Origin of the sequence: Cyanobium sp. Maggiore-St4-Cus (assembly GCF_024345615.1) — a bacterium.
Lineage (GTDB): Bacteria > Cyanobacteriota > Cyanobacteriia > PCC-6307 > Cyanobiaceae > Cyanobium_A > Cyanobium_A usitatum.
In genome coordinates this window covers 57,672-113,245 of the sequence record NZ_JAGQBL010000008.1, presented here as the reverse complement: position 1 = coordinate 113,245, position 55,574 = coordinate 57,672, and the positions used below count along the sequence as shown (strand labels likewise).

Below are 55,574 nucleotides of genomic sequence, written 5' to 3'. Positions count from 1 at the left end.
CTTTGCGGTGGTGGGCTCGATGGAGAATCCACCGACCAATGCGGCTGCGGTGGCCGCCGCCCAACCATGAGTGGGCTAATAACCCGAGCCGACCGCATCTTCGTGGCCGGCCACCGGGGCATGGCCGGCAGCGCCATTACTCGGGCTCTGCAGGGGGCCGGCTACGTCGATCCAGCACAAGGTGGCGCTCTGATCACCGCCACGCGCGCCGAGCTCGACCTGCTGGATGCCGTGGCGGTGCAGCGCTGGTTTGCCGAGCAGCGGCCCACTGTTGTGGTGCTGGCGGCAGCAAAGGTGGGTGGCATCCATGCCAACAGCGCATACCCGGCCGACTTCCTGCTCGACAACCTCAAAATCCAGACCAACGTGATCGAAACGGCCTGGCGGGCCGGAGTGCGCCGCCTGCTGTTTCTAGGCAGGAGCTGTATTTATCCTAAATTTGCTGAGCAGCCAATACGGGAGGAAGCCCTTCTAACCAGGCCGCTGGAGCCCAGCAACGAGTGGTATGCCATCGCCAAGATCGCCGGGCTCAAGCTCTGTGCGGCGCTGCGCCGCCAGCACGGCTTTGACGCCTTCAGCCTGATGCCGACCAACCTTTATGGCCCAGGCGACAACTACCACCCCACAAACAGCCATGTACTGCCGGCGCTGATCCGCCGGTTCCATCAGGCAACTGAGTCTGGCGAAACCAGAGTTACTTGCTGGGGAACGGGGACCCCACTGCGGGAATTCCTGCATGTGGATGATCTTGGCGAGGCTTGCGTATTTGCCCTAGAGCATTGGCAGCCAGGCCCCGAGGAGCTGCAGCACCTGAATGTGGGCACCGGAGTAGATCTCACCATCGCAGGCCTGGCAGAAGCAGTGGCGGCGGCCACAGGGTTTCAGGGTGATATCTACTGGGATAGAAGCAAGCCAGACGGTACGCCCAGGAAACAGCTTGACGTAAGCCGGATGGCGGCACTGGGCTGGCGCGCGCGTATTGAGCTGGCAGAAGGCCTAGCAAGCACAGTTGCGCTTTACCAACAAGAGATCAAGACAAAAGCAATTCGCACGCAATGATCTTCAAAGGCGCTTCATTCGTCATGCAATATATGCATATGAACATCATATAGTCCGCGCCTTAATGTCTATTGCAGAATCGACTTGTGGATTAACGGCAATCATTCAGAGATCTTTGGACTGACAACACATTGAAATTCTCCAGATTCACTAATGCATCGGCCGACCTGGCTACTCCACCCTTAGAGCACATCTGGGTAGACCTAACGCCAATGCTGACGGGGGGTGCCAACGGTGGCGCCAAGCCATTCATCCTCACGCTGCTGCAGGAGCTTGCCAAACACCAGCCCCAGGCCCTGTTCCACTGCACCTGCAAGCCAGAGCTGGTAGGTGATCTTCAGCCCCTTGAAGCAGCCAATCTCATCTTCACGCCATCTGTTCCGGTGTTGGCGGCAGGGCGGTGGCTGGGCTCGAGGCGCCTCGGCCGCCACGGCCGACATCTCCGCCGGAGGGTACTGAATTATCTTTCAGGGCGCTCGAATAGGGCGGAAGTTTCATATCATCCAACTACACCTAACCACAACCAGGGTGCTGGAGCCCAACTCCTCCTCTGCCCCTTTGGAGCACCCCTGCTGCACTGTGCAGGTCTCACCACAGTGTCTACTTTCTACGACCTACAGGCACTCGCCTATCCAGGCTTCTTTCCCGCCGTTGCACAGTCAGAACGGCTGAGCCATTTCCGCCAGATGCTGGCAAAGGCCAGCCGCATCGCAGCCATCTCCCACTTCTCCCACCAGGAAGCAATCAAGCATGGGGCTGATCCAGGGCGCATCAGAGCCATACCGATCCGAATGGCCCGCAGTCGCAGTGCGGTGCCAATGGAACGGCCACCCTTCCATCTGGTGAGTGGCCGCTTCTTTCTCTATCCCGCCAACCTCTGGCGCCACAAGAACCATGAGCTCCTGCTCACCGCGTTCGCCATGGCGCGTCAACAAGGGCTGCTGCACGATTTCATCTTGGTGTGCACCGGAGATGGCGTCGGTCGGTTGGAGGAGCTAAGGAAATTGTCGGCAGATCTGGGCTTAAACGAGAGTGTGCTGCTGCCGGGGTTCATTCAAGAAGACGAACTCGAAGGGCTGTATCAGCACAGCCTCGCGGTGGTTTTTCCGTCTCTCTATGAAGGCTTCGGCATGCCAGTAATAGAGGCAATGGCTCGTGGCATCCCCGTAGCCTGCAGCAACACCACTGCCCTCGGAGAGGTGGCCGGCGATGCCGCCCTACTCTTCCATCCGGGCAATCCACAGCAGATCGCAACAGCCCTGCTGCAGCTGGCCAAGGACCCAGCGCTGCGGCATAGCCTGATCAAACAGGGTCTAAAACAAGCAACGCCGTATGCGCAGGCTGAAGTGATGGCTCAGCAGTACTGGGAACTGTTGTCTGAGGCCCACGCTGCTGGGTCTATGGCCTAGACCATCACCCCGATCAGATAATCCGTACCGCCGTCCTGTTTCATGAGCGAACTAATCCGAATTAGCGTCATCACGCCGTCTTACAACCAAGGCGTGTTTATCGGTCGCACCCTGGCCAGCGTGGCCAGCCAGAGCCATTCACCCCATGAGCACCTGGTATTTGACGGCGGCAGTAGTGACGAAACCCTGCAGGTGCTGAAGGCGGCCGGAGCCAACGTGCGCTGGGTCTCACAGCCAGATAATGGCCAGGCCGATGCAGTGAACCAGGGTCTTCAGGCAGCGAGTGGAGACATAATCGGCTGGCTCAACTCCGACGATATTTATTATCCGGATACCTTCAAGAAGGTAGCGGCAGCCTTCGCCAAAGATCCCAGCCTTGACGTGGTGTATGGAGAGGCCGATCACATCGACTTAGACGATGTACCTTTCGAAAGCTATCCCACCACCTTCTGGGATCCGGAGCTGCTGCGACACACCTGTTTTATCTGCCAGCCAGCCCTCTTCTTCAGAAGACGGATCATCGAGCGAGTAGGCCTACTGGATGCCAGCTTGCGCTACTGCATGGATTACAACTATTGGCTCAAACTAGCTGATGCTGGCTGCCGCTTTGCCTACATCCCCGATAAACTAGCAGGATCAAGACTTTACGCAGAGAATAAAACGCTCAGCGATCGTCCAGCCGTACATCGTGAGATCGCTGAGATGTTTCGAAGTTATCAAGGAAATGTTCCTTTGCGCTGGGTGTTTGCCTATGCGCATCACAGCACTGCAGCCCAGTTTGACCGCAGCAAAGAGCCAATGCGCTTCAAGCTGCATCTTTACCTCGAAACAATGCGAAGCCAATGGCGTTGGAACCGTCGCGTTGGAATCTCAGCGCTACGCGAATTACGTCAGGCCAACCGGCGTCACGCCCTAGAGGCAACGGCAGCCGAAATGCTTGCTGCCTCCTCATAGAGGTCAAGAAGTTGGCGAGTGCTGACTTCCCAACTAAAGGCCGCTGCCCGCTCCCGAGCTGCAGCAGCTAAATCGGCCCGCCGCTGAGGCTGAATCAATAACACTTCGATAGCCTCCACCCAGGCATCCCGATTATTGGGGTCTAAAAGAATGCCGGCATTGGCCACGATCTCTGGCAGTGAGGTAGATCTGGAACTGATCACAGGCGCTCCCTGCCCCATACCCTCCAGCACCGGCAAGCCGAATCCCTCGTAGTGGCTGGGATACAGGTTCAATAAACAATGGCGGTAGAGCCAGATCAGCTCCCGATCACTCACATAGCCGAGCAGATGAATATCTGCAGCCCAGGGTGAATCCATCAGATCCCGCTCAAAATCATCCATCAGCCAACCCATACCACCTGCAAGGACCAAAGGAATGGCCGCACCACCACGCTCCCGGAAACGGCTGTACACCTCCACTAGGAAACGCTGATTCTTGCGCGGTTCGATCGTGCCGATGGCAAGAAGGAAAGGGTTTCCGCTATGGAAGAGCTTTGCCTGCGGCTGAATGGGCTGGATATCAAATCCAGGCTGATCGAATCGAGAGGCCGGATAAATCACCCGAACCCTCTCCGGCACAACATGAGGGAAATGATGCAGAAACTGCCGCTTAGAAGAGTTGGATATCGCTAACAGCCAGTCTGCCCGAACAGAAGCTTGCTGCACCCCCTTAAAACAACCGAGGCGGTTCGTCTCGGTTGTCCACTCAGGATGCTCAGCAAAACTCAAATCGTAGAGCGTGTAGATCAGGGTCGTGCGCAGCCGCCAGGGCGGACACCAGAAGTTGTTGGCATGTATTAAATCAAATCCATCAAGTAGCTCTCCTGCCTGCTGCTCGCTTTGCCAAAAAGCCTGCGCATCAGAGCGACGCAACAGACGCGGCCCATAACCCACCCCGTGGCTGCGATGCGGGAAAGCCGCCGCTTGGGTGGGATCATGAAAAAAGTCACCGAAGCTTGTAAGCAGCGTGAAATGATGATCTGCACCCGATGTCAGCAGGCCATCGATCAAAGCTGCAGCATAAAAACCGCAGCCAGCCTTCCGTGGCCCTGTCTGACTCACATCAAAGGCAATATTCAGTGGAATCACCCCTAATCTCCCTGATAATTGGGCAATAATAAGGGAGACGATCTCCTAACTAAGCGAAGCCAGAATTTCCCCCAATAGCGTCGCCAAGCAGGGGCGATAATCCCCAAATCTTGATTAATCTCCTCTAGCTGCTTCTTACCCCTCAAAATGGCCTGCCAGCCACTCGTGGCTCCGCCCTCAGCCATCGCGACCAAAGGTACCGAGCAGATAGCCACTTGCCCTGCCAGACCTGGCCGCAACAACAATGTCTGCATAAGTTTATAATCTGCAGAGAGACTGTAGTGCACATCAAAGCCTGTGTCCCGATAGAGAGACGATTCTGCAATAAAACCAGGATGGGGGTAATGGAGACCATGCCGCAACTGCTTATGCCAGACTTTCACATCGGGTGGAGGCAAGTGCACGATCCACTCTGCCCGCACATAACGCTCGGGCCGACGAAAATAAGCAATTGATGCCAGCAGCAGTGCAGCATTCTTGCGGCGAGCTTGGATCAGGAAATCCGCGTAAGCACCTGGATCCAGCAGGAGATCGTCAGCATTAAGCACATGGCAGTAGTGGCCGCGCGCCAATTGCAAACCCAAGTTCATGGCGGCATAAGGTCCACCACCGATGTCCCGCTGCCAACGACAGAAAGGGTGCCGCGAAGTATGCCGTTCCAGCAGCTCCTGGGTGCCGTCTGTAGAGCCTCCATCAATAAGTAGATGCTCCAAGCCCACACCGGCCTGCTGCAGGATCTCCCAGGTACGCACCACGCCCATGAGTGTGTCGGGCAAGGTATCTACCGATTGAAGACAGGGAGTGATGACCGTCACTAACGGCGGGGAGCACTCAGAACCAGCCGGCAGGGCCATAAGCAAATGATTTCCCTAGATGATGGAAAATAAATCATGAACTCTCACGAATCCCCAAAACCCCGAGCCGTCAGCATCGGCTTCGATGACCAGATCTTCCGGCGGCAGCTGCGCGGCGGGATCAGCCGCTACTTCCGTGAGCTGGCCCACGACCTGAGCTCAGTGGGCGTGGAAGTCCACCCCGCAATGGATCAGCAGCGCAGACATTGGCCAGGCCCTCAGCCCTGGCGGCAAGCAGACGTTCTACATGCGACCTTCTACGGGGGCAAGCCCTACCGAAGGCGGAGCCAGCAGCAATTGGTCAGCAGCCTTTTCGACATGACCCCGGAGCGGCACCCAGAGCATTTTTTCTTGCCCGCCTTTCGCTCACCCCATGCCAATAAGGCAAGGTGGCTTGAGGCCTCTGATTTGATCCTCAGCATCAGCGCCGCCAGCGCAGACGACCTGGCTTTCTTCCAGCCAAATCTGAGGGTGCCGCTGAAGGTGATCCACTTGGCCACTGCCATAGATCGACTGACCCCAAAACCCATCGCGGCACTTACGGGACGCCGCTACTGGCTCATGGTGGGCAAGCGCCACGCCTACAAAAATGGGCTGACTGTGCTGCGAGCGCTAGCCCTGCTGCACAGCGGAACTACTAGCAAATCTCGCCGCAGCGAAAAGCCCTTGCTGGTCTGTGCGGGGGGTGGCCCTTGGCGGTCAGACGAGCGCCGATGGATTGGCGGCCAGGGCTTGGAGGATGCAATTCTCCAACTGCCGGCCGACGATCGCGTGCTGGCCTGGCTATACCGCCACGCCGAAGCCGTAGTAGTGCCCTCCCTGGCCGAGGGATTCTCTCTTCCCTTGATCGAGGCCCTTGCCTGCGACACACCGGTTATCGCCTCAGATCTAGAGGTGCACCGGGAAGTGGGACAAAGCTACGCCACTCTTCTACCGGCCCTCAATGCCAAGGTCTGGGCCGAAAAGCTCACCGACAGTGAGCGGTTATTGAGCCCTAGCCAAAATCTTGGAGCCCAGAAGTATGTCGCCCTGCGCTCCCATTACGCACCAGAGCGACTAGTTCAAGAACACATTGCAGCTTACGGCAGCACAGCAACATAAAAAGAGCACCTTTGACTTAAGCCATGCAACAAGCTTAATCGACAAAAGCCAAAACTCACGAGCGGGCCATAAAAATCCTACGAGTTACTAGTCCCAATTAATACACCTATATGCACCCATTTATGGGAGGCTCCCTGAATAGCAATAGGATGCTTCTTGCCTAGCAGTTACCCAAAACTGGCAGCGGCATGGCACAACTGCCAAGGCCAGGAGTGACGCCAGGTGATGCGTGAAAGAGGCCCCGCTTACCAAACCCTCTACAAGGAAAGGACCTATTCGTTGGCTGTCAAGAACTCTCAGGAACGCGACCGCTGGCTGCCGCGTACGTCTTGATCAAGAACCTGCATAGGAAGCGCTCAGCCCTCGGCGTCCGATCCCCCCATCAGCCGCTCCACGAAGAATTTACCTTAGCTTGCGCATGCGTTCGACACCGCGACGAACGAGCATAATGAGGCTCCCAATGGTACTCCTATAAACAGTAATCGGGAGATAAAGAAGACGATCCAGCTTGGCTGCGGAATGCTCAGCAATAGCCAAGGCTTGCTGAGCTTTGGTCGCAAAACCTTCAAAACGGCTGTCCCAGCGAGCCATCAGATCTTCAAGACTCAGACCATAACTGGCATCAAACTGCTTACTTGTAAGCGATAAGATATCTTCACCTGCAAACTTCTGGGCGACAATAGAATAGTCCGGACTGGCGCCATTGACTACATCCTGCAGGCTAATGTCACTACGATTAACGATGTCCTTGGACTCTTGAAGGCGCAGAGTTTTTACTCGGTGAAAGCCTGCATACTCAGCAGCAAACGCCAAGAGCATCGACGGGATTGGTCGTAGGTGGGTCGGGTCAAGATAGAAGTTACGGGTCGCAACAAGAATATTTTCCGGGTTCGGTGTTTCCATGATCAAAAGCCCTCCCGGCTTTAGCACACGGAATGACTCACCGACTAACACGCGAAGCTGGTCGAAGGTGATGTGCTCAACAAGCTGAATCGCAGAAATTACCGCTTGACTTTCATCAGGCAAGGCACATAGATAATCCAATGCATCACCGTGTTCAACCGGCAAAGCGAGCTTAAGGCAAGAATCGAGCATACCCGTATCGGCATCTACCCCCATGGGCGTGAAGCCTGCCTCAACAAGAAGCTCCACCCACTCTCCTCGACCACAACCGAGATCTATTGCCGCAACTCCAGGATAAGCGCTCAACAGAGGCTTAACAAATGGAAGATAAACTTCAAGGCGCAATTTAATGAGTTCTCGGGAGCCGCGATAACGCTCCTCAAACTCTTGATAGAATCTATCACTCATACGAAACACCGCACGGCTGGAGGGATCCATGCTACGCCAACAAATTCATCCTTATCGACATTGACCATCTCAAATAGCAAAGCCCGGTCACGCCATTCGAAGTTTTTTACGGCATGGGTTTCGTCAGCGTGCAAAGCGACAGCAATTGAATAACTACCCGGCCCGAGATTAGCCTGAAAATCAAAATATATCTCGACAGCATGATTGAGTCCAAGATTTTTTAAACTAAGCTTGTGGTAGAAGGTATTGGTTCCAAAAACAGGTTGACCAAAGCGATCCTTAATCATGTAACCGACAACCAAGTCCTGTACATTGACGTTGCAGGTAGCCGACACACGCAGAGAAACCGGTTGGCCAACAGCGACCACCTCCAGTTGATGGCCCTTTGCATCAAGTAGAGCGGCGTCGGACAAAGTAACTTCTCCAGTACCGGAAATGGTCTGAATTTTGCCTTCGCCAGTAACTTCCTGGTTGACGATCTGGCTCTGGTGATCAGCCAGCATTGCGTTGTAGTAATCCATCACCGCTTCTGGCTCGCCCTCCATAGCTAGCTTACCTTCATTGAGAAGGATAGCGCGGTCGCAGATAGACTGAATTGAGCTCTTGTCGTGAGAGACAATCAGCAGCGTTGTGCCCTGCTCACGAAACTCACGTATTCGGGCAAAACTTTTATGCTGAAAATATGCATCACCCACTGACAATGCTTCATCGATGATAAGCACATCTGGGCGATCGGCGGTCATAACACTGAAAGCCAAGCGCATCTGCATACCGCTGGAGTAAACCCGTATCGGCTGGTCGATATATTCACCTATTTCAGCAAAGGCCTCTATTTCTGGCATGAGTTGGGCAATGTCATCAGCTGGATAGCCGAGGAGCTGCCCTGCCATAAAGACATTTTGGCGACCGGTAAAATCGGGATGGAATCCCATACCAAGCTCAAGCATCGCCGCAACACGACCACTTATGCGGACACTACCAGTAGTAGGATGAGTTGTGCCTGTAATCATCTTGAGCAGGGTACTTTTACCAGTACCATTGATGCCGATAATCCCTACGGCCTCACCAGGATTAACCGTAAAATTAATATCTTTAAGCACCCAATGCAACTTGTGGCGGACTTGATGAAAAGGACTGATCCACTCAGCCAGTCTCGACCAGCGGCTGGAATAGTGCTTGTATGCTTTACCTAGATTAGAAACTGTGATTGCACTCATTATAATTCATCCACCATTTCACCAGCATGTCTGCGGAACAGACGCAAGCCAAGGCTACATAGGACAAACGCACAGATCGCCATATAAATGAGACTCCCCCATGCTGGCCAGACTCCCCTGACCAATACCCCCTGCACTGCAGAGATATAAGCAGCTAATGGATTTAACGCCATTAATGCTTGTGTCCATTTAGGCAATATTGCAGGTGCATAGACGATGGGAGTCAACCAAAACCAAAAGGTCACAATGATCCCAAATGCCTGGCCGACGTCCCGAAAAAAAACATTAAGTACACCCAACAACATGCCCAACCCCGCAGAAAATGCGATCAACAGCCCGGTTAGCGGAAACAACGCCAAAAAAGCCGGCCCAGGAAAACTACCACTTATGAGCAGAAAAACAGTGAACAACGAGAATATGATAGAGAAATTCAGAAGAGCGCTGGCTACCACCACAGCTGGCAAGCAGATTCGAGGAAATCGCAGCTTCTTCAGCAGATTCGCATTTTCGATGAACATAGTCTGCGACCGAGTCGTAATCTCAGCGAATAAGCCCCAAGTGAGAATGCCAGCACAAAGGAAGATGCTGTAGGCAAATGTACTATCAATTCCCGGCAATCTTGTACGCATGACTTGCGCGAAGATCACCGTGTAAACCACGATCGTAGCCAATGGATTAATTACGTTCCAGGCAAAGCCAAATATTGAATTAACGTACTTGCTCTGAAACTCACGCCGCACAGAGCCCGAAATGAATCCACGGCAGGCCCAAAGCTCCCTGATTAATCGCATGATTTAGAGAAGCCTGACCAAAAAAGGGGCTTGATCATTCAAATGGATTCTGGGCTTCAAGAATGAATTCATAGTGATCTATCCGATCCGCTAGCCCCCATACCCTGACTTTATCTTCACCGCCTCAAACCACTCCAGATTTTCTAAAGACCACCTTACCGTTGTCGCCAGACCCTTCTCGAAGGTAAAGCGAGGTTTCCAGCCGAGCTCCGTGGTGATCTTGGACGCATCGATCGCATAACGGCGGTCATGGCCAAGGCGGTCTGGCACCGAGGTGATCAACCGAGCATGAGGCGCTCCCTTGGGCTGGATATCATCCAACAAATCGCAGATCGCCTCCACCACCTGCTTGTTGTTGCGCTCACTCGGGCTGCCGTGATCACCGGCACCGCCAACGCAGTAGCTCTCGCCCAGGCGACCCCTAGTGGCCGCCAGCAGCAACGCCTCCACGTGATCTTCCACATACAGCCAATCGCGCACGTTGGCACCGTCTCCGTAGAGGGGAATCGGCTCGCCGGCCACGGCCTTGAGGATCACCACCGGGATCAGCTTCTCGGGAAACTGCCAGGGTCCGTAGTTGTTGGAGCAGTTGGTGATCACCACCGGCAGGCCGTAGGTGTGGTGCCAAGCGCGCACTAGGTGATCACTAGCGGCCTTGCTGGCCGAATAGGGACTGCGCGGGTCGTATGGGGTGGTTTCTGAAAACCGGCCCGTGAGCCCGAGCGAGCCAAACACCTCATCAGTGCTGATGTGGTGAAAGCGGAAGTGTTCATGCCGCTCCTGGGAAAGCTGCTCCCAGTGGGCCCGCACCGCCTGCAGCAGATGGAAGGTGCCAGTGACGTTGCTCTCGATAAAGGCCCCTGGCCCGCTGATCGAGCGGTCCACATGGCTCTCTGCCGCCAGGTGAAACACCAAATCCGGATCGGCCTGGCGCACGGCCGCAACCGTTGCTTCGGAGTTGGTCAGATCCACTTGCAGCAGCTGGTGCCGGCCCGCCGCCGACGCGCCCAGCTCGGCGAGGGTGAGCTCAATGCTGGTGAGATCACTAGCGTAGCCAAGCTTGTCGAGGTTGAACACCGAGGCGCTGGAATCGCGCAGCAACCGGCGCACGAGCGCACCGCCGATGAAGCCGGCGCCGCCGGTAACCAGCACGCGGTTGATCCCTTCGGGCAGTAGTGAGGGCATGGGATCAATCAAGCTTTTATGAGGCTACCGGGGAACGTTGTTCCACAAACCATCACCACGGAAGGGGGGCATGCCTACGGGCAAAACGCCTTTAACCTGACCTCATGGTCTTGATTTACGGCACCGTTCAGCTCTCCAACCCCTCGAGCCCCGAGCTGCAGGGATTGGAGGTGCGGGCCCTGGCCGATTCCGGGGCCGTGCACCTCTGCATCCCTGAGCACGTCGCCATCCAGCTGCAGCTGCGAGAGCTGGAGCAGCGGGAGGTGATCCTGGCCGATGGACACCGGCGCACGGTGCCCTACATGGGCCCCATTGAGGTGCGCTTCGCCAACCGCCGCTGCTTCACCGGCGCCATGGTGCTGGGCAACGAGGTGCTGCTGGGGGCCATCCCCATGGAAGACATGGATCTCGTGCTGCGGCCCCAGCTGCAGTCGATCACCGTGAACCCAGAAAGCCCCAACATCCCCTTGAGCCTGGCCAAGCAGACCGATCGCTAAGCCAACCGCGCCGGCCGCCTGGCCGATGCCTGAGGCTGAGCTGAAAGCGTCCAAAATCTGTACAAGTTGTACAGATTTCATGACACACCCAAACAGCTGATCGACCCCTCCGAACGCAATGCCAGGCGAGTCCGAGATGTGATCTCAGTGCTTGAGGAGTACGGGGGAATGGCGGGCTAAACCTGCGGTGTGAATCGACGCAGGGTCAAATCACAGCGCTGCTCGATCAGGTTGGCGATGGCCACAGAAGCCAATCTGATCAGCAAGGGAAAAACGCCTTACAATCAAGATCGAAGCTGCCCATTGCAATGGTCGAGCCCCCAACGCAAAGGCGCAAACGATCGCGGTCCCTCACCGTCACCCGAAAAGGGCAGGTGACGCTGCGCAAAGATCTCCTGGCCCATCTGGGCATTCAGCCTGGCCAGCGCATTGATGTGGAGGTGCTGCCTGGCGGCCGGCTGGAGCTGCACGCCGAGCAAGCCACCGGCAGCATCAACAGCTTCATCGGCCTGCTGGCAGGCCGCAGCAGCCACTGCGCCAGCATGGAGGAGCTGAATCAGGCCGCCGCCGCCGGCTGGGCCGGGCTCGGCGACGCAAACGCCCAACCCAGCACCAGCCCATGAAGATCACGGCCGACACCAACGTGCTGGTGCGCGCCCTGGTGCAGGACGATCCCGAGCAGGCCAAATCAGCCAGTGCGCTGCTGGAGCAGGCGGAGCTGGTGGTGATCCCCCTCCCTGTGTTGTGCGAACTGGTTTGGGTGCTGCGCCGTGTCTACCGCTTCTCCAACCACGACTGCGTCAGCGCCATCGAAGCGCTGCTTGCCAGCAGCAGCGTGGTGGCCGATCGACCGGCCGTGACAGCCGGGCTCAAGCTGCTCGCATGGGGCGGCGATTTCGCTGATGGCGTGATCGCTTTCGGCGGACGGCAGCTGGGCAGCCAGCAGCTGGCCACCTTCGACCGCGAAGCAGCGCGCCTGCTGAGCGAAGCCGGCGAACCGGTGCATCTGCTGGGGTGATCGCCGGGAAAGGCAATAGGCCCGGCTACGGATGCAGGGTGATCCCCGCCCGGTCGATGTGCCCCAGCAATTCTGGATGGCGGATCAGGTGGCGCAGCTGCAGATCGATCTGCCAGGGCAGCAGCAGATCGTCGAGCTGGGCGCCCAGCACCAGCAGCTCCGCTAGGCCCATGTCCGGAGCCTCCTGCGGGAGTCCCGCAATGCTGGCGCTGACCATGGCGGATGAAAAGGGTGTACCCAGGCTAAGGACGAGCTGCAGCCATGCAGCGCAACACTTCAGCCAACCCCTCGAGCCAGTGCAACGGCTCCAGCCCCAGGGCGGCGCGGCTGGCGGTGCAGTCGAGCAGGGAATAGCTGGGGCGCTGGGCCGGCGTGGGGTAATCCGCCGTGGTGAGCGGTTTCACCCTGGCGGCCCGCTCCAGCAGGCCGGCCTCCACCCCCAGCTCACCGATCGCCACGGCGAAGTCGTACCAGCTGGCGGCGCCGGCATCGCTCCAGTGCAGGATGCGGAGGCCACTGGGATCTGCGGCGGGATCTGCGCCCACCCCGATCGCCCGCCAACAGGCCGCCGCCAGGGTGAGGGTGCTGGTGGGGCAGCCCACCTGATCGGCCACCACCCCCAAGGATTCGCCCGCCGCGGCCTTCAAAGCGTGGAGCCGCAGCATCGTGAGACAGAAATTTTTGCCCACCGGCCCATACACCCAACTGGTGCGCAGCACCCGCGCCCCCGGCAGCTGCAGCGCCGCCGCCTCCCCCGCCGCCTTGGTGACGCCATACACACCGAGCGGATCAAGCCGCTGCTCAGGCCGATACGGCGAACCCTGAGCCCCGTTAAACACAAAGTCGGTGCTCACCTGCAGCAGCCGGCCGCCCGTTGCCGCCAGCGCCTCAGCAAAGGCCGCCGGCGCACCGGCATTCACCGCCGCCGCCAGCTCCGGCTCGCTTTCGGCCTTGTCCACCGCCGTGTAGGCGCCGGCATTGAGCACCCAATCGGGCCGATGCTGCTGCACCGCCGCCCGGCAGGCCTCGGCATCGGCCAGATCAAGCTCGCCGCGGCTGCAGGCGATCAACTCCACCTCGGGCGGCCTGGAGGCGATCAGCTCCTGGCCCAGCTGGCCGGCGGCGCCGGTGAGCAACACCTTCATCAGAATAGGTCTCCTTCAGCAAGCTCGGCCAGCAGCGGCGCCACAGCATCCTTCTGCGATAGCTGGGGCTCGGCGCCAGCCAGGGCCTCGAGGGGCCAGGCAATCGCCAGCTGGGGGTCATCCCAGCGGATGGCGCGCTCACACTCTCGGCTCCAGAAGTCGGTGGTTTTGTAGAGCACCTCGGCCTGCTCGCTCAGGGTGAGGAAGCCGTGGGCAAACCCCGCCGGCACCCACAGCTGCTGCTTGTTGTCGGCGCTCAGCACTGACCCCACCCACTGGCCGAACGTGGGCGAACTCCGGCGGATATCGACCGCCACATCGAAGATCTCCCCCAGCACGCAGCGCACCAGCTTCCCCTGGGGATTGGGCGGCAGCTGGTAGTGCAATCCGCGCAACACGCCGCGGCTGGATCGCGAATGGTTGTCCTGCACGAAGGCGGTGTCGCCGGCGGCAGCGTTGAAGGCTTGCTGGTTCCAGCTTTCGAAGAAGAAGCCCCGCTCGTCGCCAAACACCCGCGGCGTCAGTAGCAACGGTCCCTGAACGGGCACGCCGGCCGCCGTGGTGAGCACTTCAACCTGCATCGGGGGTCTCCAGAAGTTGCAGTAGATAGTCGCCGTAGCCGCTCTTGCGCAGCGGAGCAGCCAGGGCCGCGAGCTGGTCGGCGCTGATCCAGCCCAGCCGCCAGGCCACCTCCTCAGGGCAGCCCACCTTCAGCCCCTGGCGATGCTCCAGGGTGCGGATGTAGCTGCCGGCCTCATGCAGCGAATCGCAGGTGCCCGTATCCAGCCAGGCCATGCCCCGGCCCATAAGCTCCACCCGCAGCAACCCCGCCTCCAGGTATTGGCGATTGAGGTCGGTGATCTCCAGCTCGCCCCGGGGTGACGGCTGGATGTGGCGCGCCCGCTCCACCACCGAATCGTCATAGAAGTAAAGGCCTGTTACCGCGTAGCGCGAGCGGGGCCGCGCTGGCTTCTCTTCCAGGCTCAGCACCTGACCGTCTGGCGCAAACTCCACCACCCCATAGCGCTCGGGGTCCCGCACCGGATAGGCAAACACCGTGGCTCCGGCCGCACCGCCATTACCGGCCTGCAGCTGGGGAATCAAATCGTGGCCATGGAACAGGTTGTCGCCCAGCACCAGTGCCGCAGGAGCCCCATTGAGAAAGTCAGCGCCGATCAAAAAAGCCTGCGCCAAACCATCCGGACTCGGCTGGATGGCGTACTGAATCTCCATGCCCCAAGCGCTGCCATCTCCCAGCAACCGCTCAAAAGATGCCAAATCATGGGGCGTACTGATAACCAGCACCTCCCGAATCCCCGCCAGCATCAACGTGCTGAGCGGGTAATAGATCATCGGCTTGTCGTACACCGGCAGCAGCTGCTTACTTACCGCCTGCGTGATCGGATGCAGCCGAGTGCCGCTGCCTCCGGCCAAAATTATTCCCTTACGGGTCATAGGGAACGCTCCGCTGGGAGAATGCTGCCATGGCAGCACTGCGCCTCCTAATCCACGCCCCTGGTGCCCCTGGCATGCGCTGGTTTGGCTTTGGGCCAGGCCTGCGCCCTACCCGGGGCCTGTGGAAGCTGCAGCGCCTGTTCAACAAGCACGCCTTCTGGGCCCAGCAGCGCAGCCACGGGCAGCTGCGCCGCCTGCTGGCTGGCAGCGCCGTGGTGGTGAGCTTGTGGCATGGCAAGCGCCTAGTGGGCTTCGGCCGGGCCAGCAGCGATGGGATCTATCGCGCCGTGCTCTGGGATGTGGTGGTAGCCGGCGACCTGCACGGCCAAGGCCTGGGCCGCCGGGTGGTGGAGGCCCTGCTGGCCGCCCCCGCCCTGCGCGGCGTTGAGCGCGTTTATTTGATGACCACCAACAGTGCTGGCTTTTATCAGCAGCTGGGCTTCCGCGATGCAGCCCCCCAGGCCCTACTGGTGAAACAAGGAGTTTCAGGGGCCTCGGGGGTTTCGACCGGATAGGCAAGCGCGCCAGCCGCCTCAGCTAGATCCCGATCGAAGGTCGCCGGCAACAGGCCCAGGCGATAGGCAAGCTGGAGCTGAAGCAAAAGGGGCAGGGCTGCAATGCCAGGCCTGTAGCGCTGGCGGTGGCGCACCATCGCAAAGTCGTCCGGCTCAAAGCAAACCACCGGACAACGTTCCGCCAAAAAGCCATCTAGCAACCGTTGCGCGGCCTGGCTGTCGAGCTCCCCCTCGAGCTCCATCACACTCCACGCACTCACCCTCAGCAGCCCCTCCCCCACCCGCTCCAACCAATTCAGAGCAGCGGCACTCTTTGGCCCCGGCAGCAGCAATGCCCGCAACAAAGAAACATCGAGCAGCCGGCCGTGGCTGCCCATGCGCCGCCAGGGTTCAAACGGCTCCATGGCCTGCCTCCTGGTGCAGACGACGTAAGCGCTCAAGCCAAAGCTCCGCTCCAGCCTGGCCTGCCAGCTCAGGAATCAGCCGCGCCACCGGTTTGCCGTAGCGACTGATCACCACGCACTCACCAGCTTGTATGCGATCGAGCAAGCCGGACAACTGCTGGCGAGCCTGAGCAAGCGGAACCGTGGTCATGGCGGCGGCGGGGGCGAAGGAAGGGTTGCGCTGATGGGCACTGTCAAAGAAGTTGTACAGCTGTACAACTTCCCGCATAGCGTCGAAACAGCACCACCAGCATTCCCACAGTCAGCATTCCCACTGTCAAGAGAAACCCAGTCAAGGGAAACCCAGGCAGCCGAAACCAACTACCCGCCACTTACGGACGCTGCGCCCACGTGGTAGCACCACCAAACCAAGCACCTTCGGCCCGGCGCCTTTAGTCGGGAATAGCCGCCATCAAGCTGCCCATCTCCAGGGCCTGCAGGCCGTAATTCCAGCCCAGGTTGCTCTTGATGCCGGCCCGCTCTAGGGCCTGCTGCAAGGTGTCGGTGGTGAGCACTCCGAAGATCACGGGAACGCCGGTGTCGCGGGCCACGGCAGCCACTCCTTTGCTCACCTCGGCCACCACCACGTCGAAATGGGGGGTGTCGCCTCGAATCACGGCCCCCAGGGTGATCACCACCTGGTAGCGACCGCTCGCCGCCAGGCGCTGGGCCACCAGGGGGATCTCGAAGCTGCCGGGCACCCAGGCCACATCCAGCTGGGCACTGGCATCACTGGTGTCGACTCCGTGGCGCGAAAGGCAGTCGAGGCAGCCGCTCAGCAGCTTGCCGGTCACCAGGTCATTAAAACGGGCAACTACGACCGCGATACGCAGACCAGCCGTATCGGTGAACCGCCCTTCAAAAATCGCCACGCTTCAGACCACAAAGATGCTCATGCCCCAGTTGAGCAGCACCAGGGCCACCCAGGCGAGGCCGCCAAGCAGGATCAGGCGATTGGAGCGACCTGAATCTTCACTGCTGGCGTAGAGCACCGGCACCGCCACAATCAAGGCGAACGACAGCACCACCAGAGCCAAAACGGTGAGGGTGTTGAGGATCTGCATGGATTAGCAGCGGCTACACGCCGATCGGTTGCGAGATTCTCACACGCAGACCCAGGTCAGCCGGGGCACCGCTTCACAACATGAAGCCACCGGCAAGTCGACCTACGATCCAACCTCACCAGGAAAGGGCCGTGGCCGCGGAAGCCGAACAACAGCTTTCGCTCACCGCCGCCCTGGGCCTGGCTGAAGAGCCCCAGCCCGCACCCGAGCCCGGCCCAACCCGGCCCCGCAGCCGTCAGCGCCAAGCCGCCCCAGCTGCCCCGCCGGCCGCAACCACAGCAAGCTCAAGCCCCGACTCCGACCTGCCCCCCTGGCACCACCACAGCCTGGTGGCACCAGAGCAGCTGACGCCGATGCTGCGTCACTACGTGGAGCTCAAAGCCGCCCATCCCGATCGAGTGCTGCTCTACCGCCTCGGCGACTTCTTCGAGTGCTTCTTCGAAGACGCCATCACCCTCTCGCGCCTGCTGGAGCTCACCCTCACCGGCAAGGAGGGCGGCAAGGCTGTCGGTCGGGTGCCGATGGCGGGCATCCCCCACCATGCCGCCGAGCGCTACTGCGCTGAGCTGGTGCGCCGCGGCCTCAGCGTCGCCCTCTGCGACCAGCTGGAAAGCACCCCGGCCAAAGGCGAACTGCTAAAGCGCGGCATCACCCGGGTGCTCACCCCCGGCACGGTGCTTGAAGAGGGCCTGCTGGCGGCCCGCCTCAACAACTGGCTTTGCGCCGTGGTGATGGAGGGCGCGTGCTGGGGCCTGGCGGTGGCCGATGTCAGCACCGGTGAATTCCGGGTCACCGAGCGGACCGGCAGCGCCGGCTTGCATCAGGAGCTGCTGCAAGTGGAGGCCGCCGAGGTGCTCTGGCCCGGCAACACCGCCAGTGCCAGTGCCGGCCCCTGCCCCACCTGGTGCCCCGAGGCCCTGCGGCTCACGCCCCTGCCCCGCACCCCCTTTGAGGCGCCGGAAGCCTCCGCCACCCTCAAGCAGCGCTTCGGCCTGGCCAGCCTTGATGGCCTGGGGCTCGGCGAAGCGCCGCTGGCCCTGCGCGCGGCGGGCGGCCTGGTGGCTTACCTCGACGACACCAGCCGAGCACGGGTGCCCCTAGATCCGCCCACCACCTGGCAGGCCGGCGACCAGTTGGTGCTCGATGCCGCCACCCGCCGCAACCTGGAGCTCACCAAAACCCAGCTGGGCGGCAGCGTCCACGGCTCCCTGCTCTGGGCGCTCGACCGCACCCACACCGCCATGGGTGGCCGCTGCCTGCGCCGCTGGCTGCAGGCGCCGCTGGTGGAGCGGCCAGCAATCCTGGAACGCCAGGGCGGCGTGAGCGAGCTGGTGGCCGATCGCGGCCTGCGACTAACCCTGCGCCGGCTGCTGCGCCCGATGGGCGACCTGGAACGCCTGGCCGGCCGCGCCGGCGCCGGCAGCGCCTCGGCCCGGGATCTGGTGGCATTGGCCGATGGTCTCGAACGCCTGCCCCAGCTGGCCGCCCAGCTCACCAACGCCACCAGCGCCCCGCTGCAGGCCCTGGCCCGCCCCTGGCCCGAACTTGAAAGCCTGGCCGGCGAGCTGCGCCACGCCCTGCTCGACACCCCACCCCTATCGCTCACCGAGGGCGGCCTGTTCCACGACGGCGTTGATCCGGCCCTCGATGAGCTGCGCAACCAGCTCGACGACCAGGACACCTGGCTGGCCCAGCAGGAATCCGAGGAGCGCCGGCTCAGCGGCCTCAGCAGCCTCAAACTCCAATACCACCGCACCTTCGGCTACTTCCTGGCGGTGTCGAAGGCCAAGGCGGCGGCGGTGCCGGAGCACTGGATCCGCCGCCAAACCCTGGCCAACGAGGAGCGCTTCGTCACCCCAGCCCTGCGCAACCGCGAGGGCGCCATCCAGCAGCTCAAAGCCCGCGCCGCCCAGCGCGAATACGAACTGTTCTGCGGCCTGCGCATCCAGGTGGGCGAGCAGGCCGCCGCCATCCGCACAGCTGCGCGCCTGGTGGCCGAGCTCGACGCCCTCGGGGCCCTAGCCGAGGTGGCCGCCACCAGCGGCTACTGCTGCCCCGAAATCACCGACCCCGCCGGTCCCGAGGCCCGCCTGCTGCAGATTGAAGCCGGCCGCCACCCGGTGGTGGAGCAGCTGCTGGTGGAAGAGCCCTTCACCGCCAACAGCGTGGTTCTTGGTGCCATCCCCGAGGCCGCCCCCCGCCCCGACCTGATCATCCTCACCGGCCCCAACGCCAGCGGCAAAAGCTGTTACCTGCGCCAAACCGGCCTGCTGCAGCTGATGGCCCAGATGGGCAGCTGGATCCCAGCCACCTCGGCCCGCCTCGGCATCGCCGATCGCCTGTTCACCCGCGTCGGCGCCGGCGACGACCTAGCCGCCGGCCAATCCACCTTCATGGTGGAGATGGCCGAAACCGCCAACATCCTCCACCACGCCAGCGAGCGCTCCTTGGTGCTGCTCGATGAGATCGGCCGCGGCACCGCCACCTTCGATGGCCTCTCGATCGCCTGGGCCGTGGCCGAGCACCTGGCCACGCCGGCCGAGCGCGGCGGCATCGGCGCCCGCAGCATCTTCGCCACCCATTACCACGAACTCAACGCCCTGGCCGGCCAGCTGGCCAACGTCGCCAATGCCCAGGTGCTGGTGCAGGAAACCGGCGACGCCTTGATATTTCTGCACCAGGTAGCCCCCGGCGGCGCCAGCCGCAGCTATGGCATCGAGGCCGCCCGCCTAGCCGGCGTTCCCGCCGCGGTGGTGCTGCGCGCCCGCCAGGTGCTGGGCCGCATCGAAGCCAACAGCGTCGTACAAGTGAATCAGGACGAACCCAGCGGGGCCGACGGCGCGCTTGCCGCCTGAAGCCAGGCAGCCCGCAGCAGGGCGTTGCAGGCCGCTGCCACCAGTCCGGCTCCGCCTTTGGAGCCCTCGAGCCGCATATGCACCAGGCCACTCTCAGCCAGGTGACGCTTGCTCTCCGCCACCCCCACAAACCCCACCGGCATGCCGATCACCAAGGCTGGTGGCGGCACTGCTTTTGAGGCAACCAGCTCCAGCAGCACCTCCAGGGCCGTGGGAGCGCTGCCGATCAACACCACGCCTGGCTGGCCCTGCCCGGCCAGCGCCGCCGCCATGCCGGCAGCCGTGCGCGTGGAGCCCGCCGGCGCCTGTTCAGGCGCCCACTCGAGCACGCTGCGCACCGGATTGGCGAAGGTGCGCCGCGCCATCGGCGCCACCGCCGCGGCCGCCATTGCAGTGTCCGTGAGGATCGGCACCCCCGCAGCTAACGCCGCCAAGCCAGCGCCGCAGGCGGTAGCGGGACAAACCAGATCGGCCGCCAAACCCGGATCACCGCTGCTGTGAATCAGGCGCAGCAGCACGTCCTGCTGCAGGGGGCTGAGCGGCGCCAGCGCCGCCGCCGTGCCCGGCAACTGCCGGATCAGCCGCAAGCTCTCACTAAAAATCGGGTGATCCAGGGAAGGCACTCCGCCAAGAGCCGCAGTTTCAGCATTACTCATGGTCCGATCCATTTCTCATGGCGCATTTCTCTTGGTCCAATTCTCTTGAACCAATTCTGTTGAACCGTTTCTGAGCGGTGCATCAATCACACCAGCAGAGCTGTCCTTGATTTTGTACAACTTGTACGGTCTGTACAGATTTGTGCACACCAATGCCTGACACCACCCTGGGCGTAGAGGCGGCCAGGCGCCGCCTGCCGGAACTGCTGGAGCGGGCGGCGGCAGGCGAGCGAATCGTGATCCAGCGCCACCGCACCCCCATGGCCGCCCTGGTGCCGCTCGCAGGGCAGGCACCGGTCGATCCCCTGGTCCGCCAACGTCAAATCCAGAGCCTGATGGCCCTACAAGGCAGCGGCCGGGGCTGCTGGGATCCCCAGCAACGCCAACCAGCCCGGCCAGCACCGCCACCGCCAGCTTTTGTACAACCTGTACACAACCTGCCCCACCAAGGCGCCTTCAGCCCCCGCCTGCTAGCCCACGGCTCCCGGATCGCCCTCGATGGCACCGCGCTGGTGGCCTTTCTGGCCGACGCCAAGGGCGCCGGCAAACACCTCGAGCCCCTGATGCAGGGCATAGAGGCTGGGTATTGGATTGGGGTTGTCAGCAGCTTGAGCCTGATGCGGGTGCTGGAGGGGCCCCTGGCCCGCGGCGACGAGGCCCTGACCCAGCGCTACATCCAGGCTTTCAACAATCCCCACCACTGGCAACTGATCCCCAGCGATGGCGCCATCGCCGCTGCCGCCGTGCGTCTGCGCCGCCAGGAACCCCAGCTCGACGACAGCTGCGCCATCGAACTTGCTACTGCGATCCATTCCGGCGCAGTGGTGCTGGTCACCGACCATCCGGCCCTGGCCCAGACTGAGCTCCATCCGGTGCTCAGCGCCCTGCGGATCTGAGCACCGCACACCACCCATGCCCATTCACCTGCTCTGGGGCGACGACGAGGCTGCCCGCAACCGTGCCGTCGAAGCGCTGGTGCAGGCGCAGGTGGATCCCAGCTGGGCCACCATCAACCTCAGCCGCCTCGATGGCAACGACGCCGGCCAGGCGACCCAGGCCCTCGAGGAGGCCCGCACGCCGCCCTTTGGCGCCGGCAGCCGCATGGTGGTGCTGCAACGCAGTCCGTTTTGCAGCCAGTGCCCAGCTGAACTGGCCGAGCGTTTCGAGGCCGCCCTGGCCCAGGTGGCGGATGGCTGCCATCTGGTGCTGGTGAGTTCCGGCAAGCCGGATGCCCGGCTGCGCACCACCAAAGCCCTGCAGAAGCTGGTGAAGGCTGGCCAGGCCAGCGAGCAAAGCTTTGCCCTGCCAGCCATCTGGGACGGAGCCGGCCAGGTGGAGCTGGTGAGCCGCACGGCCCGGGAGCTGGGGCTGAAGCTGGAGCCAGCCGCAGCGGCAGCCCTCTCCGATGCCATCGGCAACGACAGCGCCCGCCTCGCCAGCGAGCTTGAAAAGCTCAGCCTCTACGCCAATCCCATCACCCTCGCCGCCGTGCAGGCCCTGGTGGGCGGTCAGACCACCAGCTCCCTCGCCGTGGGCGATGCCCTGCTGGCTGGCCAGCCAGCCGACGCCATTGCCCGGCTCGATGCCCTGCTGGAGGCCAACGAACCGGCCCTGCGGATCGTTGCCGCCCTCAGCAGCCAGATCCGCGGCTGGCTTTGGGTCACCCTGCTCGACCAACAAGGTGAAAGCGACGTAGCGGTGATCGCTAAAGCGGCCGGCATCGGCAACCCCAAACGCATCTACGTGATGCGCAAGCAGATCCGCGGCCGCCAGCCCGCCGTCTTCCTGCGCCTGCTCAGCCAGCTGCTTTCAGTGGAGGCTGCCCTGAAGCGGGGCAGTGATGCGGGCGATGCCTTCCGCGACGGCTTCCTGCTCAACGCTTAAGAGATCAAGACGGATAATTAGTCCTTCTTTCACTGACGCCAACCGCCGCACCCCGCCATGGCCCTGCTGGTTCAGAAGTTTGGCGGCACCTCGGTGGCCGATGTGGAGCGCATTCAGGCAGTGGCCCGCCGCATCGCCCGCAGCCGTGAAGACGGCCACGAGCTGGTGATTGTGGTTTCAGCGATGGGCCACACCACCGACCAGCTCTCCGGCCTAGCCCGCGCCATCAGCAGCAACCCGCCCCAGCGGGAGCTGGACATGCTGCTAGCCACCGGCGAGCAGGTATCGATCGCCCTGCTTTCCATGGCACTGCACGCCGAGGGCGTGCCGGCGGTGTCGATGACAGGCACCCAGGCGGGCATCGTCACCGAATCGGCCCACGGCCGCGCCCGCATCCTGGAGATCCGCACCGAACGGCTACGACGCCTGCTCGCTGATGGTCAGGTGGTGGTGGTGGCTGGTTTCCAGGGCACCAGCAGCGGCGCCGGCGGCACCCCCGAGATCACCACCTTGGGCCGCGGCGGCTCCGACACCTCGGCGGTGGCCCTGGCAGCAGCGCTGGGCGCCGATACCTGCGAGATCTATACCGACGTCCCTGGGGTTCTAACCACCGACCCCCGCAAAGTGGCCGACGCCCAACTGATGGCCCAGGTGAGCTGCGATGAAATGCTCGAGCTGGCCAGCTTGGGGGCTTCGGTGCTGCACCCGCGGGCGGTGGAGATCGCCCGCAACTACGGCGTGCCCCTAGTGGTGCGCTCCAGCTGGAGCGAGCAGGCCGGCACCCTGCTCACCAGCGGCGCCCCCAGGCCAATTGGCCATGAGGGGCTGGAGCTGGGTAAGCCGGTGGATGGCGCCGAACTCCTAAAAAACCAGGCCGTGCTGGCCCTCGCCCACGTGCCCGACCGGCCCGGAGTGGCAGCCCAGCTGTTCGAGGCCCTCGGCGCCGCCGGCCTCAACGTGGATCTGATCGTGCAAGCCACCCACGAGGGCAGCTCGAACGACATCGCCTTCACCCTGGCCGCCGCTGAATGCGACCGGGCCCAGCTGGTGTGCCGCGAGGTGCTGGCAGGGCTGGGCGCGACCCTCAACGATGGCGGCGCCCAGCTGAGCGCCGAAGCCGGCTTGGCCAAGCTGAGCATCTCTGGAGCCGGGATCATGGGCCGGCCAGGGGTGGCTGCCCGGCTGTTCGACACCCTGGCCCGCTCAGGCATCAACCTGCGCCTGATTGCTACCAGCGAGGTGAAGGTGAGCTGCCTGGTGGCTGGAGACCAGGCGGATCGGGCCCTGCGGGCCGCTGCCGAAGCCTTCGAGCTGCCTGATCAGCAGCTGCGCCGCGATCCCAGGCCCTGCCATCAGGGGGATCCTGCCGTTCGCGGCGTTGCCCTCGACCGCGATCAGGCCCAGGTGGCAGTGAGGCGCCTTCCCGATCGCCCTGGCACCGCCGCGGCCGTCTGCCGCACCCTGGCCGACGCCAGCATCAGCCTCGACGCGATCGTGCAATCCGAGCGCACCCACGCGGGGCCAAGCCGTGATATGAGCTTCGTGCTCAAACGCGACGATCTGACGCGGGCACAGCAGACCCTGGCGCCCCTACTGCGGCAATGGCCCGGCTCCAGCTTCGAGGAGGGGCCCGCCATAGCCCGAATCAGCGCAGTAGGGGCTGGTATGCCATTCACCCCAGGCACAGCAGCCCGCATGTTCCGCTGCCTAGCTGACGCAGGCATCAACATCGAACTGATCGCCACCAGCGAGATCCGCACCAGCTGCGTCGTAGCCGAAACCGATGGGGTAGCAGCTCTACAGGCAGTGCACGCCGCATTTGCACTTGGAGGCATCGCGCAACATCGGGCCGAAGGCACCGAGGCGCCTGGCGAGGTCGAGGGATCGATGGCATGAACTGGGGCCGCCACCGCCTTCCCCTTGCCCTCGCGGCAGGTCTTGACGCTGCTGGGTTAATCGCCGCAGCGTTAACCGTAAACGGCCTGCGCCAAAACAGTGTTGGCAATCAACAGCTCTTGCTGCTGGGCCTAGTGCTGATCTACCTGAGCCTGGGCTGGCTGTTCGGCTCCTACACCCTGCTGAAACTGACGCGGCTGCGCTGGATACAACTGCTGCTGCGGCTCGGAATCACCAGCGGCGCCAGCATCGTGGCGGGCGCCCTGCTGGGTTGGCTGCTGCGGGTGCCTCAAGACATCACCCTGCTGCACCGGGGCAGTCTGATTCCTATGTTCAGCCTGGTTTCCTGCTGGAGCGCCCTAGTGCGGCTGGGGCTGCGCCAAGGCCAACATCTGTCCTCCCAACCTGCCTGGCAGATCGTGGCGCTGCCACAGGAAGTGGAGGCCATCACCAAGGAATGGCTGCGCAGCTACGGCAACACTCCCCTGCCGCCAATCTTGCCGTTCAGTTCCACGCTCTGGGAACGCGATTCCCCCAACGCCACCATCGCACTCACCAGTGGCGTAGCCGCCGAAGCGGACGTACAACAATTTTGCCAACAGGTAGTGGGCCAGGGCCATCCTGTGCTGTCCCTGGCGGCCATGGCGGAGCAAGAACTACTGCGCATTCCTCCCCACTGGGTGGGCGATCAATGGCTGCTGTTTTCAAGCCGCATCGATGGCAATAACAGCACGTTTGAGCAGCAGCTCAAGCGCTTCGCCGATGTGTTGATCAGCCTCGTGCTGCTGGTGATAACCAGCCCGGTCGTGGCGCTGGCCGCCCTATTAGTCCGAGCGCAGGACGGCGGTGCCGTGATCTATCGGCAACAACGCACTGGGCTAATGGGCCAGTCCTTCGCTGTGCTGAAACTGCGCACCATGGTGCCCCTAGCCGAAACAGGTAGCGCCCTATGGGCAGCAGAGCAGGATGCGCGTATAACTCCGATCGGCCAATGGCTGCGCCGCACCAGGCTCGATGAACTGCCCCAGCTGATCAACGTGCTGCGAGGGGAGATGAGCCTGATCGGCCCGCGTCCGGAACGGCCCGAACTAGAGGGTCAGCTAGAGGCGGAAATCCCCAACTACCGCCTGCGCCACTGGGTGCGGCCCGGCCTCAGCGGCTGGGCCCAAGTGAACATGCCTTACACCTCAAGCATTGAGGATTCGGAGTTGAAACTGAGCTACGACCTTTTCTACCTGCGCAATGCCGGGCTCTGGCTGGATCTACTGATCATGGTCAAAACCATCAAGATCGTGCTCAAGGCAGCCGGTCGTTGACCCCTCACAATCGCGCTGATCAGAATCGCGCTAATGCTTCCCCACCAACTTCTGGCGCAGGTTTTTAATCTTGTCGCGCAAGTTGGCAGCCTCTTCAAACTGGAGATTCTTAGCAGCCCCCTTCATCTTCTCTTCGAGCTGCTGGATGAGCTCCGGCAGGGCATCCAGCGGCACATTGTTGTGCTCGGCCTGCTCGGTGGCCTCCTCCAGCTGGTCGTCGTTGAGCCGCCGTGACATCTCCAGAAAGGAGAGAATCGAATTTCCGGCCCGCTTGCCTGCAGGGGTGGGGGTGATGCCGTGCTCAACGTTGTAGGCGTGCTGAATGGCGCGGCGGCGCTCGGTTTCTGAGATGGCCTTAGCCATCGAATCGGTGAGGTTGTCGGCATAGAGAATCGCCATGCCCTCGATGTGGCGGGCAGCCCGGCCGATGGTCTGAACCAAGGAGCGCTCGGCCCGCAGGAAACCCTCCTTATCGGCATCAAGAATCGCCACTAGCGATACCTCAGGCAGGTCCAATCCTTCCCGTAGTAGATTAACGCCAACCAGCACGTCATATTCACCATTCCTGAGATCTTGGATGATCTCAATCCGCTCAATCGAATGAATCTCGGAGTGCAAATAGCGCACTCGCACGCCGTTTTCGGCCAGGTAATCGGTGAGATCTTCTGCCATGCGCTTGGTGAGAGTGGTCACAAGCACTCGCTCGTTCTTCTCCGCCCGCACCCGGATCTCGCCGAGCAGGTCGTCCACCTGACCCTCACTGGGGCGCACCTCCACGATCGGGTCGAGCACCCCGGTAGGGCGAATCACCTGCTGCACAATCTGGCCACTGCTCTGCTCCATCTCCCAGTTACCAGGAGTGGCACTCACAAAGATCGTCTGCTGGGCCTTCTCCCAGAACTCCGAACCCTTGAGCGGCCTGTTGTCGGCAGCGCTGGGCAGGCGGAAGCCGTGCTCAATCAGCACCTGCTTACGCGACTGGTCGCCGTTGTACATCGCCTGCAGCTGGGAGCAGGTGACGTGGCTCTCATCCACCACCAGCAGCCAGTCTTTAGGGAAATAGTCGATCAGGCATTCCGGCGGCGTGCCCGCCTCTCGACCGGCCAAATGGCGGGCGTAGTTCTCCACGCCATTGCAGTAGCCCACCTGCTCGAGCATCTCGAGGTCGTAGGTAGTGCGCTGCTCCAGCCGCTGGGCCTCTAGGAGCCGCCCCTGACCGTTGAGTACATCGAGCCTTTCACGCATCTCGTGGCGGATGGCCAAGATCGCTTCCGCCAGCCGCTCCTTTGGCGTCACAAAGTGCTTAGCCGGATAGATATTGATTGTGTCGAGGCTTTGCAGGATCTCCCCGGTGGTGGGATCCACGTAGCGGATCGCCTCCACCTCATCACCAAAGAGCTCAATCCGCACCAGCCGGTCTTCATAGGCCGGGCCGATCTCCAGCACATCTCCCCGCACCCGAAAACGACCGCGGGAAATCTCCAGGTCGTTGCGGGAATACTGGTTGTTTACCAACTCCCGCAGGGAGCCTCGCAAATTTAGGGTATCGCCCACCTTAAACTTGACTGCAGCTTTTAGATATTCACTGGGGATACCTAAACCATAAATACAACTAATAGAAGCCACAACGATCACATCGTTGCGTTCAAACAGCGAACGGGTCGCCGAGTGGCGCAGCATGTCGATCTCTTCATTGATCGAGGCTGTTTTGGCGATGTAGGTGTCGGAGACAGCCACATACGCCTCGGGCTGGTAATAGTCGTAGTAGCTAATGAAATATTCAACAGCGTTATTCGGGAAGAACTCCCGCAGCTCATTGCAGAGCTGGGCCGCCAAGGTTTTGTTGTGGGCCAGCACCAAAGCAGGGCGCCCGGTCTGGGCGATCACGTTGGCGATCGTGAAGGTCTTGCCGGTGCCGGTGGCGCCTAGCAGGGTCTGGTAGCGCTCGCCCCCATCAACACCCTGCACCAGCCCGGCAATGGCCGTGGGCTGATCTCCCTTGGGTTGGTAGGGGGCGTGGAGTTCAAACGGAACCATGCCCCCATTCTCGGGGTCAAACCACCGGAGCTGTGGTGATTAGGGCAGCTGCGCGAGTGAAGTCGACATCAAGGCCAAGGATCCGCAGGATCACGGCCGACAACACGGCATAGACAACGCCGCCGAGAATCGCGCTCACCACTCCGTTTTTGAGGCGGAATCCCTTGATCAACCAAGCCGCCAGACCAAACAGCACCACGGTGATTGCCCAGTTGAACAGCAGGCTCACCGGACTGATCAGGCCCCCCAGGCTGGTGACCGCCCACACCGGACCCAGCAGCAGCTTCAGCGGCCAGATCAACAGGGTGCCCAGCAAGCCGATCACCACAGCGGAAAGCATGGCGATCGGGAAACTGCTCACCTCCACTCCCAAGGGAAGCCAGGCCACAATCAACAGCACAATGGCCCTAATCGGCCACTGCAATAGCCACATCAAAGAACCCATGAAAAAGATGCGGTGATCATTGCCGCAAAATAGTCATGGGTTCAGGCAGAAGCCACTGAGCTTGGCGTTAACCAACAACGATTGCGCCTGCAGGCATTCCAAGTGCCTCGCGTAGACCGCGCACGACGGCCACCATGGCCAGCGGGTCGTTCAGCTTGTTGATCGCCGAACCAACCCCCACACCGGCGGCACCGGCGGCGATTGCCATCGGCACGGTGACGGCGGAGAGGCCAGAGGCACACAGCACCGGGGCAGCACTACCCGCTTCAACACTTTCCGCCGCAGCCAAGGCCCGGCTGATGCTGTGGGCAGCGGCCAGGGTTGGAGCCGCCTTCTCAATAAGGCCGAGGCTGCCAGCGCTGAAGGGCTTAGCGCTTGTGCCGCCCTCGGTTTGGATGATGTCGGCACCGGCGGCCACCAGATCCACCGCCAGCTGCTCCTGCTGATCGAGGGGCAGCACATGGGGCACGGTGACGCTCAACACCACCTCGGGCAGCAACTCGCGAGTGCGGCGGGTGAGCTCAAGCACCTCGGCGGCATCGAAGATGCGACCGAGGGGGTAAAAGGCGTCGTAGTTACCAATTTCAACCATTGCCGCCCCGGCAGCCACAGCGGCGGCAAACAGCTCGGGCTCAACTGCGCTCACGCAGATCGGCAAACCGCTCACTGCAGCGGCCAGCTGCACCAGCTCCGGATCGCAGGCCACATCGATCAAATCGGCTCCGCCTAAGCCAGCGGCTCGGCAGATCCGCTCCACACTGGCAGCATCAAAATTGGTCAGGCCAGCGATCACCTTGAGCAGGCGGCGATCAGCAAGCGCGGCTTGCAGGGCGGAGGGCAGCTGCTCAAGACGCGACTTCGCAACCATGGAAACGCAAGATTTGAATATTGAATCGATTCTCCCACCCGGACCGCGCTGGAGCCCGGACCACCTGCGGCTGCATCGCCACCTGCGGCACCATCCCGACCTGTTGCCGGCAGGAGCGCCGCTGCTGCTGGCCCTCTCGGGTGGTCAAGATTCCATGGCCCTGCTGGCCCTGCTACGCGACCTGCAGCGCCTGCACCAGTGGCCCCTGCACCTCTGGCACGGCGACCACCGCTGGCGACCGGAGTCGGGCCAGGTGGCAGCGGAGCTGGCCGGTTGGTGCAGCGACCAGGGGCTCGAGCTGCACGTTTCCTCCTGGCTGAGGCCGCTGGAGGCAACCAGCGAAGCTGACGCCCGCCACTGGCGCTACGGCCAGTTGGCTAAGCAGGCCAGATGTTTGGGGGTGGGCCATGTGGTGACCGCCCACACCGCCAGCGATCGAGCCGAAACTCTGTTGCTGCAACTAGCCCGAGGCAGCCATCGCCGCGGCCTGGCGAGCCTGCGCAGCCTGCGCCCCCTCACCAGCCCATCGAGCCCAACCACCGATCCAAGCGAGCCAATCGCGCTGGCGCGACCGCTGCTGCCCTTCTCCCGGGCCGACACCGCCCGGCTTTGCGAGCAACTGACGCTGCCCGTGTGGCACGACCCGAGCAATACCGACCGCCGCTACAGCCGAAACCGAATCCGGGCCGAGGTGGTACCCGTGCTGGAGGAGCTCCATCCCGGCGCCGCCAAGAGGATCAGCGCCCAAGCAGAGAGGCTGGTGGAAGAGGTGGAGAGCCGCAACGAATTAGTGAATCTGGCCCTGCAAAATCTAAAAACAGCCGGCAGCCAGGCTGGGACACCAGGCCTACAGCGCCAGGAGCTGGGCGGCCTAGCCGTAGCCAACCAGCGCCAACTGCTGCATCACTGGCTTGAGCAAAGCACCAGGCTGGCGCTCCCAGCCAGGCAACTCGAAGAACTATTGCGGCGGCTGCAACCGGGCCATCCCCCAGGCCAGGCAGACCTAGGCGCGGATTGGCAGCTGCGCTGGGATCGCTGCACACTGTGGCTGCACCATCCCGCCGCACACCTGCCGCAATGACAACCTCGCCGAACTCGCTGCAACAGCGTTATGAGGCCATTGAGCGGGTTTACAGCGAACGCCAATGGGACGATGTGGCCCGCTTAAGCGAGGAGCTGCTGCTCGAGCTGCCCAACGAGCCCGCCGACCCCCTGCGCCAAAGACTGCAGCTCTTACTAGGCCACACCTACCTCTACGGCTACCAAGACAGAGCTACAGCAACCGGTTTTTACAGCCGCGTTCGAGCAGCCACGCAAGAACCCGTACTGCGGGATATCGCCGACCAGGGGCTGGAGCAATGCGCCAGCCAGGCAGCACAACTGGAAGTTGCACCGGAGCAAGCCTCGAATGCACCAAGCACTGGAGGCCAAGCCTTCCCCTTCGGCAATGAGCCAGTAGCGGGCGGAACAGTAATTAGCAGCTCTGGCTCGGCCATGCCCTGGATGGAGCAACTTGGAGGCATCGAGGCGGCGGAGGTTCAGGTGCCCGTGCCGGCGCAGGTGCCGAATCTGTTAGTTGAAGTGGTCGATGAGCCAGAGCTGATAGAGGTGGCCCAGGCAGATGCGGCGACTGCTCAAGAGCTGGACGTCGCCGTGAGCAAAGAGAGCCTCGCTGAGCCAGAAGGGCGTTTTGCCAAGCAAGTCGGAGGCCCTAGCCCCGAGGAGTTCGCCGAACTCTCCAAGGGGCTGCTGCGAGTGGTGATCCGCTGAGCTGGTGCTGGGGCCGATCAGCCCGCAATAGCGGCTGAACGGCGGCGCCGGGTACGGCCGGCGGGTTCCGGCTCGAGCTCTGCTGGGGCTGGGGCCGAAACCTCAGCAACTACAGCGGCTGGGGCGGCAGTAGGAGCAGACACAGGCGTGGCCGCAGAGGCGGCGGCTCCAACGGCAACCAGCTGACGCTGGGGTGCCGGCACAGCGCCATCACGGCCACGGGCACCTGCATCACGACCACCTCCATCGCGGCCGCCTCCATCACGGGCAGAGCGACCCCGGGGAGCGGGGCGGCTGTCGGGTTCGGCGTCGGCGCGGCCCTTGTAAGCAGGCGTACCGGCAGGGGCTGGCTGCACCAGGCAAATGATCAACGGCTCCACTTGGAGCTCGCGGCGCAGGCGGCGTTGCAGACCCACCTCTACCTCTCGCTGCACACCGACCCAATCCACCTCAGGGGCCTTGCCACCGGTGTTGCGGCAGAGCTGATTCCAGCGATTTTCCAGCACCCAGCCGATTTCGCGCTCGGCCCACATCGAGAGTCTGCGGGCATCAGCAGTGGTGACCACACCACGGATATTCACCCGCGGCGGCGCAGCCATCACACCGTCGGTGCTGATCACCGCAAGCAGAGTGATCACGCCGTCTTCTGCCAGCTGCTGGCGCTCCTTCAGCACCCGGGCATCAACGATGCCGTTGCGGGAAGCATCCAGCAGTTCGATGCCGGCCTTGACGGGGTCGCCTTTACGGATCGAATCGGCAGTGAGCTCCACCACATCACCGTTGTCGATGATGAGCATGTTGTCGCCTGGTACCCCCATCGACTGGGCGGTTTTGCTGTGGGCCACGAGCATGCGGTGCTCGCCATGCACGGGCACAAAATACTTGGGCTTGGTTAGGGCCAGCATCAGCTTCTGGTCTTCCTGGAAGCCATGGCCAGAGACGTGAATACCCTCGCCCTTGCCATAAACCACCTTGGCGCCGAGCATCATCAGCCGGTCAATGGTGTTCACCACCGAGATGGTGTTGCCAGGGATCGGGCTGGCCGAGAAAATAATCGTGTCGGTGCTTTTCACCTGCACCTGGGGATGCTCACCACGGGAGATGCGGCTCAAAGCTGCCAGGGGCTCACCCTGACTACCAGTCATCAGCAACAGAGTTTCGCGGTCGGGCAGATCACGTATCTGCTTGATCGGCACAAACAAATCATCGGGGGCGCGCATATAACCCAACTCCCGCGCCTTGGCAATAACGTTGAGCATGGAGCGGCCCAGCAGTCCCACCTTGCGGCCGTTCTTTAGGGCCAACTCCAGGATCATCGACACCCGGTGAATCGAGCTGGCAAAAGTTGTGATGATCACGCGGCCTTCTGCCTGGGAGATGTGACGATCCAGGCAAGGGAACACCGAACGCTCGGGAGGGCAGAAGCCCGGCACCTCGGCGTTGGTGGAGTCACTGAACAGGCAAAGCACCCCCTTGTCGCCGTAATGGGCGAGGCGAGCCATGTCGAAGGTCTCGCCATCCACCGGCGTGTGGTCAAATTTGAAGTCGCCGGTGAAGATCACCGTGCCCACAGGGGTGGTGATGGCCAGCGAGAAGCTGTCGGCCATCGAGTGGGTGTTGCGGATGAACTCCACTGAAAAATGTTGGCCCACCTTCACCACATCGCGGGGCGCGACGGTTTGAAGGATGGTGCGATCCATCACACCGGCCTCCTCCATCTTGCCGGTGAGCATGGCCAACGCCAGGCGCGGTCCATGAATCACGGGGATGCTGAAGTTTTTAAGGTGGTGGGCAATACCACCAATGTGATCTTCGTGACCATGGGTCACGATCATGCCGCGAATCCGCTTCTGGTTTTCCTTGAGATAGCTGGTATCTGGCATCACCACATTGACGCCATGCATCCCATCACTGGGGAAGGCCAATCCAGCATCCACCAACATGATGTCGTCGCCGTACTCGAACACGCAGGTGTTCTTGCCGATCTCATGCAGGCCGCCCAGGGGAATCACCCGCAGGTGAGGCGGCTTGGTGGCGATCTGACTGGTGCCCTGGGCTCGGCCGTTGGAACTGGTCATGGAGAAGGAGTTTTAGGGAAAAGGAACAAACTGAATCGATCTGGTCTCAAGCCTTGGCGTCAGGTAGGACGCAGGGCGGCCAGGGTTTCGGAGAGGCGTTGTCGCACGTCGGTGGTGGCGGAAAGCAGGGGAAGACGGGGTGCACCCACGGGCCAGCCGCTGAGCTCCAAGGCGGCTTTGACGGGGATCGGGTTGGTGCTGCAGAAAAGGGACTTGCACAGGGGCAGCAGCTGGTCGTGCAGAGCCAGGGCTTGGGCCAAATCCCCCGCGTAAAAGGCGCGCACCATGGCGCTGATCTCAGCGCCGGCCAGGTGGCTGGCCACACTCACCACTCCCACAGCACCAACGGCAAGCATCGGCAGGGTGAGGGCGTCGTCACCGCTATAGATCGCCAGACGGTTGCCGCACAGGGCCCGCAGGGCGCTCACTTCTTCTGTGCTGCCGCTAGCAGCCTTGAAACTCACCACGTTGGCGCAGTCGAGCAAGCGGGCCACGGTGGCTGGCTCCAGGCTGGTGCCTGTACGACCAGGGATGTTGTAAAGCATCAGGGGCAGATGGGGTGCCGCCGCTGCCACAGCGCGGAAATGGGCCTCAAGGCCGTCCTGGGGGGGCTTGTTGTAGTACGGCACTACCACTAGGGCGCCGTCCGCACCGAGGGCCGCCGCCTGCCGAGTCGCCTCCACCGCTTCGGCGGTGCAATTGCTGCCACTTCCCGCCAGCACGCTGGCCCGATGCCCAACCGCTTGCTTCACGGCAACTAAAAGAGCGTGCTGTTCGTCCCAACTGAGCGTGGGTGATTCGCCAGTGGTGCCGCACACCACGATTCCATCGGAGCCTTGGTTGATCAGATGCTCTGCCAGCTGGGCCGCAAGGCCCAGATCCACCGAACCATCGGCGGCGAAGGGGGTCACCATCGCCGTCAGCACGCGGCCAAATAGCGGAGTGGCTGGCTGGATAGGGCTCAAGCAGCACCTCCGGGCAAAACCGCTCCAGTTCCAGCCGCCGGGCCCTGGATCAACAGCTCGGCAATCTGGATCGCATTGAGAGCCGCACCCTTGCGGATCTGATCACCGCAGAGCCACAGTTCCAGGGCATTGGCATCACTGAGGTCCTGGCGGATACGTCCCACCGCCACCGGATCGCGGCCCGTCACATCCGTGGGCATCGGGAAACGGTTGGCCTCAAAGTTTTCCAGCAGCTCCACGCCGGGGGCATCAGCCAGCAGGGCTCTGGCCTCCTGCACCGGGAAGGGCTCATGAAATTCAATATTTACGGCCTCTGAATGGGCCCGCAGCACCGGCACCCGCACACAGGTAGCCGAAAGTCGCAGCTCCGGCGTGCCCATGATCTTGCGGGTTTCGTTGAGCATCTTCAGCTCCTCCTCGCAATAACCGTTGGCCTGCAGCGGAGAGTTGTGCAGAAAAAGGTTGAAGGCCAGGGAGTGGGGCAGCACCTCACTCACTGGCTCACCTCCATCGAGCACGGTCCGGCTGAGCTGGCGCAGCTCCTCCATCGCCCGGGCACCGGCGCCGCTGGCGCTCTGATAAGTGCTCACCAGCACACGCCGAATTGGCCGACGCGCCGCCAAGGGGGCCAAAACCAGGGTGAGCAGAATTGTTGTGCAGTTGGGGTTGGCAATGATGCCCCGATGGGCAAAAGCAGCCTCGGGGTTCACTTCTGGAACCACCAACGGCACCTCCGGATCCATTCGGAAGGCGCTGGAGTTATCGATCACCACGGCGCCAGCCCGGGCCGCCACCGGGGCCCACTGGCGCGACACCGAGCCGCCGGCTGAGGCGAGCACCACGTCCACCCCTTCAAAAGCTGAGGCCTCCACGGGCCGGATCGCCAGCGATGTGCCCTGCCAGGCAAGGCTTTGACCAGCGGAGCGGGGTGACGCCAGGGGAATCAGCTCAGCCACAGGAAAGTTGCGCTCAGCGAGCAGCTCGAGTAACTCCTGGCCAACGGCACCGGTCGCACCGAGCACCGCAACCCTCAAGGGGCGACTGGGCAGGCAGGGAGATGGCGGGGTAGGGACGGGCTGGGCGGCGGTCAAGGGAGCGGGAGAAGAATCAAAACTCGGTGGCGGAGCTGGTGATCAAACGTCAAACCAGCTAGGGGCGGAAAGCTGCAACAAAGAAACCGGCCATGGTCGAAGCCGTTGTTTGCTGATTCGGGACCTATCGCTTTCGTCGTGCGCCGAACCGACAATACGCGCTGGGAGCTCGGAACGGCCGCTTTCTAGGATCGGGGTCTGCAACTGTTTTCCATGAGCTCAGCCGCCGCCCCCGCCGCCAGCCCGCTGTCGATAAAAGCCAGTCCCCGTCCGGGCAGCCGCGTGGCCCTCGAGGTGGCCATCCCCGGCGGCCGCAGCCAGGCCAGCTATGACGCCGCCGTGGACAAGCTGAGTCGCAGCATCAAGCTTCCCGGCTTTCGCAAGGGCAAGGTTCCCCGGCCCGTGTTGCTCCAGCAGATCGGCCCCCTGCGCATCCGCGCCACGGCCCTAGAAGACCTAGTGGACGCCGCTTTCCGGGATGCTGTTAGCCAAGAAATGGTGGTAGCCATCGGCAGGCCCGAGCTCACCGAAGGCTTTGAAGTCGTGATGGAACGCTTCGAGCCCGGCAGCGCCCTCACCATCACCCTGGAGCTCGACGTCGAGCCCACACCAAAACTCAAGTCCACCAAGGGGCTAAAGGCTGAGGCCGAGGCAATCAAGTTCGATCCGGCCCGCATCGATGAACTGATCGAGCAGTCGCGCAAGCAGCTGGCCACCCTGGTGCCCGTAGAAGGCCGCCCCGCCGCCAGCGGCGATGTGGCGGTACTCAGCTTCAGCGGCATCTACGTGGATAGCGGCGAGGCCATCAGTGGTGGCAGCAGCGATGCCATGGAAGTCGAGCTGGAGGAGGGCCGGATGATCCCCGGCTTCGTCGAGGGCGTAATCGGCATGGCTATAGGCGCTAGCAAGACCATCGACTGCCAGTTCCCGGAGAGCTATCCCCAAGAGGAGGCCGCCGGCCGCCAGTCGCGCTTCGAGATCAGCCTGAAAGACCTCAAGTGCCGGGAACTACCCGCCCTTGACGACTCCTTTGCCCAGCAGGCCAGCGACAAAGCCACCCTGGCCGAACTGCGCAGCGATCTGGAAACCCGCCTCAAGGACGACGCCGAGCGCCGGGCTAAGGCCAGCCGCCACGACGCCCTGCTCGCCGCCCTGGTGGAGGAGCTTGAAGTGGAACTGCCCGAAACCCTGGTTCAACAGGAAATCCGCAACCTGGTGGAGCAGACAGCAGGACAGATCGCCCAGCAGGGCATGGACGTCAAAAAGCTGTTCACCCCCGACCTGGTGCGCTCATTGATGGACACCTCCCGGCCGGAGGCAGAGGAGCGCCTGCGCCGCAGCCTGGCCCTCAAGGCCCTCGCCGCCGCCGAGGCGATCGAGGTGGAAGCCAAGGAGCTCGAAACCAAAATCAAGGAGATCAGCCGCGGCCTGAGCCAGCAGGGCAACATCGATCCCGAAAGATTGCGTCTGGCCGTTGCCGACGACCTGCTGCGCGACAAGCTGCTGGAGTGGCTTGAGGCCAACAGCACCATCACCGAAAAGGCTGCCACCCCAGCCGACGCCGACCCTGATGAAGCAGGCGAGGAGCAGGCAAAGACCAAAGCGAAAGCCAAGGCCAAACCAGCCAAAGCCCAATAGCCACAGCCAGGACCAATAGATTGGTCCTCCGAGAGCTTCCCCGCGCGTGATCGACGCCACCCTTCGCCATCCCGTCCACAGCAGCTGGAGCCCCAGTGGCTCCCCCGGGGTGCTGCCCACGGTTGTGGAACAGTCGGGCAAGGGCGACCGCGCCTTCGATATCTATTCGCGCCTGCTGCGCGAGCGAATCATCTTTCTGGGCACCGGCATCGACGATCAGGTGGCCGATTCCCTAGTCGCCCAGCTGCTGTTCCTCGAAGCCGAGGATCCGGAGAAGGACATCCAGATTTACGTCAACTCCCCAGGCGGCTCAGTGACCGCCGGCTTGGCGATCTACGACACGATGCAGCAGGTCTCCCCAGACGTGGTGACCATTTGCTACGGCCTGGCCGCATCCATGGGTGCCTTCCTGCTCTCGGGTGGCACCAAGGGCAAGCGCCTGGCCCTGCCCAATGCCCGGATCATGATTCACCAACCCCTCGGCGGCGCCCAGGGCCAGGCAGTGGACATTGAAATCCAGGCCAAGGAGATTCTTTTCCTCAAGGACACCCTCAACGGTCTGATGGCTGAACACACCGGTCAGCCCCTCGAAAAAATCACCGAAGACACTGACCGCGACTACTTCCTTTCCCCCGCAGAGGCGGTTGAATACGGCCTGATCGATCGGGTCGTGACCGAATCCCCTGCCGCCACAGCTGCTGAGTGATTCCTTCCGGTTTGATCCTTAAGGTCAGCTGACGATCCATTATTTCCTGTCGATCCTGGAATCAGGACTCCCCTGCCCATGGCAAAGTTCGACGCCCACCTGAAGTGCTCGTTCTGCGGCAAGTCGCAAGAACAGGTGCGCAAGCTGATCGCCGGCCCGGGTGTCTACATCTGCGATGAATGTATCGATCTCTGCAACGAGATCCTGGATGAGGAGCTGGTAGACGGCCATAGCGGCACAGCCAGTGGAGGCGGGAGCGGCCGCCATGCCGCCGACTCCAACCGCGGTAAGGCCCCCAGCAAAAAAACAACCAAGCCCGCTCCAACTTTGGCGGAGGTGCCCAAGCCCCAGGAGATCAAGGCCTTTCTCGACCGCCAGGTGGTGGGCCAGAACGAAGCCAAGAAAAATCTTTCCGTAGCTGTTTATAACCACTACAAACGCCTGGCCTGGCAAGGCGATGGCAAGGGCGAAACCGACCAGACAGCCACCAAGCTGCACAAGAGCAACATCCTGCTGATCGGCCCCACCGGCTGCGGCAAAACGCTCCTGGCCCAGACCCTGGCCGAAATGCTCGATGTGCCCTTTGCGGTGGCCGACGCCACCACCCTTACCGAGGCTGGCTACGTCGGAGAAGACGTGGAAAACATCCTGCTGCGGCTGCTGCAGAAAGCGGATCAGGATGTGGAACAGGCCCAGCGGGGCATCATCTATATCGACGAAATCGACAAGATCGCTCGCAAGAGCGAAAACCCCTCTATTACCCGGGACGTCTCCGGAGAAGGGGTTCAGCAGGCATTGCTGAAGATGCTCGAAGGCACCGTGGCCAACGTGCCGCCCCAGGGAGGCCGGAAGCATCCCTACCAGGAATGCATTCAGATCGACACCAGTCAGATCCTGTTCATCTGCGGTGGTGCTTTCGTGGGCCTCGAGGATGTGGTGCAGAAGCGGATGGGCCGCAACTCCATCGGTTTCCTTAGTGCCGATGGCAGCAGCCGGCCCCGCAGCGGCAAGGATCGCCATGCGGCCGAGGTGCTGCGCCATCTGGAGCCCGACGACCTAGTGCGCTACGGCCTGATCCCCGAATTCATTGGTCGGCTGCCGGTTAGTGCGGTGCTTGAGCCCCTCGACACGCCAGCCCTGCAAGCCATTCTCACCGAACCCCGGGATGCCCTGATCAAGCAGTTCCAAACCCTGCTGAGCATGGACAACGTGCAGCTCGATTTCGAAGCCGGCGCTGTTGAAGCGATTGCCATCGAGGCCCATCGCCGCAAGACGGGCGCCCGGGCCCTGCGCGGCATCGTCGAAGAGCTAATGCTCGACCTGATGTACGACCTGCCCTCCCGCAACGACGTCAAGAGCTTCACCGTGACCCGGGAGCTGGTGGAGCAGCGCAGCAAGGGCAAGGTGGTGCCCCTCGGCAGCGCCAACCTGGATTCGCCACAGCAGGCCAGCGCCTGATCGGGCCCGGACCGATGTCTGCAGCTGACCACTTACAGGTGCCGCGCCAGCACGGTCTGTTCTTGCATCACGGCATCGATCTAGGCGACGGCAGCGTGGCCCACTACCTGGAAGGGCGCGAAATCCTGCGCAGCCCCCTGTCCGATTTCAGCCGCGGCGAACCTGTAGCGGTGGTTCCCTATGCCGCGGGCGACTGCTCCCCGGCCGGTGTGACCCTACGGCGGGCCATGGGGCGCCTGGGCGAACAGAATTACAACTTGCTGTTCAACAACTGCGAACACTTCGCCCATTGGTGCAAGACCGGCCGGCATCGCAGCGCCCAGGTCGAGGATTTGCTGCACACCGGCAGCCTCGGGGCCCTGGCCATCGGTCAGTGGGTGCCAGCGGCCATGCTCAGCGCTGCCCGAATGCTGCTGCGCCAGGGCAACCTGGCCGAACTCGACAAGCTGCGCCAAGGCCTGCAGCAGAAATTGGAGCAGGAGCTTGGCCGGGCTGAAGCTCGCTGGGGCCAAGACCGCTTCGAAAACCTGAGGCTGGCGGCCCAGAAACTGGCCGACCAACTAACGGCCGTGGAAGAACTGGAAGAGCGGCTAAGGCGCCAGCTCGAACCGGACCAGGGCCACTAATCTCAAGCCTCAGCTTCATGGGCCCAAGGGCGATTTCCAGCTACCAACCCCTCCACCACAAATACCGTCCCCAGCGCTTCGACCAGCTGGTGGGGCAGGAGGCGATCGCCGCCACCCTGGGCAACGCCCTGCGCACCGGCCGGATTGCGCCGGCCTATCTGTTTTGTGGCCCCCGCGGCACGGGAAAAACCTCCAGCGCCCGCATCCTGGCCCGCTCCCTCAACTGCATCGGCAGCGATGGGCCCACCCCCGAACCCTGTGGCGTCTGCGAGCTCTGCACCTCCATCGCCGCCGGCAATGCCCTCGATGTAATCGAGATCGACGCCGCCTCCAACACCGGCGTCGACAACATCCGCGAGCTGATCGAGCGCTCCCGCTTTGCTCCGGTGCAGGCCCGCTGGAAGGTGTATGTGGTGGACGAGTGCCACATGCTCTCAACCGCCGCCTTCAACGCCCTGCTCAAAACCTTGGAGGAGCCACCGCCGCGGGTGGTGTTTGTACTGGCCACCACCGACCCCCAGCGGGTACTCGCCACGATCCTGAGCCGCTGTCAACGCTTCGATTTCCGCCGCATCCCCCTGCAGGCCCTCGAACAACACCTCAGCTGGATCGCTGAGCAGGAGCAGATCGGCATCACGCCAGAAGCCCTGCACGTGGTGGCCCAGCGAGCCCAGGGGGGCCTGCGGGATGCGGAGAGCCTGCTCGATCAGCTCAGCCTGCTGCCGGCGCCGATCGAGGCCACGGCGGTGTGGGAGCTGCTGGGTGCTGTACCGGAGCAGGAGCTACTGGCCCTGGCCGGTGCCCTGGCCAGCTGCGATCCCCTCGCCCTGCTGGAGGGTTGCCGCGAGCTGCTGGAGCGGGGCCGGGAGCCATCCGCCGTGCTGCAGGGGCTCGTCAGCCTGCTGCGGGATCTAGTGCTGGCTGGCACGGCGCCCGACCGCCTAGAGCTCACCAGCGTGTCGCCCCAGTTCCGCCAAGCCCTTCCCGATCTGGCCCGCTCCCTCGGCAAAGCCCGCCTACTGCAGTGGCAGGCCCAGCTAAGGGGCAGCGAGCAGCAGCTGCGCCACAGCGTCAACCCGCGGCTGTGGCTAGAGGTGCTGCTGTTGGGTCTGCTGGCCGAGCCGGTAGCTGCCGCCCAGCCAATCTCTGCCGCAGCACCTGCAGCAACCCCCACCGCAGCTGCACCGGTGGTTGCACCTCCAATCACACCGGCGGTCGCGCCAGCAGCAGCCCCAATCCCGACTCCGACTCCGGCTCCAGCCCCAGCTCCGGTGAGCGTCGAGCCCAACAGCTCCGCCAACCTGCCGGAACTCTGGCAGCAAATCCTGGCGGGCCTTGAGCTGCCCTCTACGCGAATGCTGCTGTCCCAACAGGCCCGGCTGGTGCGCCTCGATGAGCGCCGCGCCGTGGTGCAGGTGGCCGGCAACTGGATGGCCATGGTGCAGAGCCGCCTGCCCCTGCTGGAAGCAGCGGTAGCTAAGGCCCTAGGCAGCCCCCGCCAGCTCACATTGGAAGGGGGTGGGGAGAGCGCCGCACCAACTGTCACCGCCCCCGGTGCCGCCACCCCCAGACCGACACCACCACCGCCAACGCCAGCACCACTGCCAAGCCCAGCAGCGAATCAAGCCCCAGCTCCCCTACCAACCCAAGCGGCCAATCCGCCACCCACAGCAGTTACTGCGCCCCCCTTAGCCGCACCCCTCGATGACAAGGCCAGAAGGCTGGCGGAGTTCTTCAACGGCGAAGTAGTTGAACTCGATGGGCCGCTCGACGAATTAACTGGCGATGCATTGACTGGCGATGCAGCCGAGGCGGCTGCCTGAGCGGGGCCAGCACAATTGCGTAACAGGTAATTAGGCGGTTGCCGGATCTTCGATTTGGGACTCTTCCTCCTCGCCGAGGTGGATGGTCTTTGCCCAAACCAGGCTCTTGGGAAGCAGGGCCATGCGCAGAGTGGTCCAGGGAATCACCACAAACCAGTGGCTCAAATAGGCAATACCCAGGAGCAGGTTCCAGACGTTCATGGCCGGCAGGGCCGGGCCCTCGCTAGGGCGACGACAACCGGCCAAGATCGCCCCTCCAGAGAGCCCAAAGGCAACAAAGGAAAGGGGCCAGATGGTTGGGCGAGTGCCCGTAATCACGGCGCCGATCAAATCGGCAATCGCCACCACCGGCAAAAAGTATTGGAGCAGGAAGAAACTGGTTAAATCAAGCTTCTGACTTGCGCTTAGACGCTCCGAAATCAGGCCGGGCCAGTAATCGAAGAAGCGCTGCAAACCGCCTTCAGCCCAACGCTGACGCTGACGCCAGAGGGCAGCCACACTCAGCACCGCCTCTTCCTGTACCGGCGGATCCCAGAGGATGCCAATCGGCTGGCCGTCGAGCAGCAGCCTGAAACTGAGGTCTAGGTCGTCGGTGACCGTGTCCTCGTTGAAACCACCGCTACTGAGCAGGGCGTCCCGGCGTAGCAGCTGGCCATTACCGCGCAACTCTGCTACGCCTCCCACAGCTAAGCGACCCTGCTGGATCACGGCGTCGAGGGCCATCTCCATGGCTTGGGCCCGGGTCAGCCAATTGGCGGTGGCATTCACCTCAGCTTTGCGCAACTGCACGGCCGACCAGCCACCAGCTTCCGCGTAGGGAATCAGCCGCTCCAGGGTGTCGCTCTGAAGGTCGGCATCCGCGTCAAGCACGAACATCCAGCGGCCCTGAAGCTGCTGCAGTACCAGATTTAGAGAGCCCGATTTGCCGCCGCCGGCATCTGGCTCACGCCGCAATACCTGCAGAAAAGGATGACGCTCCTGCAGCTCAGCCAAAACCTGGGGAGTCCGATCGCTGCTGGCGTCGTCAATTACCCAGAGCCGCATCTGCCCCTGCGGGTAGCTCAACTGAGCAATGCGCTCCACCAGGCGGCCAATCACTGCCTGCTCATCGCGGGCCGCCACCACCACGTCCACTGAGGGCAGGGGTTCAGCCCCTGGAGCGGCGGAGGCTTGAGCTGGTTCTGGGCGGCCTACCGAACCAAAAACCTGGCGCAACACGGTGCGCAGGCTGTAGCCCCCAAGCAGCACGGCCAGGGTGAGAGCCGGAATGAGGCGCAGCGACTCATGGAGCCAATGGGGAGCCATTCCCGCCCAGCCGCAGCCGATCAGGAACAGGGCCGACTTGCCGCGACGGTGATCGGTGGTACGGCCACCCGCAGCCATGGCGATCCCGAAAGTCGCCGAACTCTAAGGGGAACTGGCGGCCGAGCCGGGCTGGGACAGGGGGCTGATGCCTGCCAACGCCCTGAGGGACTGGAGGCTGGTGCCCGGATAGTAGTGATCGAGGATGCGAGCCAGGCTCCAGCCACGCCGAGCTAAGTCAATAGCTCCAGCTTGAGACAGGCCGGCACCGTGGCCAAACCCTCCCCCCTCGAAAATCCAGCGACCCGGGCCGTCCGGCCGCAACACAAAGAGCGTGCTGGGCAACTGCCGCAAGGTGCGGCGAATCGCATCACGGCGCAGCACCACGCTCTGCCGCACTCCGCTGGCTCCCTGCGCCTGGATTTCCAGCGCCAATACCCGTCCACTGGGGCCCCGCTCCAGCACCGCCAGGCGTGTGGGCGGCAGGCCCAAGGGCAGGGCAGCGCGGCTCAAGGCCTGCTGAATCTGGGCCGAATCGAGCTGGCGAGACCAGCGGAAGCGGGGGTGGTCGAAGCCATAGGCGCGGGCGGTAGCCGCCAGGGCCGCTCCTAACCGGGCCGGCTGCAACGGCAAAACCACGGCGGCTGCAACGGCCGGCGGACCATCCACCCGCGGCCTCAGATAGGGCAGGGCGTCCCCACTCCACACCTCCTCAAACCCGGCCGCAATCCCCCCATTTGTGGCGTGATAAACGCTATGAATCGGCGCACCCTGCCAGCTCAAGACTTGATATTTGGTGGCGGCAATCGCCTGGCGTACAGCTGCTCCGGCCTGGCGGAGGTCTGCGTACACCTGGCATTGGGTATCAGCGCATAGGTGGTAGCCATCCACCACGAATCTCCCCTGGTTGCGCAGGGCCCAGGTGCGGGCTAGCACCGCCTGGGCAGCCAGGGCCGCCGCGGGGGAGCCTGCCCCGATCTCATGGGGCACAACCCCAAGTAGGTAGCGCTCTAAGGGCACCTCCTCCACCAACGACCAGCTGCCGTAGGCATCTCCCTGGAGCCGGAATGGACCTGCAAACACCCCCCCCTGCCAGCGCAGCCCCCCCGGGGCCTCCAAGCGCAAGGGCCCCTCAAGGCGAACCGAGCCATCCGGGCGCCTCAGCTCCAAAACCAGGCGATCGCGCTGGAGCTGCTCCACCAGCCGCGGCCTAACTCCAGCGGGCGCTAGGGCCTCGGGCGCGGCCCACACTTCCCATTCGGCCGGGTGGGCAATCACAGGCGTGGCACCGGCCAATCGCCAGCGGCCAGCAGCCTCCTGGGCGCTCTCGTAGCTAGCAAAGGGCCCCCACACCTGACGGCGCAGCGCCAAGGGCTCGGCCAACGGCAGCCTGCGCCAGTGCAACTGCAACCGGGGCGCCTGAAACCGCTGGCCCGTCGCACTCAGCAGGGTGAGGTTTCCAGCCGCGCTGCGTAGCTCCAAGGGAGTAGGCGGACCCAAATGGGCCGCCAGGGCCACCCAGAGCACCGGCGCAGTGGCCTCTACTGCCGGCGGAGGCTGCACGGGCCAATGCAGCGCAGAAGCAGGGCCGGATCCAGGTGAAATGGGAGGTGCGGCGGCCCGACATCCCCCCGCGAGCAGCACCGTGCTGGCCCAAATGGCTAACGGCAACAACGATTGGGCCGAAGAGGACCGGACTGAAAACATTGCTTAAAAGGAGGGGTCTTGGAGGAAGGCACTGCCACGTCGTACTCTGCTTGTTTGTGCCAGCCGCAACGCGAGAAATGCCGAAGCTCAAGACCCGCAAAGCAGCCGCCAAGCGGTTCAAGGCCACCAGCACCGGCAAGTTTCTGCGTCGCCGGGCCTTCCTCAACCACCTGCTCGATCACAAGAGCCCGAAGCGCAAGCGTCATCTGGGCACAATGGCTGTTGTTGATGAGCGCGATGCGGACAACGTGAGGGCGATGCTCCCCTACGCCTGAGAGCGACCTCGGCCAATTTTTACTTTTATCTTCCTGATCTACTGCTATGTCACGCGTCAAGAGGGGCAATGTTGCCCGCAAACGCCGTAACAAGATTCTTCGCCTAGCCCGTGGCTTCCGCGGCGGCAATGGCTCCCTCTTCCGCACCGCCAACCAGCGGGTGATGAAGGCGCTTTGCAATGCCTACCGGGACCGCCGTCGTCGCAAGCGCGACTTCCGCCGTCTCTGGATCGCCCGGATCAACGCAGCAGCTCGGCTCAATGGCCTGAGCTACAGCCGCTTCATGGGTGGTTTAAAGAAAGCAGACGTGCGCATCAACCGCAAAATGCTGGCTCAGCTTGCCGTGGTCGACCCCGGCAGCTTCACCAGCATCGTGGGCGCCGCTACAAACTGAGTTCCACCGGTAGGTCTTTTTGGACGCCCTCCTTCCCCAGACCTACCTAATTGGGCTGATCGTCCTGCTGGGGGTCGCTGCGGTTGTAGTGGCCCGGCAGATCTGGCGCGTACGTTCAGATGAAGTCACCCTGGCAAAGCTAGAGCGTGGTGAAGGCCCTAAGCCATCAGACGCGGCCACGTTGTACGAGCTTGGCTCTGTGCAACTACGCAAGCGCTTGTATGGCCAAGCCGCCGAATCACTCAAGCAAGCTCTTAAGAAAGCTGAAGCTGCTAAAGAACCGGCTGAAGCCCAAGCTGTGATTCAAAACGCCCTGGGCTTCGCCTTAGCCGCTCAAAACAACTACAAAACGGCAATTCGCCATTACCGGCTGGCGTTGGAAGCCAAGCCCGCCTATCCAGTAGCACTCAATAATCTTGCCTTCGCCCTGGAAAAGCAGCTCAAGCTGGAAGAGGCAAAGCAGACCTATGAGCAGGTGATTGAGCTTGACGCCAACAACAAAACCGCCCGCAAACGGTTGAAACTCCTCGATCGCAAGGCCGGCCTGAATCGGGCGGCCTAAGCGATTACCTATTCAACTTTCACCAAAGTCCGCGTACTTCAGCGCCGCGGGTTGTGTTTTTTGTGCTGACAGGAGAAACTAAGCGGCTAGCACTTGATAGGGGACGCAGATCCAGGCGGCCGCCACGGCTGGTGAGACGAGGTGCTTGCCAGCCTGACAACTGCAGGCCCTGCAGACCCGTAAATACCCCTCCCATTTCCAGACCCGGCACCTCGCAATCGCAGAGCATCAGCAGGTCGAGCTGGTCTGATTCGGCGTTGAGGTTGCCCTGCACGGGAGTGGTAACCCCACCCACCGTGAGTTCACCGCGCAGGTCGATCATCTGGCCCATCGGCTTAACCGAGGCAAGCCGCAGCTCAGCACTCACAATCTGGGAATTGTCAAAGGATTGATAAGTACCACTCCATACGAGCGGCATCTCCCCGGCCAGCAGCTGGGCCCGGCCAACTGGATCAAAGGTCTCCGCACCTCCCAGACCACTAAGCGACTCACCACCGACGCTGGTAGCCGAGGGAGGGGTAAAAGGCACAAAGGCCTCACTGGCCACGGGTGTAGCCGCCTGCGCCGGGAACAAACCGATTGGCAACAGTGCCAGCGGCACTGCGGCTAACGGCAGGGCAGCACGAAGAACGGCAAAAGACACAACAACCAAAACTGACTAGTGGGAGGCTAGGACCGTTGCTGAGATCTGGCCCTGCTCCGTGGTCACCACCGCTTCCACCAGCGAACCGCACACCCACCGGGATCCACTTGTGATCGGGGGGCGCAGCTTCCGCAGCCGCCTGATGACAGGCACCGGCAAATATTCGAGCCTGGCGGCCATGCAGGCCAGCCTGAAGGCCAGCGACTGCGAAATCGTGACCGTTGCCGTGCGTCGGGTGCAGAGCCAGGCTGCCGGCCATGCAGGCCTGCTGGAGGCCATCGACTGGCAGCGCATCTGGATGCTGCCCAACACGGCCGGCTGCGCCACCGCCGAGGAGGCGATCCGGGTGGCCCGCCTGGGACGGGAGCTGGCAAAGCTGGCAGGCCAAGAGGACAACTGTTTCGTGAAGCTGGAGGTGATTCCAGACACCCGACATTTGCTGCCCGATCCATTCGGCACCCTTGCAGCCGCTGAGCAACTGGTGAAGGAGGGCTTCACGGTGCTGCCGTACATCAATGCCGATCCACTCCTGGCCAAGCGACTTGAAGAGGCTGGCTGCGCCACCGTGATGCCCCTGGGCTCGCCGATCGGCTCGGGCCAGGGCATCCGCAACGCCGCCAACATCGCCCTGATCATCGAAAACGCCAAGGTGCCCGTGGTGGTCGACGCCGGTATCGGCGTGCCCAGCGAGGCCGCCCAGGCCATGGAAATGGGCGCAGACGCCCTGCTGATCAACAGCGCCATTGCTCTGGCAGGCGACCCCCCGGCGATGGCGCGGGCCATGGCCATGGCCTGCGAGGCCGGCCGCAGCGCCTTCCACGCCGGTCGGCTACCCATACGCACAAACGCCAATCCCAGTTCGCCCGAGGTTGGCCGGGTAGGGAGCTGAAGCCGAACGCCTGTAGTAGCTTGCAAAGCGGAGCATCCGCTCGTCCTGCAGGGGTCTGAGGTTTTCGGAATGGGCGTTGCAATGAAGGTCTTCGTTCTCGGTGGCGACGGCTTCTGCGGTTGGCCCTGCGCGGTGAACCTGGCCGATGCTGGCCACGAGGTGGTTGTCATTGACAACCTCAGCCGGCGCAAGATCGATGTCGACCTGGAGGTGGAGTCGCTGACGCCGATCGCCACCATGGGCGACCGCCTTAAGGCCTGGGAACAGGTGGGCGGCAAGCCCATGCGGTTTGTCCATCTGGACATCGCTAGGGAATACGACCGGCTTCTGGAGCTACTACGCCACGAGCGGCCCGATTCGGTGGTGCATTTCGCCGAGCAGCGCGCAGCTCCCTACTCGATGAAAAGCAGCGCCACCAAGCGCTACACCGTCGACAACAACGTCAACGGCACCCACAACCTGCTAGCCGCGATCGTGGAGAGCGGCCTCGACATCCACATCGTGCATTTAGGCACGATGGGGGTGTACGGCTACGGCTCCCACCGCGGTGCCACCATCCCCGAGGGCTACCTCAAGGTGGAAGTGCCCCAGCCCGACGGCAGCCGCTTCGAGGAGGAGATCCTGCACCCGGCCAGCCCGGGCAGCGTTTATCACATGACCAAGACGCTGGACCAGCTGCTCTTCCTCTACTACAACAAAAACGACCAGATCCGTATCACCGACCTGCACCAGGGGATCGTCTGGGGCACCAACACCGAGGCCACCGAGCGCGACCCACGCCTCACCAACCGCTTCGACTACGACGGCGACTACGGCACCGTGCTCAATCGCTTTTTGATGCAGGCAGCGATCGGCTATCCGCTCACTGTGCACGGCACCGGCGGCCAGACCCGCGCCTTCATCCACATCCGCGATTCGGTGAAGTGCGTGCAGCTGGCCCTGGAAAATCCGCCGGCCAGGGGCGAGCGGGTGAAGATCTTCAACCAGATGACCGAAAGCCACCAGGTTGGTGAACTAGCCCGCAAAGTGGCGGCTCTCACGGACGCCCAGATCAATTACCTGCCCAATCCGCGCAACGAAGCCGTCGAAAACGATCTAATCGTCGACAACCGCTGCTTCATCGAGCTGGGCCTCAACCCAACCACCCTCGATGACGGCCTGCTGGCTGAAGTGGTGGATGTGGCGCGCCGCTGGGCTGATCGCTGCGACCGCAGTCGAATTCCCTGCCAATCCGCCTGGACCCAAACCCAGGCTCAGGCCATCCAGACGACCTAAGGCACAACTCCAAACCCTTGAAGATCGCCTTTTTCACCGAAACCTTTCTGCCCAAGGTGGACGGCATCGTCACCAGGCTCACCAAGACGGTGCAGCATCTGGTCGCGGCTGGCGATGAGGTCCTGATCTTCTGCCCGGAAGGAGCCCCCGAGACCTACATGGGAGCCCAAGTGGTGGGAGTGCCCGCAATGCCCCTACCCCTCTACCCCGAGCTCAAGCTGGCCCTGCCTCGGCCGGCGGTGGCAGAAGCCCTGGATCGCTTCAAGCCAGATCTTGTCCACGTTGTCAATCCCGCCGTCCTGGGGCTCGGCGGCATCTGGCTGGCCAAAACCAAGGCCTATCCCCTGGTAGCCAGCTACCACACCCATCTGCCCAAATACCTGGAGCACTACGGCATGGGCATGCTCGAGCCACTGCTGTGGGAACTGCTCAAAGCTGCCCACAACCAGGCCCGGCTCAACCTCTGCACCTCCACCGCCATGGTGCAAGAGCTAAGTGAGAAAGGAATCCAGCACACCGATTTGTGGCAGCGCGGCGTAGACACTGAGCTTTTCCAGCCGGCGCTGCGCTCCGATGCCATGCGACAGCGGCTGCTGAATGGCCAGAGCGACACCGGCAAGCTGCTGCTCTACATCGGCCGCCTATCTGCGGAAAAACAGATCGAACGGATCCGACCCGTACTTGAAACAATGCCCGATGCCCGGTTGGCCCTAGTTGGAGATGGTCCCTACCGGCTGCAACTCGAGAAGATCTTTGCGGGCACACCTACCCACTTCGTGGGCTACCTAGCCGGGCAAGAGCTGGCGGCGGCCTACGCCAGCGGCGACGCTTTTCTATTCCCCTCCAGCACCGAAACCCTGGGCCTGGTGCTGCTGGAGGCCATGGCGGCCGGCTGCCCGGTGGTGGGCGCCAACCGCGGTGGCATCCCGGACATCGTCAGCGATGGGGTCAATGGCTGCCTTTACGAACCAGACCAGGAAGGCAGCCTGGCTGCTGCGGTCGAGCGCCTACTTGGCGATGCCAGTCAACGGGCCGAGCTGCGCACCAACGCCCGCGAGGAAGCCGAGCGCTGGGGTTGGTCTGGAGCTACAGAACAACTGCGCGGCTACTACCAGCGCCTGTTGGCCAAGCCCGACCTGCAACTAGTGGCCTGAATCAGGACTGGGGCGCCTGCCCCGGCAGGCTGCCCCGGAACCAAGTGTTCATCAAAGCCTTCACCATCGGAGCTGCCACCGTGCCGCCATAGCCGCCGGAGTTTTCCCCGAAGGCGATGATCACCAAGGTGGGCTTATCCGCTGGGGCATAGCCGCCAAACCAGGCGTGATCAGGCCGGGGTGGATCTTCGCCAGTGCCGGTTTTGCCAGCCACCGGAGGCAGGTTGGGATCATTGAGAAGCTTGGCGGTGCCGATGGTCACCACCTGGCGCAGCCCATCCCGCAACACCCGCAGGGTGGCCGGCTTAAGGCCGATCCAGGTGCGTTCGGTGGGACTCTCCACCAGGTGGGGCGTCACCAGCCAACCACCGTTGGCCACGGCGGCATATAGCCGCGCCATCTGGATCGGGGTCACCTGCAAGGCCCCCTGGCCAATGGCCGAGGTGATGGTGTCCACGGGTGTCCAGCCCTCACCCAGCACCTCCTGTTTCCAAGCCTGATCACCCAGCAAGCCCGGGGTCTCCTCCTCCACCAGCTCAATGCCCGTGACCTGGCCATAGCCCATGCGCCGGGCGGCTTTGAACAGCTCATCGGGGCCCACCTTCAGCCCCACCTGGTAATAAAAGGTGTTGCTGCTCACCGCCAGGGCGAAAGGAAAACCGATGGCCCCATGGGCGCCATGGTCGCCATAGCAAAGGCCCGCATAACAGAACGAATTCATCGTCATCACCTTCGAGTCGGCCGTGAAGCGGCCCGACTCCAGGCCCGCCACAGAGGTGACAATTTTGAAGGTGCTAGCTGGTGGAAAACCCTGGAAGGCGCGATTCAGCAGGGGCGCATCGGGGGAATTGAGGCTGCTCCACTGGCTGGAACTCGGCGCCGGCGAAAAAACATTGGGGTCAAAGGTGGGCCGGCTGGCCAGGGCGCGAATTGCTCCGGTTTGGGGGTCGAGCGCCACAATCGCCCCCTTGCGCACCCCATCGAGGGCGCGCTCTGCAGCCTGCTGCAGAGCCAGGTCCAGGGTGAGCCGCAGGTCCTGGCCAGCCTTAGCAGACTTCTCCCCGATGATGCGCTGCACCTGGCCGGCGGCGTTCACCTCCACCTGCTGGCCGCCCCACTCGCCGCGCAGGTACCCCTCAAACTGCTTCTCGACCCCACTGCGGCCCACCCGATCCTGGATCCGGTAGCCCTTGGGCTGGAGCTGGGTGTATTCCTCTTCCGTGATCCCGCTGGTGTAACCGAGCACGTGGGCAGCCAGCCGGCCGTGGGGATAGCTGCGCAGGATGTCCACATCCACCTCGGCGCCCTGGAGCCCGGCAGCCTGCTCCCGGAAGCGCAGCACCTGCTCAGACTTGAGGCCACTGGCCAGAGCTATCCGAAATCCCTCCGCATTGGCACCACTGCGTCGGCGCGCCTCCAGCTGGGACGCAGGTAACCCAACCACCGTCGCCAAGCGATCTCGCAGGGCCGGCCACTGGGCGTCACCCACCTCCCGCGGCTGGATGTAGAGGTTGTAGGTGAGCCGGCTAGTGGCAAGCACCTGGCCATGACGATCCAAAAGGCGACCCCGGATCGGGTTGCGGGGCAGCAGCCGAATTCGGTTTTCATCGGCCCTGGCGCGGTTCTCAGCGCCGTGCAGCAACTGCAACCAGGCCAAGCGCGCCACCATGGCACCGCTGAACAGCAACACCACAGCCAGCAGCAAGGCCGACTGACGGCCCATGCCGGTGTGACGGGAGGCAGCTGGACCAAAGGGCATGGTCAGGCGTTGGGCTCGAGTCGCTGCTCCAGCTGCTCCAGTCGAGCAGCTATGCGGGCCAGACCCTGCTGCAGCTCCAAGGCGTCCTGGGGATCGGCTTGGTGTGCTCCCTCAGCCCCTACCTCGGTGGCCACATCGTGAACCTCCACCTTCATCACCGGGTTGCCCAGGCCGGGGCTGACCCGATCCAGGCCCTGGCGCAGCTGACTAGCGGCAGGCTCGCCCTCCTCCCGCAGACTGCCGAGGGGATCGGCCTCCTGGCCGTCAAAAGCTGCCATCACCTCGCGAGCCCCGCCCTTACGGGCCCGCTCCACCACCGCCAAACCCACGGGCAGGACGTCCTGCATCAAGGTGAGCCGGAGGGCATCAAAGGGGTCGGTGGCCATGGCGGCGTTCCTGGCTCAGGAACAACAGTCTGACCTGCCTGCAACCCGGTGCTCAGGGAGCCAACCGCTGGATCCCTGGATCAACAATCACCTGGCGGCAGTTCTGCTGACTACCCCACCACCAACCCGCCGCCACGGCGATCACCAGGAGCGAGGCCAGCGGCACCAGTGCCTGGCGAGTGACGTCAAGGGCCAGCCATTCGCCCCAGGCCCGCAGGGTGCGCTCCCGGTCAAAGCGTCGCCGGGCCTTCTCTTCCTCCTGCTGGCGCCGGCGCAGGGAGCGGGTCACCCAGCGCTCAAATGATTTCTTCTTGGTGACCGCCATCTTGCGCTCAACCTCGAGCAGATGACCGGCCGAGAGCTCAGGATTGAAGGTGCTGATCAGCTCCAGACTCTTGAGGAACATCTCCACGGCGCCATCTTTGGCGGCCCGCTCACCCTCTTCAAGCAGCTCCCAGTCCACCTCGGGATAAAAGCGGAGCCGGTTGCTGGCGATCTGGTCTTCCATCAACTGGCCTGGCTCCCGCAGCCAGCGGTCCGTATTGGCATCGAAACGACGCCAATACAGAAAGGGATTGAGATATATGGTTTTGCCGGCCAGAACGATGCTGTCCTGCTGCAGCCGTCGCTGCATGTCGGGATCGGGGGGTGTCGAGCTGGGGGGCGCGGAGGCGGCAGTCACGACGTATGGGCTGGGAGCCGATGGTATCGAAGGTCGGCGTCTCGGGCTACTCCCGCAACACCTACTCCCACTCGATGGTGCCAGGCGGTTTGCTGGTGATGTCGAGCACCACCCGGTTCACGCCCTTGACCTCATTGACGATGCGGTTGGAGATTTTCTCGAGTAGGTCGTAGGGAAGGCGAGACCAATCGGCCGTCATGCCGTCTTCCGAGGAGACGCAGCGCAGCACGATCGGGAAGGCATAGGTGCGTTTATCGCCCATCACCCCCACGCTGCGCACTGGCAGCAGCACGGCAAAAGCCTGCCAGATCTCGTTGTATAGGCCTGCCTCCTTAACCTCCTCGCGCACAACCAGGTCGGCGTCACGAAGGATGTTGAGCTTCTCGCTGGTGACCTCACCGAGGATGCGAATCGCCAGACCAGGACCGGGGAAGGGGTGCCGGCCAACGATTTCCTGGGGCAGACCCAGGCTGCGGCCCACCTTGCGCACCTCGTCTTTAAACAAACGACGCAGGGGTTCCACCAGCTTGAACTGCAGATCCTTGGGCAGGCCACCAACGTTGTGGTGACTTTTGATCTTCACTGCCACCCGCTCACCGGTTTTGGGGTCAATACCCGTGCCGGCGCTCTCGATCACATCGGGATAGAGGGTGCCCTGGGCCAGGTAGTCGAAGGGGCCGAGGCGCTTGCTTTCCTCTTCAAACACCCGGATGAATTCCGTGCCGATCAGCTTGCGCTTCTCCTCCGGGTCGGTGATGCCATCGAGCTTGCTGATGAAGCGCTCGCGGGCATTGATGTATTCCACATTGATGTGGAAGCGCTTGTCGAAAAACTCCACCAGAAACTCAGGCTCGCCTTTGCGCATGAAGCCTTGGTCGATGAACATGCAGGTGAGCTGATCGCCAATCGCCTTGTGCAGCAAAAAGGCAAGGGTGGAGGAATCAACGCCTCCCGATAGAGCCAGCAACACCCGCTTATCGCCGACTTGGGCGCGCACATCAGCCACCGCTTCGTCAATGAAAGCTGCTGTGGTCCAATCGGCTTCACAACCACAAATGTGGTACACAAAATTGCGCAGCATTGCCATGCCGCCGGTGGAGTGGACCACCTCAGGATGAAACTGCACGCCGTATAAGCGCCGCTGGTGATCAGCGACGGCGGCCTCTGGGGTGTTGTCGGTGTGAGCCAGCCGCAAGAAGCCCTCGGGTAGCCGTTCCACCGAGTCGCCGTGGCTCATCCACATCGTCGAGCCGTCTTCGACGTTGGTGAGCAAATCAATCGGGTCGTCAACGTGCAGCGGAGCCTTGCCGTATTCCGCCCGACCGGCGGCCACCACCGAGCCCCCCAGCTGCTGCACCATCAGCTGCATGCCGTAGCAAACGCCCAGCACCGGAATTCCTAGCTCCCAGATAGCCGGGTCGCACACGGGAGCCCCCGGCTCATACACCGAACTGGGCCCGCCGCTGAGAATGATGCCCCGGGGGGCAATCGCCCGCAGCTCCTCGGCCGTGGTGGTGTAGCCCATCACCAGGGAGAAGACTTCGGTTTCCCTAACCCGCCTGGCGATCAGCTCCGAATACTGGGAGCCGAAATCAAGAATCACAATCGCCGGATAGCGCGTCGATTGGGAGGTGGCGTCAAGCTGGGGCACTGGGGCGGTAGGGGAAGCGGTGGAAGACATCGACAACGCTGGGCCCTGGAGCATTCGAACCAGCCTAGGCGTCGCTCCGGGCAGGGCTGCGTAAAGCCGTGAGCAACTCCAAGCCAACAGGTCCCTGGCCGCAGATCTGGCGAGAGCGATCAAACAGCACGGCCCCCACCGCCATCGACTCCTGGCCATAGCGGGCCAGATAGCGCAGGCTGCGCTGCTCCACCGCCGCAGCAATGGCCTGACGCAGGCGCTCGGCTCGCGGCCCGTCCCGCTGGGCCAGTTCTCCAAGGGCCGCCTCCACGGTGGGGGCATCGTGAAGAGCTTGCAAGGATTTACCCCCCAGCCCGGCCAAGGCAGCCAGGGCCGTGAGCACCTCGGCGCGGCCATCGGCTAGGTGGTGGTGGGTGTGGAAGATGCCGCCGGCCAGCTTGATCAATTTGCCCTGATAACCCAGCAGCAACAGGCGGCGCACCCCGGCCTCGGCCGCCGCCACGAGCAGCGGTCCAAGCCAGTTGCCCGCCTTGAGCAACAGATCAGGTGGCAAACCCAGCCTGGGCGCCAGATCGAGCCCGTTCTCACCGATCACCAGCACCAGATCACCGCAGAAAGCAGGCGCTGCGGCGCGTTCGCGCAGAGCCGCAAGGGCCTGGGCCAGCTGGTCGGGGCCCGCGCTGCGCTGCACCTCAGCCTGGGTGCCGATCAAGGCCAGGCCATCCACCACCCCAAAAGCCGCATTGCTGGTGCGCTCGGCCAGACGCCTGCCCTCTGGAATCACCACCTGCAACTCCAAACGCCTTCCCGGCGGCACCAGGGGCTGCAGGTTGCACTCGAGCAGCTGTTCGGCATAGGCCGACAAGCACACCTCACCACTGGCCTGCAGCACCCCCACCCCCTCGCCGGCCCGCAACTCAAGCCACTTGCCTGGCCCCTCCAGCCAGCGCAATTGCACCCAAAGCTGCAAGCCACGGGTGAGGTCAAGCACCTCCGGCCCCGGATCACAGCAGGCCATGGCCAGCACCCAGCCATCGGCCAAGGGCGCGGCCGCTTGCACCGGCACCCGGGCGGGCAGCTCGCCGGCTGCCGCAGCGTCGGGATGGAGCCAAAGGGGCTGGTGACGCTGCCAGGGCTGGCCAAGCAGGATCACCAGGGCCGCCCGGGCTGCGGCCGTGAGCCACACCGGCACGGTGTATCCGGCAGTGGCATCCGCCAAGGCAGGGTCGATTTGGTTCAGCTCAAGCAACGGGCGAAAGAACACTGTTTTTTATGGTGGTTGATTGTGCGGTCCGCCGCCGCCCGCCGTATCCCCTAACCATGCAGGACAAACTCAGCCTGATGATCCCCGGCCCCACCCCGGTGCCGGAACGCGTCCTGCTTGCCATGGGCCGCCACCCGATCGGCCACCGCAGCGCCGACTTTCAGAAAATCGTTAAGCGCACCACCCAACAGCTGCAGTGGCTGCATCAGACAAAGGGCGACGTGCTGGTGATCACGGGCAGCGGCACCGCTGCCATGGAGGCGGGAATTATCAACGTGCTGAGCAAGGGCGACACGGTGCTCTGCGGCGACAACGGCAAGTTTGGCGAGCGCTGGGTGAAGCTCGCTAAGGCCTACGGCCTGAACGTGCAGGTGGTCCAG

Annotated in this window: 58 protein-coding genes (2 of these 58 cut by a window edge); 28 read left to right on the top strand and 30 right to left on the bottom strand. The window is 62.8% G+C overall.

The annotated features are described in order from the left end of the window. A protein-coding gene (gene gmd / locus KBY99_RS09390; RefSeq protein ID WP_254998763.1) for a GDP-mannose 4,6-dehydratase crosses the window boundary here: on the top strand, positions 1-70 show its final stretch. The gene continues 1,082 nt to the left of window position 1, outside the view; the window shows 70 of its 1,152 coding nt (coding positions 1,083-1,152); its start codon lies beyond the left edge, outside the window; it ends in the stop codon at positions 68-70. Further along, on the top strand, positions 67-1,059 hold the full coding sequence (locus KBY99_RS09385; RefSeq protein WP_254998761.1) for a GDP-L-fucose synthase family protein: 993 nt from the start codon (positions 67-69) through the stop codon (positions 1,057-1,059). The genes gmd and KBY99_RS09385 overlap by 4 nt, the downstream gene beginning before the upstream one ends. A 203-nt stretch (positions 1,060-1,262) precedes the next feature. On the opposite strand, the gene KBY99_RS09380 is transcribed toward KBY99_RS09385, so the two are convergent. Further along, positions 1,263-1,499: a hypothetical protein gene (locus tag KBY99_RS09380; protein ID WP_254998760.1), complete on the bottom strand. Its 237-nt coding sequence runs from the start codon at positions 1,497-1,499 to the stop codon at positions 1,263-1,265. On the opposite strand from KBY99_RS09380, the gene KBY99_RS09375 reads away from it, so the two are divergent. Then, on the top strand, positions 1,443-2,468 hold the full coding sequence (locus KBY99_RS09375; RefSeq protein ID WP_409996555.1) for a glycosyltransferase family 4 protein: 1,026 nt from the start codon (positions 1,443-1,445) through the stop codon (positions 2,466-2,468). The two genes, KBY99_RS09380 and KBY99_RS09375, sit on opposite strands and share 57 nt — an antisense overlap. Positions 2,469-2,510: 42 nt before the next feature. Next, positions 2,511-3,422 (top strand): glycosyltransferase family 2 protein, encoded by a 912-nt coding sequence (locus tag KBY99_RS09370; protein WP_254998755.1) that lies wholly within the window; start codon positions 2,511-2,513, stop codon positions 3,420-3,422. Here the strand turns inward: KBY99_RS09370 and KBY99_RS09365 are convergent. Together KBY99_RS09365 and KBY99_RS09360 are read right to left on the bottom strand one after the other, a co-directional pair. Next, the gene (locus tag KBY99_RS09365; protein ID WP_254998794.1) at positions 3,374-4,525 is read right to left on the bottom strand and encodes a glycosyltransferase family 4 protein; all 1,152 of its coding nucleotides are present in this window, start codon (positions 4,523-4,525) and stop codon (positions 3,374-3,376) included. The two genes, KBY99_RS09370 and KBY99_RS09365, sit on opposite strands and share 49 nt — an antisense overlap. 29 nt (positions 4,526-4,554) lie before the next feature. Next, positions 4,555-5,367 carry a glycosyltransferase gene (locus KBY99_RS09360; protein WP_254998754.1) on the bottom strand — a complete coding sequence of 271 codons (813 nt, stop codon included), beginning with the start codon at positions 5,365-5,367 and terminating at the stop codon, positions 4,555-4,557. A gap of 75 nt (positions 5,368-5,442) precedes the next feature. On the opposite strand from KBY99_RS09360, the gene KBY99_RS09355 reads away from it, so the two are divergent. Then, positions 5,443-6,507: a glycosyltransferase gene (locus tag KBY99_RS09355; protein ID WP_254998753.1), complete on the top strand. Its 1,065-nt coding sequence runs from the start codon at positions 5,443-5,445 to the stop codon at positions 6,505-6,507. A 402-nt stretch (positions 6,508-6,909) separates the two neighbouring features. On the opposite strand, the gene KBY99_RS09350 is transcribed toward KBY99_RS09355, so the two are convergent. The 4 genes from KBY99_RS09350 to rfbB form a co-directional block, all read right to left on the bottom strand. Beyond that, positions 6,910-7,818 carry a class I SAM-dependent methyltransferase gene (locus KBY99_RS09350; protein ID WP_254998752.1) on the bottom strand — a complete coding sequence of 303 codons (909 nt, stop codon included), beginning with the start codon at positions 7,816-7,818 and terminating at the stop codon, positions 6,910-6,912. Beyond that, complete coding sequence (locus tag KBY99_RS09345) at positions 7,815-9,035, bottom strand: ABC transporter ATP-binding protein (protein ID WP_254998750.1); 1,221 nt, start codon at positions 9,033-9,035, stop codon at positions 7,815-7,817. Before KBY99_RS09345 ends, KBY99_RS09350 begins: the two co-directional genes overlap by 4 nt. Continuing rightward, entirely contained in the window at positions 9,035-9,775 is a 741-nt protein-coding gene (locus KBY99_RS09340; protein ID WP_254998749.1) for an ABC transporter permease, read from the bottom strand. Before KBY99_RS09340 ends, KBY99_RS09345 begins: the two co-directional genes overlap by 1 nt. Before the next feature lie 141 nt (positions 9,776-9,916). Then, complete coding sequence (gene rfbB, locus KBY99_RS09335; protein WP_254998747.1) at positions 9,917-11,011, bottom strand: dTDP-glucose 4,6-dehydratase; 1,095 nt, start codon at positions 11,009-11,011, stop codon at positions 9,917-9,919. A gap of 104 nt (positions 11,012-11,115) precedes the next feature. Between rfbB and KBY99_RS09330 the strand changes: the two genes are divergently transcribed. From KBY99_RS09330 to KBY99_RS09320, 3 genes are all read left to right on the top strand, one after another. Then, positions 11,116-11,508, top strand: coding sequence for a clan AA aspartic protease (locus KBY99_RS09330; RefSeq protein ID WP_254998746.1), 393 nt, complete (start codon positions 11,116-11,118; stop codon positions 11,506-11,508). Between the two features lie 374 nt (positions 11,509-11,882). After that, positions 11,883-12,131 (top strand): AbrB/MazE/SpoVT family DNA-binding domain-containing protein, encoded by a 249-nt coding sequence (locus KBY99_RS09325; protein ID WP_254998745.1) that lies wholly within the window; start codon positions 11,883-11,885, stop codon positions 12,129-12,131. Next, a complete protein-coding gene (locus KBY99_RS09320; RefSeq protein WP_254998744.1) occupies positions 12,128-12,526 on the top strand; it encodes a type II toxin-antitoxin system VapC family toxin in 399 nt (132 codons plus the stop codon). The genes KBY99_RS09325 and KBY99_RS09320 overlap by 4 nt, the downstream gene beginning before the upstream one ends. A gap of 25 nt (positions 12,527-12,551) precedes the next feature. On the opposite strand, the gene KBY99_RS09315 is transcribed toward KBY99_RS09320, so the two are convergent. The 4 genes from KBY99_RS09315 to rfbA are packed head-to-tail and all read right to left on the bottom strand — an operon-like array spanning position 12,552 to position 15,126. After that, complete coding sequence (locus KBY99_RS09315; RefSeq protein ID WP_254998743.1) at positions 12,552-12,743, bottom strand: hypothetical protein; 192 nt, start codon at positions 12,741-12,743, stop codon at positions 12,552-12,554. A 25-nt stretch (positions 12,744-12,768) separates the two neighbouring features. Continuing rightward, the gene (gene rfbD / locus KBY99_RS09310; protein ID WP_254998741.1) at positions 12,769-13,671 is read right to left on the bottom strand and encodes a dTDP-4-dehydrorhamnose reductase; all 903 of its coding nucleotides are present in this window, start codon (positions 13,669-13,671) and stop codon (positions 12,769-12,771) included. After that, the gene (gene rfbC, locus KBY99_RS09305; RefSeq protein ID WP_254998740.1) at positions 13,671-14,252 is read right to left on the bottom strand and encodes a dTDP-4-dehydrorhamnose 3,5-epimerase; all 582 of its coding nucleotides are present in this window, start codon (positions 14,250-14,252) and stop codon (positions 13,671-13,673) included. The genes rfbD and rfbC overlap by 1 nt, the downstream gene beginning before the upstream one ends. Continuing rightward, a complete protein-coding gene (rfbA, locus tag KBY99_RS09300; RefSeq protein WP_254998737.1) occupies positions 14,242-15,126 on the bottom strand; it encodes a glucose-1-phosphate thymidylyltransferase RfbA in 885 nt (294 codons plus the stop codon). Before rfbA ends, rfbC begins: the two co-directional genes overlap by 11 nt. A 29-nt stretch (positions 15,127-15,155) precedes the next feature. On the opposite strand from rfbA, the gene KBY99_RS09295 reads away from it, so the two are divergent. Continuing rightward, positions 15,156-15,641 (top strand): GNAT family N-acetyltransferase, encoded by a 486-nt coding sequence (locus KBY99_RS09295; RefSeq protein ID WP_254998735.1) that lies wholly within the window; start codon positions 15,156-15,158, stop codon positions 15,639-15,641. Here KBY99_RS09295 and KBY99_RS09290 read toward each other — a convergent pair. From KBY99_RS09290 to psbZ, 4 genes are all read right to left on the bottom strand, one after another. Continuing rightward, positions 15,554-16,045, bottom strand: coding sequence for a hypothetical protein (locus KBY99_RS09290; protein ID WP_254998734.1), 492 nt, complete (start codon positions 16,043-16,045; stop codon positions 15,554-15,556). The two genes, KBY99_RS09295 and KBY99_RS09290, sit on opposite strands and share 88 nt — an antisense overlap. Beyond that, the gene (locus KBY99_RS09285) at positions 16,032-16,313 is read right to left on the bottom strand and encodes a type II toxin-antitoxin system Phd/YefM family antitoxin (RefSeq protein ID WP_254998733.1); all 282 of its coding nucleotides are present in this window, start codon (positions 16,311-16,313) and stop codon (positions 16,032-16,034) included. Before KBY99_RS09285 ends, KBY99_RS09290 begins: the two co-directional genes overlap by 14 nt. Before the next feature lie 163 nt (positions 16,314-16,476). After that, complete coding sequence (ribH, locus tag KBY99_RS09280) at positions 16,477-16,956, bottom strand: 6,7-dimethyl-8-ribityllumazine synthase (RefSeq protein ID WP_254935255.1); 480 nt, start codon at positions 16,954-16,956, stop codon at positions 16,477-16,479. Between the two features lie 3 nt (positions 16,957-16,959). Then, entirely contained in the window at positions 16,960-17,148 is a 189-nt protein-coding gene (gene psbZ, locus KBY99_RS09275) for a photosystem II reaction center protein PsbZ (RefSeq protein ID WP_106632462.1), read from the bottom strand. An 80-nt stretch (positions 17,149-17,228) separates the two neighbouring features. Here psbZ and mutS point away from each other — a divergent pair, with 80 nt between their 5' ends. Continuing rightward, complete coding sequence (mutS, locus tag KBY99_RS09270; RefSeq protein WP_254998732.1) at positions 17,229-20,003, top strand: DNA mismatch repair protein MutS; 2,775 nt, start codon at positions 17,229-17,231, stop codon at positions 20,001-20,003. On the opposite strand, the gene KBY99_RS09265 is transcribed toward mutS, so the two are convergent. After that, a complete protein-coding gene (locus tag KBY99_RS09265; RefSeq protein WP_254998730.1) occupies positions 19,961-20,659 on the bottom strand; it encodes a precorrin-8X methylmutase in 699 nt (232 codons plus the stop codon). The two genes, mutS and KBY99_RS09265, sit on opposite strands and share 43 nt — an antisense overlap. A 152-nt stretch (positions 20,660-20,811) precedes the next feature. On the opposite strand from KBY99_RS09265, the gene KBY99_RS09260 reads away from it, so the two are divergent. The 4 genes from KBY99_RS09260 to KBY99_RS09245 are packed head-to-tail and all read left to right on the top strand — an operon-like array spanning position 20,812 to position 25,755. Continuing rightward, on the top strand, positions 20,812-21,555 hold the full coding sequence (locus KBY99_RS09260; protein ID WP_254998729.1) for a hypothetical protein: 744 nt from the start codon (positions 20,812-20,814) through the stop codon (positions 21,553-21,555). A 16-nt stretch (positions 21,556-21,571) separates the two neighbouring features. Then, positions 21,572-22,543 (top strand): DNA polymerase III subunit delta, encoded by a 972-nt coding sequence (holA, locus tag KBY99_RS09255; protein ID WP_254998727.1) that lies wholly within the window; start codon positions 21,572-21,574, stop codon positions 22,541-22,543. Positions 22,544-22,600: 57 nt separating this feature from the next. After that, entirely contained in the window at positions 22,601-24,439 is a 1,839-nt protein-coding gene (locus KBY99_RS09250) for an aspartate kinase (protein ID WP_254998726.1), read from the top strand. Further along, the gene (locus tag KBY99_RS09245) at positions 24,436-25,755 is read left to right on the top strand and encodes a sugar transferase (RefSeq protein ID WP_254998725.1); all 1,320 of its coding nucleotides are present in this window, start codon (positions 24,436-24,438) and stop codon (positions 25,753-25,755) included. The genes KBY99_RS09250 and KBY99_RS09245 overlap by 4 nt, the downstream gene beginning before the upstream one ends. Positions 25,756-25,785: 30 nt before the next feature. Here the strand turns inward: KBY99_RS09245 and uvrB are convergent, their stop codons facing one another. The 3 genes from uvrB to KBY99_RS09230 form a co-directional block, all read right to left on the bottom strand. Further along, complete coding sequence (gene uvrB, locus KBY99_RS09240) at positions 25,786-27,792, bottom strand: excinuclease ABC subunit UvrB (protein WP_254998724.1); 2,007 nt, start codon at positions 27,790-27,792, stop codon at positions 25,786-25,788. Positions 27,793-27,808: 16 nt separating this feature from the next. Then, positions 27,809-28,237, bottom strand: a complete 429-nt coding sequence (locus tag KBY99_RS09235; protein WP_106632469.1) for a phage holin family protein — start codon at positions 28,235-28,237, stop codon at positions 27,809-27,811. Between the two features lie 67 nt (positions 28,238-28,304). Further along, the gene (locus KBY99_RS09230) at positions 28,305-29,105 is read right to left on the bottom strand and encodes a DUF561 domain-containing protein (protein ID WP_254998723.1); all 801 of its coding nucleotides are present in this window, start codon (positions 29,103-29,105) and stop codon (positions 28,305-28,307) included. Here KBY99_RS09230 and tilS point away from each other — a divergent pair. Together tilS and KBY99_RS09220 are read left to right on the top strand one after the other, a co-directional pair. Further along, complete coding sequence (gene tilS, locus KBY99_RS09225; RefSeq protein WP_254998721.1) at positions 29,104-30,186, top strand: tRNA lysidine(34) synthetase TilS; 1,083 nt, start codon at positions 29,104-29,106, stop codon at positions 30,184-30,186. The two genes, KBY99_RS09230 and tilS, sit on opposite strands and share 2 nt — an antisense overlap. Then, the gene (locus tag KBY99_RS09220; protein ID WP_254998720.1) at positions 30,183-30,875 is read left to right on the top strand and encodes a hypothetical protein; all 693 of its coding nucleotides are present in this window, start codon (positions 30,183-30,185) and stop codon (positions 30,873-30,875) included. The genes tilS and KBY99_RS09220 overlap by 4 nt, the downstream gene beginning before the upstream one ends. Before the next feature lie 17 nt (positions 30,876-30,892). On the opposite strand, the gene KBY99_RS09215 is transcribed toward KBY99_RS09220, so the two are convergent. From KBY99_RS09215 to KBY99_RS09205, 3 genes are read right to left on the bottom strand one after another with little or no spacing between them, the layout of a single operon-like run. Beyond that, positions 30,893-32,953, bottom strand: coding sequence for a ribonuclease J (locus KBY99_RS09215; protein WP_254998719.1), 2,061 nt, complete (start codon positions 32,951-32,953; stop codon positions 30,893-30,895). Between the two features lie 59 nt (positions 32,954-33,012). After that, positions 33,013-33,918: a 4-hydroxy-tetrahydrodipicolinate synthase gene (gene dapA, locus KBY99_RS09210; RefSeq protein WP_254998717.1), complete on the bottom strand. Its 906-nt coding sequence runs from the start codon at positions 33,916-33,918 to the stop codon at positions 33,013-33,015. Then, positions 33,915-35,009, bottom strand: a complete 1,095-nt coding sequence (locus tag KBY99_RS09205) for an aspartate-semialdehyde dehydrogenase (protein WP_254998714.1) — start codon at positions 35,007-35,009, stop codon at positions 33,915-33,917. The genes dapA and KBY99_RS09205 overlap by 4 nt, the downstream gene beginning before the upstream one ends. Positions 35,010-35,222: 213 nt before the next feature. On the opposite strand from KBY99_RS09205, the gene tig reads away from it, so the two are divergent. The 5 genes from tig to KBY99_RS09180 all read left to right on the top strand — a co-directional run bounded on the left by tig (position 35,223) and on the right by KBY99_RS09180 (position 41,260). Beyond that, positions 35,223-36,647, top strand: coding sequence for a trigger factor (gene tig / locus KBY99_RS09200; protein WP_254998710.1), 1,425 nt, complete (start codon positions 35,223-35,225; stop codon positions 36,645-36,647). A gap of 46 nt (positions 36,648-36,693) precedes the next feature. Next, entirely contained in the window at positions 36,694-37,353 is a 660-nt protein-coding gene (gene clpP / locus KBY99_RS09195; RefSeq protein WP_106632476.1) for an ATP-dependent Clp endopeptidase proteolytic subunit ClpP, read from the top strand. 78 nt (positions 37,354-37,431) lie between these two features. Then, on the top strand, positions 37,432-38,811 hold the full coding sequence (gene clpX, locus KBY99_RS09190) for an ATP-dependent protease ATP-binding subunit ClpX (protein ID WP_254935270.1): 1,380 nt from the start codon (positions 37,432-37,434) through the stop codon (positions 38,809-38,811). 14 nt (positions 38,812-38,825) lie between these two features. After that, positions 38,826-39,437 carry a lecithin retinol acyltransferase family protein gene (locus KBY99_RS09185; protein ID WP_254998709.1) on the top strand — a complete coding sequence of 204 codons (612 nt, stop codon included), beginning with the start codon at positions 38,826-38,828 and terminating at the stop codon, positions 39,435-39,437. A 17-nt stretch (positions 39,438-39,454) separates the two neighbouring features. Beyond that, positions 39,455-41,260 (top strand): DNA polymerase III subunit gamma/tau, encoded by a 1,806-nt coding sequence (locus tag KBY99_RS09180; RefSeq protein ID WP_254998708.1) that lies wholly within the window; start codon positions 39,455-39,457, stop codon positions 41,258-41,260. A gap of 30 nt (positions 41,261-41,290) precedes the next feature. On the opposite strand, the gene KBY99_RS09175 is transcribed toward KBY99_RS09180, so the two are convergent. After that, positions 41,291-42,643 (bottom strand): glycosyltransferase, encoded by a 1,353-nt coding sequence (locus tag KBY99_RS09175; RefSeq protein WP_254998707.1) that lies wholly within the window; start codon positions 42,641-42,643, stop codon positions 41,291-41,293. Positions 42,644-42,667: 24 nt separating this feature from the next. Beyond that, a complete protein-coding gene (locus KBY99_RS09170) occupies positions 42,668-44,125 on the bottom strand; it encodes a SpoIID/LytB domain-containing protein (RefSeq protein ID WP_315857979.1) in 1,458 nt (485 codons plus the stop codon). Between the two features lie 221 nt (positions 44,126-44,346). Between KBY99_RS09170 and rpmI the strand changes: the two genes are divergently transcribed. The 3 genes from rpmI to KBY99_RS09155 are packed head-to-tail and all read left to right on the top strand — an operon-like array spanning position 44,347 to position 45,500. Next, complete coding sequence (rpmI, locus tag KBY99_RS09165) at positions 44,347-44,544, top strand: 50S ribosomal protein L35 (protein ID WP_106632482.1); 198 nt, start codon at positions 44,347-44,349, stop codon at positions 44,542-44,544. Between the two features lie 46 nt (positions 44,545-44,590). Further along, the gene (gene rplT, locus KBY99_RS09160; protein WP_254998703.1) at positions 44,591-44,938 is read left to right on the top strand and encodes a 50S ribosomal protein L20; all 348 of its coding nucleotides are present in this window, start codon (positions 44,591-44,593) and stop codon (positions 44,936-44,938) included. Between the two features lie 19 nt (positions 44,939-44,957). After that, positions 44,958-45,500 carry a tetratricopeptide repeat protein gene (locus KBY99_RS09155; RefSeq protein ID WP_254998701.1) on the top strand — a complete coding sequence of 181 codons (543 nt, stop codon included), beginning with the start codon at positions 44,958-44,960 and terminating at the stop codon, positions 45,498-45,500. A gap of 19 nt (positions 45,501-45,519) precedes the next feature. Here the strand turns inward: KBY99_RS09155 and KBY99_RS09150 are convergent, their stop codons facing one another. Beyond that, positions 45,520-46,143 carry a hypothetical protein gene (locus KBY99_RS09150; RefSeq protein WP_254998699.1) on the bottom strand — a complete coding sequence of 208 codons (624 nt, stop codon included), beginning with the start codon at positions 46,141-46,143 and terminating at the stop codon, positions 45,520-45,522. A gap of 58 nt (positions 46,144-46,201) precedes the next feature. Here KBY99_RS09150 and KBY99_RS09145 point away from each other — a divergent pair, with 58 nt between their 5' ends. From KBY99_RS09145 to KBY99_RS09135, 3 genes are all read left to right on the top strand, one after another. Further along, entirely contained in the window at positions 46,202-47,032 is an 831-nt protein-coding gene (locus KBY99_RS09145) for a thiazole synthase (RefSeq protein ID WP_254998697.1), read from the top strand. 81 nt (positions 47,033-47,113) lie between these two features. After that, positions 47,114-48,307 carry an NAD-dependent epimerase/dehydratase family protein gene (locus KBY99_RS09140; protein ID WP_254941746.1) on the top strand — a complete coding sequence of 398 codons (1,194 nt, stop codon included), beginning with the start codon at positions 47,114-47,116 and terminating at the stop codon, positions 48,305-48,307. Between the two features lie 17 nt (positions 48,308-48,324). Continuing rightward, positions 48,325-49,461 carry a glycosyltransferase family 4 protein gene (locus KBY99_RS09135; RefSeq protein ID WP_254998695.1) on the top strand — a complete coding sequence of 379 codons (1,137 nt, stop codon included), beginning with the start codon at positions 48,325-48,327 and terminating at the stop codon, positions 49,459-49,461. A gap of 1 nt (position 49,462) precedes the next feature. Here KBY99_RS09135 and mrdA read toward each other — a convergent pair whose 3' ends face one another. From mrdA to cbiD, 5 genes are all read right to left on the bottom strand, one after another. Continuing rightward, complete coding sequence (gene mrdA, locus KBY99_RS09130; RefSeq protein ID WP_254998692.1) at positions 49,463-51,220, bottom strand: penicillin-binding protein 2; 1,758 nt, start codon at positions 51,218-51,220, stop codon at positions 49,463-49,465. A gap of 2 nt (positions 51,221-51,222) precedes the next feature. Then, a complete protein-coding gene (locus tag KBY99_RS09125) occupies positions 51,223-51,606 on the bottom strand; it encodes a hypothetical protein (protein WP_254935283.1) in 384 nt (127 codons plus the stop codon). 52 nt (positions 51,607-51,658) lie between these two features. Then, complete coding sequence (locus KBY99_RS09120; protein ID WP_254998793.1) at positions 51,659-52,240, bottom strand: hypothetical protein; 582 nt, start codon at positions 52,238-52,240, stop codon at positions 51,659-51,661. Positions 52,241-52,349: 109 nt separating this feature from the next. Further along, positions 52,350-53,969, bottom strand: coding sequence for a glutamine-hydrolyzing GMP synthase (gene guaA, locus KBY99_RS09115; protein ID WP_254998690.1), 1,620 nt, complete (start codon positions 53,967-53,969; stop codon positions 52,350-52,352). A gap of 34 nt (positions 53,970-54,003) precedes the next feature. Further along, positions 54,004-55,161: a cobalt-precorrin-5B (C(1))-methyltransferase CbiD gene (gene cbiD / locus KBY99_RS09110; protein ID WP_254998790.1), complete on the bottom strand. Its 1,158-nt coding sequence runs from the start codon at positions 55,159-55,161 to the stop codon at positions 54,004-54,006. An 89-nt stretch (positions 55,162-55,250) separates the two neighbouring features. Here cbiD and KBY99_RS09105 point away from each other — a divergent pair, with 89 nt between their 5' ends. After that, positions 55,251-55,574: the start of a pyridoxal-phosphate-dependent aminotransferase family protein gene (locus KBY99_RS09105; RefSeq protein ID WP_254998789.1), read on the top strand. The gene runs 831 nt beyond the window's last position; the window shows 324 of its 1,155 coding nt (coding positions 1-324); the start codon lies at positions 55,251-55,253; the stop codon falls past the right edge of the window.

Coding starts and splice junctions, on each gene's coding strand:
- tilS (WP_254998721.1), top strand. CDS start 29,104: ATGGAAACGCAAGATTTGAATATTGAATCGATTCTCCCACCCGGACCG.
- rpmI (WP_106632482.1), top strand. CDS start 44,347: ATGCCGAAGCTCAAGACCCGCAAAGCAGCCGCCAAGCGGTTCAAGGCC.
- KBY99_RS09125 (WP_254935283.1), bottom strand. CDS start 51,606: ATGGCCACCGACCCCTTTGATGCCCTCCGGCTCACCTTGATGCAGGAC.
- clpX (WP_254935270.1), top strand. CDS start 37,432: ATGGCAAAGTTCGACGCCCACCTGAAGTGCTCGTTCTGCGGCAAGTCG.
- KBY99_RS09320 (WP_254998744.1), top strand. CDS start 12,128: ATGAAGATCACGGCCGACACCAACGTGCTGGTGCGCGCCCTGGTGCAG.
- KBY99_RS09180 (WP_254998708.1), top strand. CDS start 39,455: ATGGGCCCAAGGGCGATTTCCAGCTACCAACCCCTCCACCACAAATAC.
- KBY99_RS09330 (WP_254998746.1), top strand. CDS start 11,116: ATGGTCTTGATTTACGGCACCGTTCAGCTCTCCAACCCCTCGAGCCCC.
- psbZ (WP_106632462.1), bottom strand. CDS start 17,148: ATGCAGATCCTCAACACCCTCACCGTTTTGGCTCTGGTGGTGCTGTCG.
- guaA (WP_254998690.1), bottom strand. CDS start 53,969: ATGTCTTCCACCGCTTCCCCTACCGCCCCAGTGCCCCAGCTTGACGCC.
- KBY99_RS09220 (WP_254998720.1), top strand. CDS start 30,183: ATGACAACCTCGCCGAACTCGCTGCAACAGCGTTATGAGGCCATTGAG.
- KBY99_RS09315 (WP_254998743.1), bottom strand. CDS start 12,743: ATGGTCAGCGCCAGCATTGCGGGACTCCCGCAGGAGGCTCCGGACATG.
- KBY99_RS09230 (WP_254998723.1), bottom strand. CDS start 29,105: ATGGTTGCGAAGTCGCGTCTTGAGCAGCTGCCCTCCGCCCTGCAAGCC.
- KBY99_RS09350 (WP_254998752.1), bottom strand. CDS start 7,818: ATGAGTGATAGATTCTATCAAGAGTTTGAGGAGCGTTATCGCGGCTCC.
- KBY99_RS09355 (WP_254998753.1), top strand. CDS start 5,443: ATGAACTCTCACGAATCCCCAAAACCCCGAGCCGTCAGCATCGGCTTC.
- KBY99_RS09120 (WP_254998793.1), bottom strand. CDS start 52,240: ATGCAGCGACGGCTGCAGCAGGACAGCATCGTTCTGGCCGGCAAAACC.
- uvrB (WP_254998724.1), bottom strand. CDS start 27,792: ATGGTTCCGTTTGAACTCCACGCCCCCTACCAACCCAAGGGAGATCAG.
- KBY99_RS09295 (WP_254998735.1), top strand. CDS start 15,156: ATGGCAGCACTGCGCCTCCTAATCCACGCCCCTGGTGCCCCTGGCATG.
- KBY99_RS09245 (WP_254998725.1), top strand. CDS start 24,436: ATGAACTGGGGCCGCCACCGCCTTCCCCTTGCCCTCGCGGCAGGTCTT.
- rfbB (WP_254998747.1), bottom strand. CDS start 11,011: ATGCCCTCACTACTGCCCGAAGGGATCAACCGCGTGCTGGTTACCGGC.
- KBY99_RS09185 (WP_254998709.1), top strand. CDS start 38,826: ATGTCTGCAGCTGACCACTTACAGGTGCCGCGCCAGCACGGTCTGTTC.
- KBY99_RS09345 (WP_254998750.1), bottom strand. CDS start 9,035: ATGAGTGCAATCACAGTTTCTAATCTAGGTAAAGCATACAAGCACTAT.
- KBY99_RS09380 (WP_254998760.1), bottom strand. CDS start 1,499: ATGTCGGCCGTGGCGGCCGAGGCGCCTCGAGCCCAGCCACCGCCCTGC.
- mutS (WP_254998732.1), top strand. CDS start 17,229: ATGAAGCCACCGGCAAGTCGACCTACGATCCAACCTCACCAGGAAAGG.
- rplT (WP_254998703.1), top strand. CDS start 44,591: ATGTCACGCGTCAAGAGGGGCAATGTTGCCCGCAAACGCCGTAACAAG.
- KBY99_RS09290 (WP_254998734.1), bottom strand. CDS start 16,045: ATGGAGCCGTTTGAACCCTGGCGGCGCATGGGCAGCCACGGCCGGCTG.
- KBY99_RS09140 (WP_254941746.1), top strand. CDS start 47,114: ATGAAGGTCTTCGTTCTCGGTGGCGACGGCTTCTGCGGTTGGCCCTGC.
- KBY99_RS09235 (WP_106632469.1), bottom strand. CDS start 28,237: ATGGGTTCTTTGATGTGGCTATTGCAGTGGCCGATTAGGGCCATTGTG.
- rfbA (WP_254998737.1), bottom strand. CDS start 15,126: ATGACCCGTAAGGGAATAATTTTGGCCGGAGGCAGCGGCACTCGGCTG.
- holA (WP_254998727.1), top strand. CDS start 21,572: ATGCCCATTCACCTGCTCTGGGGCGACGACGAGGCTGCCCGCAACCGT.
- tig (WP_254998710.1), top strand. CDS start 35,223: ATGAGCTCAGCCGCCGCCCCCGCCGCCAGCCCGCTGTCGATAAAAGCC.
- KBY99_RS09285 (WP_254998733.1), bottom strand. CDS start 16,313: ATGCGGGAAGTTGTACAGCTGTACAACTTCTTTGACAGTGCCCATCAG.
- KBY99_RS09215 (WP_254998719.1), bottom strand. CDS start 32,953: ATGACCAGTTCCAACGGCCGAGCCCAGGGCACCAGTCAGATCGCCACC.
- rfbD (WP_254998741.1), bottom strand. CDS start 13,671: ATGAAGGTGTTGCTCACCGGCGCCGCCGGCCAGCTGGGCCAGGAGCTG.
- mrdA (WP_254998692.1), bottom strand. CDS start 51,220: ATGCCCTTTGGTCCAGCTGCCTCCCGTCACACCGGCATGGGCCGTCAG.
- KBY99_RS09250 (WP_254998726.1), top strand. CDS start 22,601: ATGGCCCTGCTGGTTCAGAAGTTTGGCGGCACCTCGGTGGCCGATGTG.
- KBY99_RS09265 (WP_254998730.1), bottom strand. CDS start 20,659: ATGAGTAATGCTGAAACTGCGGCTCTTGGCGGAGTGCCTTCCCTGGAT.
- KBY99_RS09260 (WP_254998729.1), top strand. CDS start 20,812: ATGCCTGACACCACCCTGGGCGTAGAGGCGGCCAGGCGCCGCCTGCCG.
- rfbC (WP_254998740.1), bottom strand. CDS start 14,252: ATGCAGGTTGAAGTGCTCACCACGGCGGCCGGCGTGCCCGTTCAGGGA.
- KBY99_RS09385 (WP_254998761.1), top strand. CDS start 67: ATGAGTGGGCTAATAACCCGAGCCGACCGCATCTTCGTGGCCGGCCAC.
- KBY99_RS09370 (WP_254998755.1), top strand. CDS start 2,511: ATGAGCGAACTAATCCGAATTAGCGTCATCACGCCGTCTTACAACCAA.
- KBY99_RS09175 (WP_254998707.1), bottom strand. CDS start 42,643: ATGGCTGCGGGTGGCCGTACCACCGATCACCGTCGCGGCAAGTCGGCC.